The 57,671-nt window shown below is 48.4% G+C and carries 50 protein-coding genes (1 of these 50 running past the window's edge); 34 read left to right on the forward strand and 16 right to left on the reverse strand.

Annotation, left to right across the window (positions count from 1 at the left end; genetic code table 11):
* From MJO46_RS13695 to MJO46_RS13705, 3 genes are all read right to left on the reverse strand, one after another.
* Window positions 1-84: valyl-tRNA synthetase (locus MJO46_RS13695; protein WP_242325992.1), on the reverse strand; the 84-nt coding region annotated here is incomplete at its 3' end.
* A gap of 272 nt (window positions 85-356) precedes the next feature.
* Window positions 357-815 (reverse strand): GNAT family N-acetyltransferase, encoded by a 459-nt coding sequence (locus MJO46_RS13700; RefSeq protein ID WP_253989776.1) that lies wholly within the window; start codon window positions 813-815, stop codon window positions 357-359.
* 99 nt (window positions 816-914) lie between these two features.
* Complete coding sequence (locus tag MJO46_RS13705) at window positions 915-1,574, reverse strand: 7-cyano-7-deazaguanine/7-aminomethyl-7-deazaguanine transporter (protein ID WP_253989777.1); 660 nt, start codon at window positions 1,572-1,574, stop codon at window positions 915-917.
* A gap of 261 nt (window positions 1,575-1,835) precedes the next feature.
* On the opposite strand from MJO46_RS13705, the gene MJO46_RS13710 reads away from it, so the two are divergent.
* Window positions 1,836-2,561 (forward strand): ABC transporter substrate-binding protein, encoded by a 726-nt coding sequence (locus MJO46_RS13710; protein WP_253989778.1) that lies wholly within the window; start codon window positions 1,836-1,838, stop codon window positions 2,559-2,561.
* Window positions 2,562-2,635: 74 nt separating this feature from the next.
* On the opposite strand, the gene MJO46_RS13715 is transcribed toward MJO46_RS13710, so the two are convergent.
* Entirely contained in the window at window positions 2,636-3,994 is a 1,359-nt protein-coding gene (locus MJO46_RS13715; protein ID WP_253989779.1) for an isochorismate synthase MenF, read from the reverse strand.
* 420 nt (window positions 3,995-4,414) lie between these two features.
* Between MJO46_RS13715 and MJO46_RS13720 the strand changes: the two genes are divergently transcribed.
* The 8 genes from MJO46_RS13720 to MJO46_RS13755 all read left to right on the forward strand — a co-directional run bounded on the left by MJO46_RS13720 (window position 4,415) and on the right by MJO46_RS13755 (window position 11,873).
* Window positions 4,415-6,538 (forward strand): TonB-dependent siderophore receptor, encoded by a 2,124-nt coding sequence (locus MJO46_RS13720; protein WP_253989780.1) that lies wholly within the window; start codon window positions 4,415-4,417, stop codon window positions 6,536-6,538.
* A 1-nt stretch (window position 6,539) separates the two neighbouring features.
* Entirely contained in the window at window positions 6,540-7,904 is a 1,365-nt protein-coding gene (locus MJO46_RS13725; protein WP_253989781.1) for an ATP-binding cassette domain-containing protein, read from the forward strand.
* Complete coding sequence (locus tag MJO46_RS13730) at window positions 7,894-8,580, forward strand: energy-coupling factor transporter transmembrane component T (protein WP_253989782.1); 687 nt, start codon at window positions 7,894-7,896, stop codon at window positions 8,578-8,580. Before MJO46_RS13725 ends, MJO46_RS13730 begins: the two co-directional genes overlap by 11 nt.
* Window positions 8,573-9,115, forward strand: coding sequence for a core component of ECF transporter (locus MJO46_RS13735; RefSeq protein ID WP_253989783.1), 543 nt, complete (start codon window positions 8,573-8,575; stop codon window positions 9,113-9,115). The genes MJO46_RS13730 and MJO46_RS13735 overlap by 8 nt, the downstream gene beginning before the upstream one ends.
* A gap of 22 nt (window positions 9,116-9,137) precedes the next feature.
* Window positions 9,138-9,875 carry a DNA-binding protein gene (locus MJO46_RS13740; RefSeq protein WP_253989784.1) on the forward strand — a complete coding sequence of 246 codons (738 nt, stop codon included), beginning with the start codon at window positions 9,138-9,140 and terminating at the stop codon, window positions 9,873-9,875.
* Between the two features lie 12 nt (window positions 9,876-9,887).
* Complete coding sequence (locus MJO46_RS13745; protein WP_253989785.1) at window positions 9,888-10,124, forward strand: hypothetical protein; 237 nt, start codon at window positions 9,888-9,890, stop codon at window positions 10,122-10,124.
* Window positions 10,125-10,343: 219 nt separating this feature from the next.
* Window positions 10,344-11,531: an HD-GYP domain-containing protein gene (locus MJO46_RS13750; RefSeq protein ID WP_253989786.1), complete on the forward strand. Its 1,188-nt coding sequence runs from the start codon at window positions 10,344-10,346 to the stop codon at window positions 11,529-11,531.
* 195 nt (window positions 11,532-11,726) lie between these two features.
* A complete protein-coding gene (locus tag MJO46_RS13755; protein WP_198783661.1) occupies window positions 11,727-11,873 on the forward strand; it encodes a hypothetical protein in 147 nt (48 codons plus the stop codon).
* Window positions 11,874-11,886: 13 nt separating this feature from the next.
* On the opposite strand, the gene MJO46_RS13760 is transcribed toward MJO46_RS13755, so the two are convergent.
* Complete coding sequence (locus MJO46_RS13760; RefSeq protein WP_198781850.1) at window positions 11,887-12,837, reverse strand: YeiH family protein; 951 nt, start codon at window positions 12,835-12,837, stop codon at window positions 11,887-11,889.
* A 275-nt stretch (window positions 12,838-13,112) separates the two neighbouring features.
* The gene (locus tag MJO46_RS13765) at window positions 13,113-13,670 is read right to left on the reverse strand and encodes a malate synthase (protein ID WP_253989787.1); all 558 of its coding nucleotides are present in this window, start codon (window positions 13,668-13,670) and stop codon (window positions 13,113-13,115) included.
* 254 nt (window positions 13,671-13,924) lie between these two features.
* Between MJO46_RS13765 and MJO46_RS13770 the strand changes: the two genes are divergently transcribed.
* Together MJO46_RS13770 and MJO46_RS13775 are read left to right on the forward strand one after the other, a co-directional pair.
* Complete coding sequence (locus tag MJO46_RS13770) at window positions 13,925-15,457, forward strand: DUF3612 domain-containing protein (protein WP_253989788.1); 1,533 nt, start codon at window positions 13,925-13,927, stop codon at window positions 15,455-15,457.
* 533 nt (window positions 15,458-15,990) lie between these two features.
* Window positions 15,991-16,251 carry an SH3 domain-containing protein gene (locus MJO46_RS13775; protein WP_253989789.1) on the forward strand — a complete coding sequence of 87 codons (261 nt, stop codon included), beginning with the start codon at window positions 15,991-15,993 and terminating at the stop codon, window positions 16,249-16,251.
* Between the two features lie 105 nt (window positions 16,252-16,356).
* Here MJO46_RS13775 and MJO46_RS13780 read toward each other — a convergent pair whose 3' ends face one another.
* The 6 genes from MJO46_RS13780 to hslR all read right to left on the reverse strand — a co-directional run bounded on the left by MJO46_RS13780 (window position 16,357) and on the right by hslR (window position 23,681).
* On the reverse strand, window positions 16,357-17,604 hold the full coding sequence (locus MJO46_RS13780) for a glutamate-5-semialdehyde dehydrogenase (RefSeq protein WP_253989790.1): 1,248 nt from the start codon (window positions 17,602-17,604) through the stop codon (window positions 16,357-16,359).
* Complete coding sequence (proB, locus tag MJO46_RS13785; RefSeq protein WP_253989791.1) at window positions 17,601-18,722, reverse strand: glutamate 5-kinase; 1,122 nt, start codon at window positions 18,720-18,722, stop codon at window positions 17,601-17,603. The genes MJO46_RS13780 and proB overlap by 4 nt, the downstream gene beginning before the upstream one ends.
* 9 nt (window positions 18,723-18,731) lie before the next feature.
* Window positions 18,732-20,228 (reverse strand): sodium/proline symporter PutP, encoded by a 1,497-nt coding sequence (gene putP / locus MJO46_RS13790; protein WP_253989792.1) that lies wholly within the window; start codon window positions 20,226-20,228, stop codon window positions 18,732-18,734.
* Window positions 20,229-20,647: 419 nt separating this feature from the next.
* A complete protein-coding gene (locus MJO46_RS13795; protein WP_253989793.1) occupies window positions 20,648-22,189 on the reverse strand; it encodes a phosphoenolpyruvate carboxykinase in 1,542 nt (513 codons plus the stop codon).
* A 200-nt stretch (window positions 22,190-22,389) separates the two neighbouring features.
* Window positions 22,390-23,250, reverse strand: a complete 861-nt coding sequence (gene hslO, locus MJO46_RS13800) for an Hsp33 family molecular chaperone HslO (protein ID WP_253989794.1) — start codon at window positions 23,248-23,250, stop codon at window positions 22,390-22,392.
* A 32-nt stretch (window positions 23,251-23,282) separates the two neighbouring features.
* Window positions 23,283-23,681, reverse strand: a complete 399-nt coding sequence (gene hslR, locus MJO46_RS13805; RefSeq protein WP_253989795.1) for a ribosome-associated heat shock protein Hsp15 — start codon at window positions 23,679-23,681, stop codon at window positions 23,283-23,285.
* A 250-nt stretch (window positions 23,682-23,931) separates the two neighbouring features.
* Here hslR and gspC point away from each other — a divergent pair, with 250 nt between their 5' ends.
* The 12 genes from gspC (at window position 23,932) to MJO46_RS13865 (ending at window position 35,450) form a co-directional block, all read left to right on the forward strand.
* Window positions 23,932-24,855: a type II secretion system protein GspC gene (gene gspC, locus MJO46_RS13810; protein ID WP_253989796.1), complete on the forward strand. Its 924-nt coding sequence runs from the start codon at window positions 23,932-23,934 to the stop codon at window positions 24,853-24,855.
* 24 nt (window positions 24,856-24,879) lie between these two features.
* The gene (gspD, locus tag MJO46_RS13815) at window positions 24,880-26,997 is read left to right on the forward strand and encodes a type II secretion system secretin GspD (protein ID WP_253989797.1); all 2,118 of its coding nucleotides are present in this window, start codon (window positions 24,880-24,882) and stop codon (window positions 26,995-26,997) included.
* On the forward strand, window positions 26,990-28,555 hold the full coding sequence (gene gspE, locus MJO46_RS13820) for a type II secretion system ATPase GspE (protein WP_253989798.1): 1,566 nt from the start codon (window positions 26,990-26,992) through the stop codon (window positions 28,553-28,555). Before gspD ends, gspE begins: the two co-directional genes overlap by 8 nt.
* Before the next feature lie 3 nt (window positions 28,556-28,558).
* Window positions 28,559-29,782: a type II secretion system inner membrane protein GspF gene (gene gspF, locus MJO46_RS13825; RefSeq protein ID WP_253989799.1), complete on the forward strand. Its 1,224-nt coding sequence runs from the start codon at window positions 28,559-28,561 to the stop codon at window positions 29,780-29,782.
* Window positions 29,783-29,846: 64 nt separating this feature from the next.
* The gene (gene gspG, locus MJO46_RS13830) at window positions 29,847-30,281 is read left to right on the forward strand and encodes a type II secretion system major pseudopilin GspG (RefSeq protein ID WP_011715426.1); all 435 of its coding nucleotides are present in this window, start codon (window positions 29,847-29,849) and stop codon (window positions 30,279-30,281) included.
* Between the two features lies 1 nt (window position 30,282).
* Window positions 30,283-30,855 (forward strand): type II secretion system minor pseudopilin GspH, encoded by a 573-nt coding sequence (gene gspH, locus MJO46_RS13835; RefSeq protein ID WP_253989800.1) that lies wholly within the window; start codon window positions 30,283-30,285, stop codon window positions 30,853-30,855.
* On the forward strand, window positions 30,842-31,210 hold the full coding sequence (gene gspI / locus MJO46_RS13840; protein ID WP_253989801.1) for a type II secretion system minor pseudopilin GspI: 369 nt from the start codon (window positions 30,842-30,844) through the stop codon (window positions 31,208-31,210). The genes gspH and gspI overlap by 14 nt, the downstream gene beginning before the upstream one ends.
* Window positions 31,191-31,967 (forward strand): type II secretion system minor pseudopilin GspJ, encoded by a 777-nt coding sequence (gene gspJ, locus MJO46_RS13845; protein ID WP_253989802.1) that lies wholly within the window; start codon window positions 31,191-31,193, stop codon window positions 31,965-31,967. The genes gspI and gspJ overlap by 20 nt, the downstream gene beginning before the upstream one ends.
* A complete protein-coding gene (gene gspK, locus MJO46_RS13850; protein WP_253989803.1) occupies window positions 31,964-32,962 on the forward strand; it encodes a type II secretion system minor pseudopilin GspK in 999 nt (332 codons plus the stop codon). The genes gspJ and gspK overlap by 4 nt, the downstream gene beginning before the upstream one ends.
* 47 nt (window positions 32,963-33,009) lie before the next feature.
* On the forward strand, window positions 33,010-34,197 hold the full coding sequence (gene gspL / locus MJO46_RS13855) for a type II secretion system protein GspL (RefSeq protein ID WP_253989804.1): 1,188 nt from the start codon (window positions 33,010-33,012) through the stop codon (window positions 34,195-34,197).
* A 1-nt stretch (window position 34,198) separates the two neighbouring features.
* A complete protein-coding gene (locus tag MJO46_RS13860) occupies window positions 34,199-34,675 on the forward strand; it encodes a type II secretion system protein M (protein WP_253989805.1) in 477 nt (158 codons plus the stop codon).
* Window positions 34,676-34,688: 13 nt separating this feature from the next.
* Entirely contained in the window at window positions 34,689-35,450 is a 762-nt protein-coding gene (locus MJO46_RS13865) for a type II secretion system protein N (RefSeq protein ID WP_253989806.1), read from the forward strand.
* Window positions 35,451-35,517: 67 nt separating this feature from the next.
* Here the strand turns inward: MJO46_RS13865 and yrfG are convergent, their stop codons facing one another.
* Complete coding sequence (gene yrfG / locus MJO46_RS13870; protein WP_253989807.1) at window positions 35,518-36,180, reverse strand: GMP/IMP nucleotidase; 663 nt, start codon at window positions 36,178-36,180, stop codon at window positions 35,518-35,520.
* A 121-nt stretch (window positions 36,181-36,301) separates the two neighbouring features.
* Between yrfG and MJO46_RS13875 the strand changes: the two genes are divergently transcribed.
* From MJO46_RS13875 to MJO46_RS13925, 11 genes are all read left to right on the forward strand, one after another.
* The gene (locus MJO46_RS13875) at window positions 36,302-36,901 is read left to right on the forward strand and encodes an aspartyl/asparaginyl beta-hydroxylase domain-containing protein (RefSeq protein WP_253989808.1); all 600 of its coding nucleotides are present in this window, start codon (window positions 36,302-36,304) and stop codon (window positions 36,899-36,901) included.
* Window positions 36,879-38,876, forward strand: a complete 1,998-nt coding sequence (locus MJO46_RS13880; RefSeq protein WP_253989809.1) for a phytanoyl-CoA dioxygenase family protein — start codon at window positions 36,879-36,881, stop codon at window positions 38,874-38,876. Before MJO46_RS13875 ends, MJO46_RS13880 begins: the two co-directional genes overlap by 23 nt.
* An 11-nt stretch (window positions 38,877-38,887) precedes the next feature.
* Window positions 38,888-40,051 carry a sulfotransferase domain-containing protein gene (locus tag MJO46_RS13885; RefSeq protein WP_253989810.1) on the forward strand — a complete coding sequence of 388 codons (1,164 nt, stop codon included), beginning with the start codon at window positions 38,888-38,890 and terminating at the stop codon, window positions 40,049-40,051.
* Complete coding sequence (locus tag MJO46_RS13890) at window positions 40,038-40,526, forward strand: N-acetyltransferase (RefSeq protein ID WP_253989811.1); 489 nt, start codon at window positions 40,038-40,040, stop codon at window positions 40,524-40,526. The genes MJO46_RS13885 and MJO46_RS13890 overlap by 14 nt, the downstream gene beginning before the upstream one ends.
* A gap of 241 nt (window positions 40,527-40,767) precedes the next feature.
* Complete coding sequence (locus MJO46_RS13895; protein WP_253989812.1) at window positions 40,768-41,367, forward strand: phage tail protein; 600 nt, start codon at window positions 40,768-40,770, stop codon at window positions 41,365-41,367.
* Between the two features lie 95 nt (window positions 41,368-41,462).
* On the forward strand, window positions 41,463-49,541 hold the full coding sequence (locus MJO46_RS13900) for an Ig-like domain-containing protein (protein ID WP_253989813.1): 8,079 nt from the start codon (window positions 41,463-41,465) through the stop codon (window positions 49,539-49,541).
* Window positions 49,542-49,820: 279 nt separating this feature from the next.
* A complete protein-coding gene (gene nudE, locus MJO46_RS13905; RefSeq protein WP_253989814.1) occupies window positions 49,821-50,372 on the forward strand; it encodes an ADP compounds hydrolase NudE in 552 nt (183 codons plus the stop codon).
* 71 nt (window positions 50,373-50,443) lie between these two features.
* A complete protein-coding gene (cysQ, locus tag MJO46_RS13910) occupies window positions 50,444-51,256 on the forward strand; it encodes a 3'(2'),5'-bisphosphate nucleotidase CysQ (protein WP_253989815.1) in 813 nt (270 codons plus the stop codon).
* Window positions 51,257-51,263: 7 nt separating this feature from the next.
* Entirely contained in the window at window positions 51,264-51,707 is a 444-nt protein-coding gene (locus tag MJO46_RS13915) for a GNAT family N-acetyltransferase (RefSeq protein ID WP_253989816.1), read from the forward strand.
* A 298-nt stretch (window positions 51,708-52,005) separates the two neighbouring features.
* Window positions 52,006-52,617, forward strand: coding sequence for a TetR/AcrR family transcriptional regulator (locus MJO46_RS13920; protein ID WP_253989817.1), 612 nt, complete (start codon window positions 52,006-52,008; stop codon window positions 52,615-52,617).
* Complete coding sequence (locus MJO46_RS13925) at window positions 52,608-54,470, forward strand: MFS transporter (protein ID WP_253989818.1); 1,863 nt, start codon at window positions 52,608-52,610, stop codon at window positions 54,468-54,470. Before MJO46_RS13920 ends, MJO46_RS13925 begins: the two co-directional genes overlap by 10 nt.
* A gap of 64 nt (window positions 54,471-54,534) precedes the next feature.
* Here MJO46_RS13925 and mnmH read toward each other — a convergent pair whose 3' ends face one another.
* The 3 genes from mnmH to MJO46_RS13940 all read right to left on the reverse strand — a co-directional run.
* On the reverse strand, window positions 54,535-55,644 hold the full coding sequence (gene mnmH, locus MJO46_RS13930; protein WP_253989819.1) for a tRNA 2-selenouridine(34) synthase MnmH: 1,110 nt from the start codon (window positions 55,642-55,644) through the stop codon (window positions 54,535-54,537).
* The gene (selD, locus tag MJO46_RS13935; RefSeq protein ID WP_253989820.1) at window positions 55,644-56,702 is read right to left on the reverse strand and encodes a selenide, water dikinase SelD; all 1,059 of its coding nucleotides are present in this window, start codon (window positions 56,700-56,702) and stop codon (window positions 55,644-55,646) included. Before selD ends, mnmH begins: the two co-directional genes overlap by 1 nt.
* A 96-nt stretch (window positions 56,703-56,798) precedes the next feature.
* Window positions 56,799-57,671 carry the 3' portion of a fatty acid desaturase gene (locus MJO46_RS13940; protein WP_253989821.1) on the reverse strand. It continues 234 nt past the right edge of the window, so 873 of the gene's 1,107 nt are visible here — the last part of the coding sequence; its start codon lies beyond the right edge, outside the window; the stop codon is at window positions 56,799-56,801.

Here is a 57,671-nt window from a genome sequence, read left to right on the forward strand (position 1 = left end):
AACACGCTCTACAACGCCTAATTTAAAGGCTAAGGTGTAATCTCGTTGTGTGCGCTTACGGCTTGAGTTAATTGATGTTGTCATAAAGAAGTCCTCTTTATGTCAACGTATTTCAGGACGGGACATTAAGGCAAAAAAAAGCCGGATGATGAATCCGGCCACAAAAGAGTGTGTGTGAGCAATGTCGTGCTTGCAAACTCAGGAGCACTTTAAACACTTCAGATTACCAGTCATCGGTGTTAAAGATGAGTTTTGGAACGCAAGTTAACGATAATCATTCTCAATTGTGTTTGCAAGTTATTTAATGAAAAAAGTGCAAATCTTTACAAAGAGTGGCACTGATTTCCCTTAATCCCTTAGATAGACTTGCTCAAATGCAGCTTATGGTCGATAAGGTTTTTGGGGTCGGTGTTGAGTTCAGTAATCAAATACTGATTCCGGATCAATAAATTAAGCATCGCAGGAAAACGGTTCATCGTCTTAACTTGAATATGGCTATAACCTTGGCGATGGGCCCAAGTCTCTTGGTATTCCAGTAGACTCTGCGCCAGCCCTAAACGCCTAAAGTCGCTGGCAACACCCCCTAACCAACTGTAAAAACGGGTTGCATCTTGTCCGTATCCCAGCTTAAACCCCGCGAGTTCACCCTCAACATAGGCTAATAGAATCAAGCATGTTTTGCCTGTCAGCCGCTCCGTTAGGATTTGACTGGTGAGTGGACGATCGAGTTCTGGGATCTGCTGGCTAAGTTCAACGAGTTGCTCGGTTAGCTCGGGCGTCAGTACTGTCAGCGCTTTGATTTCAATAGAATACATAATTTTCTCTCATGAAAATCGGCCCCATTCAACAGCGAGAAGCAATTGGGGCCGAGGATAAACTGGCTAAATTATAACAGGTCTGGCCAGTTGAGTTAATCAGGAAACTACTTTTTGCGGACTGGTTTGCAAAATCTTGTCTTGTAAGATTTTTAGTAAAACACCGTAGGCAGGCAGGAATAGCCCTAAGCTCACGAGTAACTTAAAACCGTAATCGACGCTGGCAATCTCGGGCCAATTGGCGGCCATAAAGCTGTCCGATGAGGCATAAAAAGCAACGCTAAAGAAAACTAAGGTATCGACTAAGTTACCCACTATGGTGGATGCCGCAGGTGCAACCCACCAAGAGCGGCTGGCCCGTAGGCGAGCAAAGACGGTGATATCCATCAGTTGGCCAATCAAATAGGCGGCAAAACTGGCAAAGGCGATACGAAAGACGAAGGTATTCCACTGTCCAAGTGAATCAGCCCCTTGGAAGCTGCCCTGATGAAATAGCACGCCCATTACGTAGGAAATCATCAGTGCTGGCACCATAGCCTTAAGGATAATGCTGCGCGCAGCCGTTTGGCCGAAAATACGTACAGTGAGATCTGTGGCTAAATAGACGAATGGAAAGCTGAATGCGCCCCAAGTCGTGTGGTAACCAAATAGCTGAAATGGCAGTTGTACTAAGTAGTTGCTGACGCAAATAATCAGTATGTGGAATCCTACTAATAGGAGTAAGGCGCGGCGGAGCTGCGCTGTGGTTAACATTAACATTCTGTGGCCTTTTTAGTTGTGTAGGGCGGGGTGAGGGAACCCGCTAATGATCATTTTATTATATTGAATCGCTTATCAACCGATCCCAGTACACTGTAATCGGAGGGCGGCCATTATAATGGCCGTCCCTTAAGATGCAAGCTAACAGTGCATATTCCAACCACTTTTTAGTGATGGGGCGAGCTATCCTAAGCCTTGGGTATTTACACAACAAAGAGATAGAAACTATTCTACACTTCTTAATACATGAAGGAGGGAACGATGAGATCATTCTTTAGTGTATTTTGCCTGTGTTTGTTGAGCTTTTTTGCTTCGGCGACTCCCACCAATCCTGTCGTTATTAACCTAGTGACAGCAACCTGGGAGGGTTTCGCTAATCCCGATGAAACTGGCTACTACTTTGATATCCTTAACCGCGTTTTTCCGGCGCCAGAATGGCAGCTCAATGTGCAATTTGTTCCCTTTGCTCGTTCGATTTATCTTATTGAAAGTAATAGAGTCGATATGGTTCTCAGCGTGTACAAAGGAGATATTAAAAAGAGCCTATTGAGTGAGAATGCTGTCGAGATCGATTCTATTGATGCTGCTGTCACCCCAGACATTGCCGCTAGTTGGGTCGGGATCGAGAGTCTATCCCATAAGAAAGTGCGGGCCATGTTAGCCTATCGCTACAATATGCTGACACCCGTGCCCATGTACTACGAAGAAAGCAGCGATATGCTCACTATGCTCAATAGTTTAAATGCGGGTCGTATCGATGCCGTGCTGGATTATCGGAAAGGGATCATCTCCCTAGTGCCTAAACTAAGGGATAAGAAGAATTTTGTTATTATTCAAGGGGTACTAAAGGGTGAAACCTTTTTTGCCTTCGCGAATACCGAAAAAGGCCGTATGTTGAAACAGCATTTTGATATAGCCCATAAACGCTTAATCGACTCGGGTGAGCAAGCTAGACTCTTTACTGAGACGAAAGCGAATGGCTATTAAAACCCGATTAACGGTGGCTCGATAAGCTATTGTTCTAGAAGTTGTAATTGCTCGATAAGCTGCAGCCAGAGAAGCTATAGCTCGATCAGAATCGACATAATAGTCGCAAGTTTATTTTCCAGCTCTTGCCACTCGGCTAGTGGATCCGACCCCGCAATAATTCCCGCACCGGCAAATAGATTGATTCGACCGGGTTCGATAAGGGCACAGCGGATCGCCACCGAAAATTCACTCTCGTACTTATTGAAATAACCGCAGGCCCCTGCATACCAACCGCGCATATAACCTTCGCGCTGACGAATAAAGCTCATCGCCGAATGCCGAGGTAAGCCTCCAACCGCAGGTGTGGGGTGCAGTGCCTGTAGGAGTTGAAAATCATTCACCCCCGCCTTGAGTTCGGCCCGAATAGCCCGGTGTAAATGTTGAATATGGTTCAGTTTAAAGATAGTGGCCGATTCCTCCGCGCCCACATAATGGCTCAGTGGCGTGAGCATATTCACTATATGGCTACGGACTAATTGGTTTTCGACGCTATTTTTATTGTCTTCGAGTAGGGCATTTGCTAGGGCAATATCTTCCTCCTGATTTAACCCTCGCACTGTCGTACCCGCTAATGCCTCGGTAAATAGTTCCTGTTGGCGGCGGCGGAATAAGCGCTCGGGCGAGCAAGAGATAAAAGTGCGATCTGGGCTAAATTGAAAACCAAATTGGAAGCTATTGGGATTACGCCCCTGCCAGCAGGCGAGCACCATCCAAGGGTCAACCCGTTCATTGACTTCAAGTTGGGTTAATCGGGATAGCACGACTTTTGGGGTGTCTTGGTTAAATTTGGGATCGACTACTTGCTCGACTAATGCCTTCCAGCGCTGAAAGTCGGGTCTATCGCTACGCCCCAATAATGCGAGTTTGTTTGGTGGTGCTAAGGGTTTCGCGGGCATAACGGCTTCGATGGCCGCGATGGCCTTATCTATTTCCGTGTGGGGATCGTTATCGGCAAAATTGAGGTTAACTCTCAAACTGAATTGAGCCCCGCTGCGCCTAAACTCGATGCGAGGCAGTACAAAACGGCTATTACCGAACTCGGGCCAAGATTCTATGCTGCGATCGAAGGCCACGCCGCCATAGTAGCGAATGTCCTGGTTGGTCGAGAGGGCACGTTGTGCTTGGTAAGCTTGCGCCAGTTGCTGATCATCGACGCCGGTTTCAAATTTAAAGTCTTTACAGGCGCCTATGGCAGTCACTTCTTCAATACGATCGCGCCCATGCCAGTAGATTCTGGGGTATTGGGTCTGGGATGCCAGCCATGAAATCAAAGGCATAGATACAGTTGCTTGGGATAACTGCACTATAGGTTCGGTAGGGGGAACCTGCTTTAATTGAATAAGTTTGTCGATGAGACGCTTAAGGTCTTCAGACAGGGCATGGACGGGCAAAGAAAACTCCAAAGATAATAAATAAAGGCTTAGGGCCTATGGGTGCTCTGGGCACCAGTGATTTTTTGATTAAGTGAATACATTCTTATTCAGGTACTTTGGATTTTTCGGTATCAGTACGTAAATAAGAATCTTTCGCTCAAATTAAAGGCCGTGGCCTTAGGTGTCAAGATGTTAGCCGCTTGGCTGTGACTTTTGCCATAGTCTCATTTTGTGGCGATAAAAAATGTGACTTGAGTGGGTCTTTTTGTCGACAAGTTAGCTGTCGATGGACATTTTGTCCTTTAACTATCTGTTGTCTTTCCCTTTTGTTTTATTTAATCGATCTGAGTCGGTTTTTAGCAGTTTTTGGGTTGAGACTGAATAATCACGGCCCACAATAAGCGGCACATCTTACATTTTCTATGTGACAACAATAACATGATTACCACTAATACCCTCTTTAGCGTGTCGTCTTTGGCTTTGGCCATTGGTCTTAGTTTTGCGGCTCAAGCCGATGATATCTCTCGAGATCCACTACTCAATATCAATGAAGTGATCGTCGTTCACGGTGACGGTGGGGAGGCCAGTGAAATGGCGACAACCCACTGGAGCATTAGTGAGGAGGAGATCCGCGCCTTGGGCGCACAAACGCTAGATCAAGTCTTAAAGAATGTGCCTGGTGTGTATATTCGCGTGGGCGGTGACGGTACTCCTAGAGTCGATATTCGTGGTTTTAAAACGCGCCATGTCACCCTTTTAGTCAATGGCGTGCCTATGGTTAGTGCCGACGACGGGCAATTCGACCCGAGTGTGATCCCTACCAGTCAAATCGCCTCGGTCGAAGTATCCGTGGGGCCGACGTCGGTACTTTATGGTCCGAGTGGTGCGGGTGGGGTGATTAATATTATTACCAAGCAAGGGGATACGGCTCCTGCACTTTCTGGGCGTTTAGAGGCGGGTAAGGATAATACCTTCAACGGTGATATTAGCGCCGCAGGTTCGGGGGATGATTGGCAGGGGCTCGTCAGTGTTAGCCGTCAACAGACGGACGGCTTCCCAATGTCGAATGATTTTGAACCGACACCATCTCAAGATGGGGAACTGCGAGTGAACTCGGATAAAGAAGTTAATAACTTCTATGCCCAAGGCAGCTACTGGTTATCCGATAAGACACAGTTGATTGCAAATATGGCCCTGCGCAGTGGCGAATGGGGTAAACCCGCCCGTGATGGTACCGGTAGTGGCAAGATGAAGTATGAGCGTACCGATGATTATGACTCACATACTGCCCAGTTAGGTTTGGCGCATAGGTTTGACGATACTTTTACGCTGCGTGGATTTGGCTATCACAATCAAAGCGATACCTTAGAGGCCTCCTATGCCGATGAAACCTACCAAGCTGTCACTCAATCCCAAGATGGCCGCTCGGTCGTCCAAGGTATCAATCTACAACTGATCACGGATTTACATACCGCAGGCTTGTTAACGACTTCGGTTATTGCTGAGGAGCAAAGTTGGAAGTCGGTAGTCAATACTTATCCAGCGACTGGCAGTAATAGTGGTTCAGGTGGCAACGGCGGCGGTACAGGCTCTGGTGGTGGTTCAGGCGGTGGCAACGGCGGCGGTACCGGCTCTGGTGGTGGTTCGGGCGGCGGCAACGGTGGCGGTACAGGCTCTGGCGGTGGTTCGGGCTCAGGTGGCGGTAACGGCGGTGTCGAAAACTTAAATGATTCCGCATGGTTATATACTGCGGCGGCTGAATATCAGTATCAATCTGAGCATCAATACGGCTTTACCTTAGGTGGTGCTTATCATTCACTCGATACCAGTGATGGCACGGATAACAACTATTCGGCCATGGCCTCTAGCTATTGGCAGCTAGTGCCGGATTCGCGCCTGAGTTTGAGTGTTGCGCGCAAGGTGCGCTTCCCTTCAATGGTGAACTTGTATTCGCAATTCTCTGGTAATAGCGATTTAGAGGCCGAAGAATCTAAACATCTGGAGTTGGGCTTAGAGCAAAATCTACCCGCAAGCACGGATTTTTCTGTTTATGGTTATTACACAGATGCGGAAAACTATATCGCTAAGGATATCGATGGTTTCTACCAAAATATGGGGCGCTATAAGTTCAAAGGGATTGATTTTCAAATTAATAATAAGGCTATTGAGCATTTAGATCTGAGCTTCTCCTACAGCTTCTTAGACTCTGAAGAGATGGACGGTGACGATACCTTAGATGCGCTGCAATACCGCCCTCGCCATCAATTACGCTGGCAGATGAGTTACGAGTTTCCCTTCGAAACTCAAATACATCTGAATGTGGAGCGTATTTTGGATCAAGTCTATGCGACTCAAGTGAAGGTTAACGGTCAGACGCAATATCAACAACAGTCTCTGGATAACTACACCTTAGTCGATGTGAATCTGGTGCAACCATTAATCCAAAATAAATTAGATGTTTATCTACGAGCAACCAACCTGCTGGATGAAAATTACTACCAGAGTGAAGCATTGCCACAGGCGGGACGGCAGATCTTTCTCGGTGTGAATTGGCAGATTTAAGATGACACTCCTAGAGCTTAAAGGCGTTAGCTTCAACTATGGTAGCCAGTTACCGACTGTATTGCAGGAGGTCAACTTAAGTATTGGTTCCGGCCAATGCCACTGTGTGAGCGGGCCTACGGGTTCTGGGAAGTCGAGTCTGTTAAACCTACTTGCGGGGGTGTTAAATCGCCCCCACGAGGGTGAAATCTGGCGTAACCCTAAGCTAGTGACGGGGTTGGTGATGCAGGACCCGCAAATTCAACTCATTAGGCAGACGGTGGGGGCTGAGGTCGCCTTTGCGCTGGAAAATCTCGGTATTCCCGCAGAGCAAATGCTGCCTAAAGTACAGCTTGCATTGCGGCGTGTGGGGCTGTATTTACGCCTGGATACCCCAGTGAGCACGCTATCACTCGGCCAGAAATACCGGCTAATGATAGCCGCTCAACTGGTATGCGAGCCCCATTTACTGTTGCTCGATGAGCCTTGGGCGCAGCTCGATGATCACGGTGTAAGCGAGCTATTAATCGTACTGCGTAATCTTATCCAAGAGGGGATGGCGCTGGTATTGGTTGAGCATAATGCCTCCGCCTTCAGCGACATTATCCAGTATTACTGGCAGTTAGAGACGGGCAAATTGTCTGCAGGCATTTATACCGTGAAGGATGCGCCGCCAGACGAGGCTCCCGTATGGCGCAGTCAGTTTAACCACTTAGGCAAAGTGCTCGTCAGTGCCGAGGCCTTCGATTTCGGCTTCGATGGCAGCTCAGTGCTATTTGCTTGTCCACAGGGATTTCAACTGCGGGCGGGTGAAATCGTAGCTTTAGTGGGGGATAACGGCTCAGGCAAAACCAGCCTATTAAAAACCATCGCTGGCGTGCTGAGTTTAAGGCAGCGCTTACCTCTTAAAGTGCTAGGACGAAGACCAAAGCTTGGGATCTACGGCGCCGAACTGGGGCTGTTGATGCAAAGGCCGAGTCGACAATTGTTTGAAACTAGCGTGCTGGCCGAAATGCAGTTCAGTCTCAAGCGTTTTGAACTCCCTAAAGCGCGCGCATCGCAGATGTTGGATGAGTTACAGCTATCGGATTTAGCTGAACTGTCACCCCATAAATTATCCTACGGTCAACAGCACTTAATTGCCTTAGCCTCATTAGCCTGCTTATGCCCTAAGGTATTGTTACTTGATGATCCTCTAGCCGGAATGGATAAAGATTACCACGGCAAAGTGTGGCATTTGCTACAGAGTTTAAGCTCGCAGGGCACTGCCATCTTGCTCACTAGCCATAGGCATATTGAGCATAGGGCGGTGTCACGGCAACTTAGCCTACGTAATGGTCAGTTGACGGAAGATCCTATGGAGATGGAGGCGCGTTATGTGGGGTAGCTGTCGACGTTCGCGCCAGCGAATACGGGGACATTGGAGTCGCGAGCGGCGTGAAACGGCTATCTGCAGCCTAGCACTGCTATTCGTCTGTGTGCTCTCGGCCTGTGCTTTTGTGTTACCCGCTTATTTACTCCTGCCACTCGCAGGGCTGAATGGGCTGTTAGTGATCCACGGTTTACTGCGTCGCGGCAGTATTTTGGGGGTACTAAAGCTAGGTTTAGTGCAACTGAGCATCACTTTGAGTCTGTATTTAATCCTCTATGGCACAGCGCATTTAGCCCAGGGGGCCATAGTGGTTGCACGTATCATTTTGGCCACCATTCCCGGCTGGTGGCTGTGTATTACAATTCCCCCCGAGCGCATCGGCGAAGTGTTGAGTGCTTTTCTGCCGACTAAGTGGGCCTTTGTGGTCGCGGCCTCCTTAAGTTTATTGCCTTATATGGCCGATGAAATCCGCGAGATCTACCATATTCAATGTTTGCGCGGGGCACGCATTACCCCAAGGGCGCTGCGTGATCCGAGAAATTGGGCCGAGTTGGTATATTGCGTGTTATTTCCCGTCTTGATCCAATTGCTTAAATTATCTCGTCAAATGGCTATTGCGGCGCAGAGCCGTCATTTTGGCTTAAACCAGCGGCCAACCCATTGGCATTCCCCGAGGGACAACAATGACTAAAAAACTTCCCCTTAGCCTGCAAGACTCGCTCTTTGTTGGCTTTTGCGCCACCTTACTGGTGGCATTAACGAGCATGTTAAGGCTGAAACTCGGCATATCTGGACACAGTATGTTTTTAATGAGTTTTTTCTATCTGATTTGCTACGGGGTGTTGGGCCGCTTCGGTAGCATGACGGCCTGTGGCGCTATTGCTGGTCTTGTGGCTATGGCTCTGGGCGTCGGGAAAGGTGGGCCTATGATACTGTTAAAGTTTGTCTTACCCGCCATAGCCATGGATCTTATCGCCTTGCTTTTACCTCTGAGTATGGCATTGCATTGGCGCTGCGTGATTTTAGGCATAGCGGGTTGCATTGCCTGGGCCGGTAAAGTGGCGCTGACCAATATCCTAGCGGGCATGGAGTTGGATGTTGTATTGATTCAATGGGGGATGAGCGTATTAAAAGGCGGATTCTTTGCCACACTTGGCGCTTTGCTTGTGCCGCCTGTGCTTACGCGCTTAAAGGCCCACGATCTGTTGCACAGAGACAAATTTTAAAACTCTAACCCTAGGAATGTAGATGAAAAACTGGCTAATTTGTATCGATGACACCGATGATATCGGTACTAAGGGCACCGGGGAAATTGCCGAGGAAATCGCACACCTCCTCGAGAGTATTTCCGGCGGCAAGGCTTCCTTCGTGACGCGGCACCAATTATTTGTACACCCCGATATTCCCTACACCTCCCATAACAGTGCCATGTGTTTTGCGCTGCGCTCACCACTGACTCAGGCTGAGATCCACCAATATGCCGTTGCCCATTTAATCGCTGAGTCGGCGCCTAAGGCAGATCCGGGTATCGCCATACTCAATGTCGACTCTCAATACGATGCAGTGGCCCTAATGGAGTTTGGTCGTAGAGCAAAAACCGAAGTGCTCACTAAGCTTGCGGCCTATGATCTAGCCGAACAACTCAATATCCAGTTAACTGAGCATGGCGGCACTGGCCAAGGTGTTATTGGCGCGTTAGCGGGGTTAGGGCTGCGTTTGATGGGCAGCGATGGACGAGTAAAAGGGCAAATTAAACTTGGCCAGTTTGAGGATGTTGCACTCGAACTCACTGTTGCTGAGATCCTTGAGCAAACCGGGCTAGATGCTGTGATGAGCACTGAGCGGTATCCCCTCGCGGCGAATGATCGAGTACAGCTCAAGGGTAAAGTGAAAGCCGTTTACCTTGGGCATCAGTTTGTGTTGTTAGTCGATAGAGAGGCTGAAATATGGCGTAATGCGGGTAAGCAAGCATTACAGGCCTATTAGAGGGAGGTTGAAATGACACCCATATTGGCCGAGCAGGCATTTGAATTAAAGGATAACCGCTGGATTTTCCGCGCGGGGTTGAACCAGTATTCGGCGGCCAGGCGAGTAGCACAGGAATGCACAGGTTTTATCCCCGATGATGAGGATGAGCAAGTCGATGACGAGCCTCGCTGCTGTTACAACTGCCAGTATCGGCGTTGGCTGGTTGAGAGTTTTGAATGCCTGCTATTAAAAAATCAGCATTATTAGTCGATTAGCTAAATTTTGCGCAATAGCCTCCTCATTTTGCTTGGCTTTTATGATGTTCTTCTCGGCGGGTAACAAAGTGTATGGTGATTTTGTTATCCCCGACATAGAATGCCAGTAAGCTGTTCTATACTACCAAAAGTAAGACACACTTAACTGCTTTGATGTTGTTTGGTTCTTTTATGGTTTTCTATAAAGTTAGTTATCCTTGGGGTTGCAGAAATGAGTGAGCCGGCAGAATCAGTTGATCTTATCAAATTGCCTGTGTCGCAACTGACATTGGGTATGTTTGTCAGTGCTATAGATAAAAGTGATAAGGGCCAACTTGCGATTACCAATGCGGGGCAAATCAAGCATAAGGATGCCATTGTAAGGCTCGCTAAAAACGGCATCAAATTCGTTTGGGTCGATACCGAGCGCTCGGCAGAACACTGTGGTTTTAAGAAGAAAATCAGCAACAATATCCCGACCAGCAAAAAATCCCAATTAACCCGAGAAAAGCAACAGGAGCAAGCTCAAGTCATTCTCACCGAAGCTAAGGATCTTATTCGTAAGGTGTTAGCCGAAACTTTCGAAGGCAAAGCCATAGAGGTGAAGCCCTTCGAGACATTAGCCGATAGCATGATCGAATCTGTCTTCCTCGATGAAGACGCGCTTAAGTGCATGTCTGCGCTCCGTTCAAAAGATGCCTACCTACTCGAACATTCAGTGAATGTCGCCTTTTTACTCGTTACCTTCGGCAAATACCTCAAACTCGACCGTGAGATGCTGCGGGAAATGGCCGTCGGTGGGATTTTGCATGATATTGGCAAGATTAAAGTCGACAATAAAGTGCTGCACAAGCCGGGCAAACTGACCCCGGAAGAATTTGAGCATATGAAGCTGCACCAAGTGTATGCGCTTGACATTATGAACGAAACTACTGGTCTTTCGCAGATCAGTAAAGATATCTGCTTGATGCACCATGAAAAGTTAGATGGTCGAGGTTATCCAAGGGGGCTGAAGGGCGATGAAATCCCCCGGCATGGGCGCATGAGCTGTATCGTCGATATTTTCGATGCCTTGACGGCGACGCGCTGTTACAAAGAGGCCATGAGTCCTGCTGCGGCCTTTAAAATTTTACTGAGCCTGACGCCATTCCACCTAGATAGAGAACTGGTCTATGAGTTTATTCGCTGCATAGGCGTTTATCCCGTGGGATCCCTAGTTGAATTATCGGATGGCCGTATCGGTATTGTCTGGGCCTCGAAGGACAGAGATGCACTTCACCCGATCGTAAAATGTTTTTATTCTTTAAAGGCAAAGCGTTACACCGAAGTCACTATGGTTGATCTCCTCAAGTCTGAGCTGCACATCGAGCGGGGAGTCTCGCCAAGTTCACTGGATATTGATCCAACGCCTTTCTATTGATCTTCCAATTTGGTGGTTATTTTAAAGGCATAATCAGGATCTTGCGGCTAACGAAGCGGGATCAAGCCATTTGGCGGCCTAATGACCACAGCATGGGCTTAGCTGTTATAGCTATTTGTTATTGAAAATCGATATTTGCCGGGTTTTTAGTTCTAAACAATAATGAGCATCCCCTAAGTTTGCAGGAAGATGCAATTGAAAAACTGGCTGATTATCGTGTTTTCCCTGATTGCCTTGATCGCTTCGACGCAAACCACAGGGCTAGTGCGTTCACTGATCGAATTTTCTGCCTTTGTTGGCGTCCTCAGTTGGGCTTGGCGGATCAAGCCAAGTGCCGAGTAACCTTAAGCTTTAGTTATTGAAAATACAGAATATACACTAGAGACATTATTCCTATTGCTGCCCACAGCATTACCCCAAGCAACAGCGGTTTGGGGCCACTCGCCCGCATTTTCTGCACCGTAATTCCCGCACCAATCAAAAACAAACACAGCACTAAGGCACGTTTTGACACAGTAAATAGGATGTCATACACGGCATTAAATTGTGGCAACCAATGGGCCACGGCAATGGCTAAACAATAAAAACCGATAAAATACGGTAGGTTAAGTTTGCGCTTATCACCACCAAACAGCATAGCGCTGACCAATGCTATCGGGATAATCCACAGGGCGCGGGCGAGTTTAATGGTGGTTGCGGTTTTTAAGGCTTCATCGCCGTAGGCCGAAGCCGCACCAACAACCGATGAGGTATCGTGGATGGCGATGGCGCTCCACACGCCAAAATCGTATTGGCTCATATTGAGCAAGTGGCCCAGTGCGGGGAATAAAAACAGCGCGACCGAATTGAGCACAAATACGCAGGCCAAAGCCGTAGCGGTTTGATCGTTGCGGGCATTGATGGCTGGCGCCACCGCGGCAATGGCGCTGCCACCACAAATCGCGGTGCCGGAGGCGATTAAGTGGCCCGTGACGGGATCAAATTTCAGTGCGCGGGTGAGCACAAAGCCTAGGGCTAAGGTAAAAAAGATGGAACCGACAATAAGGCCAAAGTTGTTACTGCTCGCTTCAATCGCCGCATTTAAATTAATGCCAAACCCTAAGCCAATGATCGAGTAAGACAGGAGTTTTTTGGTGAGTGCGGCAATATTCCATTGGGTTGGCACCCAGCCAAGACTGGCTAAGGTGAAGCCCAGCACTAACGCCATGGGGGACGAGATAAAAGGAGCGAGGCATAACAGGCCCGCACAAATGAAGATAATACGTTGACGTTTATTCTGTTGGGTTAATGTCGACGAAGAATTCATAACACCTTAGGCTCGAGCGATTAGGGTTTATCGTTCCAACACAGATCTTCATATTAAGCGACTGTCACAACATGACTATTAATAAGGATGGATCTTGGAGGCTGAGTGGAGGGCATTATAGCTGTGACTGCTTGCTTCAATAAAATCAATTTAACTTATTTAGTTAGTCAGTTTTATTTACTGTTTTGCGGATGACGGATGACGGATGACGGATGACGGATGACGGACAGAAAAGGGAAGGAGATTAACTTAATTCCGTTAATCCCCTCGATAGATTATAAATTCACTATAGTTTTCAAACTGTAATCACCACCATCCTTGGCGGTAAATTGTTTATCTTGGGTATCGTTAGCACTGGACATACCCGCATGCAGCAAACTGAGCCAATGGCGAGAAGCGCTAGAACGGGCTTCTGTTGTTTCCATCGATAATGGCGCTTCGATTTGGACATCTTCCAGATTGGCCAGATCCCTTGCACCTATCATACCGCTGCGGTCGAAACTGAGTTCTACATGACAACCTTGATCCTGCAACACTATGGCGCTGGGGGAGTCTTTGGTGCCGTTAAAGGCCACAAACTGTTTTGGTTGGCGTAAACCACTGTGGCTGCCATCGGCAAAAAAGGCCAACAGGTGTTGATAGTAAACCACATAGCTGCTGACATCCTGGTGTGAACCCGAGTTAAGTGGAAAGGCTCTGTCGAGGAACTGTTTCGCCTTGGCGATTTTCTCTTGCTCGGCGACATTCACTTGGGCCACGGCGAGCACTTCTTCTGCGATGAGGCTATTTAGATTCGGTTGGATCTGGTTGCTCTGGATCATTGACATATTCATCGCTCGTTCCTCTTACTCTTCCAATTTAAAAAATTCAGGGTTTTGATTTAACTTGTGGCCTATCAAAGTTTGTCTTCAATTTGGTTTGTCCGCTTTAAGTGCTTATCCACTTTTAGGGTGAATCCTTAAGCATTTCTGATACTGGAATGGCTTAGCTTGTGGGCATTCGTCTTTCCTTGATTGCTTGATTTGTAGTCTAGTCTTTTTTTGACTACAATTTCACAATAAAAATTTTACAATGTGAATTTTACAAAATGCGCAATGACCAGAGCTTGATGAGAAAATCACACTTCCTCGGGACAAAAATACGTAACCTACGGAAACGTAACAATTTAACCATGGAAGATTTATCGGCACGCTGCATCCGAGTCGATGCGGGCAGTGCGCCCTCTGTGTCATATTTGTCGATGATCGAGCGCGGCAAACGCGTGCCCAGTGCCGAAATGTTGGCGGTGATCGCCGCCGTGTTTCAAAAAGAAGTCGATTGGTTTTTAGATGATGTTCCCGAAGAAAGCGCCATTACGCCGGACAAGGGCCGCCGTGGTGGGATTAGCGGCATGGCACTCGAGCCCAGCTTTTTGTTTTCCAATGATATTTTGCAAATCGCCATCCCTGAAATGCTATCGCAGACCGGGATCTCGGGTCGGCAGTTTGCCCATTTGTTGATCCGGGCCCATCAGGAACACCATCAAAACCATTTCCCCGATCTTGAACGTGCCGCCGAAGAGGTCGGGCTTAAACGTATGCCTTTGTCCCTCGAGGATATGCTGGATATTGCCAAGGGCATAGGCTTAAAAATCAAATGGATTGATAGCACGCCACAGGAAGTTATCGACGAGCGTGGTATCAGTTCGCACCAGTTAGTCACATCATTTTTCGAGCCGCCGAGCACGATTTACATCAATAAAATGCTTAAAAACCGCCCCAGTCGGCTTAAGTACGATCTCGCCGCCCATATCGGTCATTGCGTATTACACAATAAAGATGGGCTTAAGAGTGTGATGATCTCCGGCCGTAAACTGGAGATGGATGAAGAAGTGACCATGCAATCCAATACCTTGAACGCACAGGATATTTTACATGCGTGGCGCGATTTTGAATCCAGCTTTTTTGCCGGAGCCTTGTTATGCCCTAAAGTGCCCTATCGACAATTGCTCGATCGTCACGGTTATGAGATTGAAGTACACAAACAGCTGCAAGTCTCGGCCTCAGTCGCCATGCGGCGCATGACGGTCGTATCGCCTTATCCCCATTGGCATTATTTTGATGCCTATGCGCCGGGCAAACTTAAGGCCGTTTACCGTGGCAATGGTATTCCTCTGCCCTGGGGCAATATGCGGCTGGTGGAAGACCCCTGCCAGCATTGGGCTGTCTTTAGGATGATCAGCGAACCAACGGTCGGCACCTCGGCGCAAATTTCGATTTTAAATGTGGGCAATGAACCACGGATTTACTGCTGCGAGTCGATTAAGGTCGAAGACTCGGCGGGCAACCCCCATGTGCTCTGCGCCGGTATCGACTTAAACCCGGCCATTGAGGCCCAAGGTAAGGATGCGCTCTCTATCGCCCATGATTTAAAATCTGCCTGTGTCTCCGGTGGCGGCTCGGTCGCGATTCCTAAACATATAAAGAGTGACTTAGTGAGCGTGGCTAAGATTTTGAATATCAACTGGATTGAACGTGGGATTAAAAATGATGCCCGCTTAATTTGCTCCCGCGGCGCCGTCTGCCCGCGCCAACCCAGCTGTTATCAAGCGGGTAAATCCCAGTGTGATGGGGCTGCGTAAATCACTATTTGATTTACGTTGAGTTTTGCGGCCTTACGGCCTTACGGCCGAGGTGAATCAAGGTCGTGGGTCTTCAACCCACACCCGACCAAGAGGGGATCAACAGCAATTCCCTCTTGGATCTCCCTTGCCGCCCCCAACGGAGTTGAAAGCCCCTTGTGCTCATTGGCAAATTTGCTATCGCTTCCGAAGGATGCGTCCCTGCACCTGCGAAAGCTAGTCGGTCATCCATGACCGAACTCACGCAATTTGCCTATTCGCCCTGCGGCAACTCCGAGGGGAGTCGTATCCTGCGGCATTAGAAGTGAGTCTAGGCTTAAAGAAATCTAGCGGTAATTCTTTCTTTTGAGGCAAGAATATTAAAGGAGTTAAATGTGAATAGGTTATGGATATTACTGTTAGTTTTTGTTCTGGGGCATCCAATATCCATTGCCAACGCCAAAAACTGTAAAAAGGGTCAACCGTGTGGCAACTCTTGCATTTCTTGGAACAAAACTTGTCGTATCGGATCGGTAAATACAAGTGCTAGCGTCTTGGCATCACAAGAGACAAGCCATTTCAAATCGCCAAACGCGGATATGGTGAGTAATCCCGTTCTGGAGAATGGACAACTATATGAAGTGACTATCGATAAGCTCAATATCCGCAATAAACCCAAGAAAAATGGGGATTTACTGGGCTCACTCTCAAAAGGTGAGCGTATTAGTGTGCTTGCTGCAAGCGGTGATTGGAAGGCTTTTCTATATCAAGACAAACTCGCTTGGGTATTTTCGAAACATTTAAAAGCCGTATGAGAAATATGAAGCTCTATTTCTATGACGAGTACTTAAATAAAGCCCCAAAGCAGAAACGTTGGGGCTTTATTATTTAGATAATTAGCAGCGTTTGGCGTAATAGCACTAAGCTCTAATCTGTCCTGTGCCTGAAACCAGATATTTTTCAGTGGTTAGGGCTTCGAGTCCCATGGGGCCGTAGGCATGTAGCTTAGTGGTGGCGATGCCGATTTCGGCGCCGAGACCGAGTTCGCTGCCATCGGAAAAACGTGATGAGGCATTCACCATCACCACAGCGGCATCCACTGCGCGTTGAAAGCGGGCGGCGGTGAGTTCATTGTCGGTGCAAATCACCTCGGTATGATGGCTGCCAAACTTGGCGATATGTTGGGTGGCGACTTCAAAGCTGTCGACTTGGCGAATGGCGATTTCTAAGTCTAAGTATTCTTGGCCAAAATCTTCTTCCGCCATATAAGTGCAGGCATCGAAATACGCGGCGGCCTGGGGGCAAGCATTGATCTTAACTTGATGCTCGGCCAGTGCTTTAGCGATGCGGGGCAGGAATCGCGGCGCGATATCCTTATGCACTAACAAGCCCTCGAGGGCGTTGCATACGCCAGTGCGTTGGGTTTTGCCATTAAGCAGCAACTCCATGGCGATATCTTGATTGGCGTCCTTATCTACATATAAATGACACACACCTTTAAAGTGCTGAATAACCGGAATGCTGCTGTTTTCAGTGACAAAATTAATTAGTCCTTCGCCACCACGGGGGATGATCACATCGATAAACTCCCGCTGCTGCATCAGTTCGAGCATCAGGGCGCGGTCAGGATTTGGGATTACGCTGATAAGTGCTTTAGGCAAGCCATAAGAGGTCAGTACCGCCTGTAAAATGTTGGCGATCACTTTACTGGTGTGCAGCGCTTCTTTGCCGCCGCGCAGAATGATGGCATTGCCGGATTTAAAACACAGGGCGCCAGCATCGGCGGTGACATTGGGGCGCGCCTCGTAAATCATACACACTACGCCGAGTGGCACGCGCATCTTACTGATGGATAAGCCATTAGGTCGTTTACCAATAAAACGCTCGCGCCCAACGGGATCGGGCAGGGCGGCGATGGTTTCTATCCCTTGCGCCATCGCCTCGATGCGATCTTGGTTAAGGGTGAGGCGATCGACCATAGCGGGGCTTAAGTTGTCCTGTGTTGCACGGTGCACATCAATCAGGTTGGCACTTTGGATCTCATAGGTTTTTTCCCTTAATGAGCGCGCCATATCCAGTAAAACGGTATTTTTTAGCGACTCATCGAGTTGGGCGAGTGTGCGGGCCGCATGGGCGGCATCGGCAGATATTTGTTTGATTAGGCTCATAGTTTCTCCACTCCAATAGGTTTAAGAATGGCGATATTCTTATCGGAAATAATGGGTCCGGTTTTTTGCTGGAATTCACTGGCAAACGCCTGATCATCCTGCTCGGTAATAAAACTCAGTAGACAACTGCTGTAGTTGGATTTGGCTTTTGCCAACTTAGTGCCATCGCCTTTACGCACTAGAATGGTATCACCCACTGAGAAATCCCCTTTCACTTCAACCACATCATCGCTGGTTAATTGCTCGCTATGCTGATCGAGTGCGAGGTCAAAATCATCCTCGACGATCACTTCGCCCTGCGCTTGCGAGGTGTGGGTCATCCAATGCAAATGCTCCTGCATTGGTTTTTCATAGGGAGTGAAAAGGGTGCCCGGATTTTGCCCCTTTAGCAGTTGGCTAAAGGAGTCGACATTAAAGCCATTGATAATAAAGGTTTCAATGCCATGGGAGATGGCTTTTTCGGCGGCTTGGATCTTAGTGCGCATGCCTCCGGTGCCAACATCGCTGCTGGCGCCTCCCGCCATGGCATAGATCTCGGCATTGATTTCAGTCACTTGCTTGATCAATTTGGCATTGGGATGCTCATGGGGATTTTGATCATAGAGTCCATCTACATCCGAGCAAATGATCAAGGTGTCGGCATCGGCCGCAGCCGCCACCATGGCCGAGAGATTATCATTGTCACCAACCTTAAGTTTGTCGGCGGTGACGGCGTCATTTTCATTGATGATCGGCATTAAACCGTGTTCGAGCAGGCTAAAAATGGTGTCTCGAATACTGATATAACGCTCGCGATTACGTAAATCGCCATGGGTTAGCAGCAGTTGGGCGGTGGGAAAATCAAATAGCTTATTCCACGTCGCCATCATATCCGCCTGACCCGCAGCCGCCATGGCCTTTTTAAGCGTGACACTGGGTTTTTCGTCAGCACCAAAATGATGCCATCCGGCGGCAACCGAGCCGGATGAAACCAACACCACTTGTATCCCTTGGACGCGGCAGTAGGTAATAAACTGCGCGATACCCAAGAGATAATGGCTACTGCAACCTTGCTTGTGGGGCGCGATTAAGGCGCTCCCCACTTTCACAACGATACGTTTACGGGGAGAGTCTGTCATAACGCCTCCTTAGCTTTCCTCGGCCAATACACGACCGGCCTGATGGAATTGCTTAGTGGTTTTAGGACAAGGATCGGTATCGAATCGGCTGACGAGATAGATAACAGTACTGCTCACCACAAAGCCTGGGATCATCTCATACACTAAGCTACTCAAGGTCTTACCATCGGCAAGCACTGGCGCGTAAATCCAAAAAAGTACCGTGAGTGCTCCTGAGATAATGCCTGCAATCGCCGCTTTATGGGTGAGGTTCGCTTTATACAAACTAAACAACACCAGCGGACCAAAGGCGGCACCAAAGCCTGCCCAAGCGTTACTCACAAGGGAGAGGATGCTGTTAGAGCGGTCGAGCGCCAGCAAGGTTGCCACTATCGCCACACCAGCAACCCCGTAACGGCCCATTTTTACCATCTCTTTTTCGCTCGCGTCTTTCTTCGAGAGGGTGCGGTAAATATCTTCGGTCAGTGAACTCGACGAGACTAATAACTGCGATGAAATCGTGCTCATAATGGCTGCTAAAATCGCTGCCAGCAGGAAGCCGCTGACCAAGGGGTGGAATAGTAACTCTGAAAATACGATAAAGATGGTTTCAGGGTCTGACAGTTTCATCCCAAATTTATTGGCGTAGGCAACGCCCACTAATCCCGTCGCTAAGGCGCCGATAATAGTCACTGTCATCCAACTCATGCCGATGCGTCTCGCGGTTTTAATGTCGGCGACCGAGCGGATCGCCATAAAACGCACAATAATATGCGGCTGGCCGAAATACCCAAGCCCCCACGAGAGGCTAGAGATTAGCCCAAGCAGGGTCACATTTTGCATGGCATCGGTAAAATGTGGGATCGACTGATAGGCAAAGTTCATCATGCGGTCGGCGCTGGTAAATTCTTGATAGGCCACGAAAGGCACTAAGACCAAGGCGACAAACATGATGCAGCCCTGCACAAAGTCGGTGAGGCTGACGGCTAAAAATCCCCCCAGCAGAGTGTACGACACCACTACGGCTAAGGTAACGACAAGGCCAATATCGTAGTTCAGACCAAAGGCCGATTCGAATAACTTGCCGCCCGCGACTAAACCCGCCGAGGTATAGAGGGTGAAAAAGATCACTATGATGGCGGCGGCAATAATACGAATGCTGTTATCGGCCTGACCAAAGCGTTTAGCGAAGAACTCAGGGATCGTCAGCGCGTTATCGGCGACCTCGGTATAGACCCGCAATTTGGGGGCGACCACAAGGTAATTGATTAGAGCACCGATTAATAATCCGAGGGCGATATAGAGGGTTTCAAACCCAACGAGAAACATAGCACCGGGCAGTCCCATTAGCATCCAGCCACTCATATCCGAGGCGCCAGCCGAGAGTGCAGTGACTTGGGGGCTGACTTGGCGGCCACCTAAAATATAGCCGGATACATCATCGGTCGACTTGCGATAGGCGAACAAACCAATAGCGAGCATGGCAATAAAGTAAATAGCCAATGAAACGTAAGAGAGGGAGTTCATCGATCATCTCCTCCTAGTGCTTTGTTATTGCTAATGAAACACTGTTTCAAAATGACTAAGAGGTAGGTACTTAACAGGGCATATAAACAGAAATATTGAATGGATTCCGTGAGGTGTTCCCAGAGGGAACCTATAGCCTGTGAGATGGGATTTTCATCTGCAGCATGTACCGCTGACATAATGTCTCCTTAGTTTTAAATGTGAATGAGGGAAGGAAATAGCGCTAACATAATATGCGCACCAGCTATCTATTAAGACGTTTTAGAGACAAAAATTCAACCTAAAATTAAATTTCTTTCGTTTTTTTAAGAGATAAATACGGGTAAATCACCTAAAAAAGTACGATATTCACGCCCAATAAAAAGCGCCGATTCATTACTGGATCGGCTTTTTTGCATATATTTCTTTGACTTAAGTACTTATGCCTTTGGACCTGCGTTGCGGATAGCGTCGGATACTTGATACTTCGCGAAGTTTTTTGTGAAAGCTTCGGCTAGTTTTTGAGCATATTCGGCGTATAGCGCTTTATCGCTCCAGGTATTCATTGGATTGAGTAAATTGCTATCCACACCCGCCACAGCGACAGGAACGGCAAGGTTTAAGGTGTCTAAGTGGACGGTTTCAACATCTTTCAACTCACCGCTGACAATCGCATCGACGATAGCGCGGGTCGTTGGAATATCGAAACGCTTACCAACGCCATGGGGGCCGCCTGTCCAGCCAGTGTTGACTAAGTACACTTGGCTGCCGAAGGACTCAATGCGCTTCATCAGCAGTTCAGCATACACGCCTGCAGGGCGAGGGAAGAAAGGCGCGCCGAAGCAAGTTGAGAAGGTGGATTGAATCGCCGAGGTTGAGCCGATTTCAGTCGAACCCACTTTGGCGGTATAACCCGACAAGAAGTGGTACGCCGCCTGTTCTTTGCTCAGGATAGAAACCGGTGGCAATACGCCAGACACGTCGCAGGTTAAGAACACTACCGCATGGGGCTCGGCGCCGCGGTTGTCTTCTTTACGCTGGGCGATATGCTCTAGCGGGTAGGCTGCGCGGGTGTTTTCCGTCAGGCTGCCGTCTTTGTAGTTTGGTACGCGATGTTCGTCCATCACGACGTTTTCAAGTACAGTGCCGAAACGAATTGCATCCCAAATCACGGGCTCATTTTTTTGGCTTAAATCGATACATTTGGCGTAGCAACCGCCCTCGATATTAAATACGCCGCTCGGTGCCCAGCCGTGTTCATCGTCACCAATCAGGAAGCGCTTTGGATCGGCCGATAGCGTGGTTTTACCCGTGCCAGATAGGCCGAAAAATAGCGTAGTGTCGCCATCTTTACCTACGTTGGCCGAGCAGTGCATAGGTAGCACACCTTGGGCTGGTAGCAGGAAGTTCTGCACCGAGAACATAGATTTTTTCATTTCGCCGGCGTATTTCAGGCCCGCGAGCAGTACTTTGCGTTCGGCGAAGTTTAAGATCACCGCCGCCTCTGAGTTGGTGCCATCGCGGGTTGGATCGCAGACAAAGTCAGGGGCATTAATGATTTGCCATACGGGCTTATCTTGGCGGTTAAATTCTTCTGGAATGATAAAAAGATTGCGGGCAAACAACTGGTGCCAAGCGTATTGAGTGGTGACTCTTACTGGTTGATAATGTTCTGCATCTGCGCCCACTTCGAGGTCGGAGACAAACAGCTCTTTATCGGCGAGGAAAGCTTCTACCCGCGCCCATAAACCTTCGAAGGCACCCGCATCAAATGCTTGGTTAACTGGGCCCCATTCGATATCGGCTGCCGAACCGGGTTCTTTTACAATAAAACGATCGCCGGGTGAGCGGCCTGTGCGTGTCCCTGTTTTTGCGACTAATGCGCCATTGGCAGTCAATTCACCTTCGCCGCGTAGCAGGGCAAATTCGACCAGTTGTGCTGTTGAGGGGTTGTAGTGAACGCGGTGTAATCCATCCGCCATAGTGAGGTCTCCATGTATTTGTATTTATGAGGTTATTTTTATTATCGATCGTCTGCCGATTTGTTTTATTTATCACCCGAGTCATGCTCGGGGACAAAGTGTGGCGATTGTAGCCTAAGCGGGGAGTAAAGTGTGAGCTAGATCGCTGCGGAATAAAAAAATGGGCACAAAAATGTGCCCATTTTTAATTAATCTATTGATTACTGTTGGGTATTTGCCGATTGACCGTTGGCGAATATCGCCGCGATATCTATGCCATCGAACACATAGTTTGCGTTGCAGTATTCACAACCCATAGCGACATTGCCATCTTCGGCCAGAATGGCTTCAACTTCGGCGCGGTCGAGGGTCTTAATTGCTGCTGCGCTGCGCTCCCGTGAACAAGTGCACTTAAAGCTCACCTCGATAGGGTCGAATAGGCGCACTTCTTCCTGATGATATAAACGGTGTAATACGTCCTGCGCCTCTAAAGTGAATAACTCTTCGGCCTTAATGGTCGAGGTTAACTGGCTCAAATGTTCGAAGTCATGGTTGTGATCTTCTTGGCTTGGCAGAATTTGTAGGAACATCCCCGCCGCTTGTTTACCGTCAGCAAATAACCAGAGTGAGGTAGGCAACTGCTCAGATTGATTGAAGTATTCCTCAACACAGGCGGCCAATGTGGGCTTATCTAATGCCACAACCCCTTGATAGCGTTCACCTTCGTCTGGAGTGAGGGTGATCACCATATAGCCTTCACCAAAGAGTTCGGCAAGGTTAGCGTCATCGGCTAACGCGCCATCCCAGCGTGCCACACCGCGGAGTTGTTGCAGGTTATTGCCGTTGATCACCGCCAGTGATACTGGACCATTTCCCTGTAACTGAACACTGATATCCCCACTGAACTTTAAGGTGGCGGTTAACAATGAGGTTGCGGCCATCAGCTCGCCGAGCAAAACCTGTAGCACTGGGGGATAGGCATGTGAACCTATCACATGTTGATAGCTGTCTTGCAGTTGTACCAGTTCACCACGCACATCGGCATTATCGAACAGGTAGCGGTGTAAAATATCTTGGTTCATCTTGTGTCTCACTATTGAGTAACTTTTAAAGCCTAGAAGTCTTTAAACCGAATGAGCTGACGTCGTTGCTTCTTATCCGGTTTATGGTCTGGCGCAGGATTATTGAGTATGTTCAATCGCCTGGCTTCGGCGTTTACCGCGCGTTTTGCCACACTGCTTGCCGTTTCTTCGTACAATTCTTGCGCAATTGACGCACTTTGGCGCAATTCTGATAATTTTTTTATGACGATCTCTTTGTCGTCATATCCCTGGCGTATCTTAAGGACGGCACCTATCTCGGCATTCTTACTAGATTTGGCGCGCGCGCCGTTGTAATGTACTTTGCCGCCATTGATTATTTCCTTGGCAATGGCGCGGGTTTTGTAAAAACGCGCGGCCCACAGCCATTTGTCGAGTCGAACACTGGTGTTGTCGCTAGAACTTTGCGTCATAGTGTCTCCAAGATAAAAGATCGATGAGTTCACATGCTGAGTAATAAAATGCGTGAGTCGCATTTCTATTATGTTAAAGGGAGGCATGCTTCACACCCTTTTAAGGCGGGCAAAGTTAGCATAATTGGGCAATTTTCGCCAATTGCAATACTGTTATGGGGTTGTTGCCAAATGCAGCCTAGGTTAGCATGTGGCGGGCATTATTATTACCTAATCAGAACAGAGACCTGTATTGAGGGTCCACATAAATATGGATTTATTAGATAAAGTTATCGCGAAAGCCGCCGGTATCCCACATAAGCCATTGAGCCAGTTTGTTTTTTGGCTAGGTTTAGTGGTGAGTTTACTGTTAGCCGCGCAAATTACATGGAAACTCGTACCGACAACCTCATCCCCAAGCGCTTGGTCCCCGACGGCCGTGACGACTGGAAAAGGGGCTGGACAAGTCGATCTCGCCGCTCTGCAACAACTGGGACTCTTCGGCACTGCCGCGCCTAAATCCGAGCAACCTAAGGCTGAAGTCGTTGAAACTGTTACCGATGCACCTAAGACGACCCTGTCTATCCAGTTAACGGGTGTGGTGGCTTCGACGGCCGATCAAAAGGGTCTCGCCATTATCGAATCCAGTGGCAGCCAAGAAACCTATAGCCTTGGCGATAAGATTAAAGGCACCTCAGCCTCACTTAAAGAAGTCTACGCCGACCGTATTATTATCACCAACGCAGGCCGCTATGAGACCTTGATGCTCGACGGTCTAGTGTATACCAGTCAAAGCCCCGCCAATCAGCAGTTACAAAAAGCCAAGGGCGATAAGGTTGAAGTCGCTAGCCGTGTCGATCAGCGTAAAAATGCCGAAATCTCCCAAGAGTTGGCCGAATCCCGCAGTGAGCTATTGGCCGACCCCAGTAAAATTACCGATTACATCGCCATTTCTCCGGTAAAACAGGGCGAAAATGTGGTCGGCTATCGTCTGAATCCCGGCAAAGATGTCAATTTATTTAAACAAGCAGGCTTTAAAGCCAATGACTTAGCCAAATCGATTAATGGATATGACCTGACAGTAATGAGTCAGGCATTAGAAATGATGAGCCAATTACCAGAGCTAACTGAAGTTTCCATTATGGTTGAGCGGGAAGGACAATTGGTTGAAATCATGTTTAGTTTGCCGCAATAACACGCGTTAGAGGAAAGTAAAATAATGAATAACAAAAGGATTCGACGCAAACTGATTGCCGGAGTTGTGGCGGGCGCCGCCATGTTTACCTCCCAATTTGTTTGGTCCGAACAATATGCGGCCAACTTTAAAGGCACCGATATCCAAGAATTTATCAACATCGTTGGTAAAAATCTGAATAAGACCATTATTGTTGACCCAACGATACGCGGCAAAATCAACGTGCGCAGTTACGACTTGCTGAACGATGAACAGTATTATCAATTTTTCCTCAACGTCCTGCAGGTCTACGGCTATGCGATAGTCGAGATGGAAAATAACGTTATTAAGGTCATCAAGGATAAAGACGCCAAAACCGCTGCTATCCGTGTTGCCAACGATAACGACCCAGGCCTTGGGGATGAAATGGTGACCCGTATTGTGGCGCTGTATAACACAGAGGCGAAGCAACTCGCGCCGCTGCTGCGTCAGTTAAACGATAACGCCGGTGGCGGCAACGTGGTTAACTATGATCCGTCAAACGTGTTGATGCTCTCTGGCCGTGCTGCCGTGGTGAATAAGTTAGTGGAAATTGTTCGCCGCGTGGACAAACAGGGCGATACCTCGGTACAAGTGGTGCCGTTAGAGTTCGCCTCCGCCGGTGAAATGGTGCGGATTATCGATACCCTCTACCGTGCAACGGCGAACCAATCGCAATTACCCGGGCAAGCACCCAAAGTGGTCGCGGATGAGCGTATTAACGCCGTTGTAGTGAGTGGCGATGAAAAGAGCCGCCAGCGTGTGGTTGAGCTTATCCACCGCCTCGATGCCGAGCAGGCGAGCACAGGCAATACTAAGGTGCGTTATTTACGCTATGCCAAGGCGGAAGATTTAGTCGAAGTGCTGACCGGTTTTGCGCAAAAACTAGAAGGTGAAAAAGATCCAAGCGCCCAGGCTGGTGCTAAACGTCGCAATGAAATCAACATTATGGCGCATACCGATACCAATGCTCTGGTGATCAGTGCCGAGCCAGATCAGATGCGCACCATAGAGAGCGTGATCAACCAGCTCGATATCCGCCGTGCACAGGTACTGGTTGAAGCCATTATCGTGGAAGTTGCCGAGGGGGATAACGTTGGCTTTGGTGTGCAATGGGCCTCAAAATCGGGCGGTGGTACTCAGTTTAATAACCTAGGCCCAACCATAGGCGAAATCGGTGCGGGTATCTGGCAGGCGCAGGGAGAAGATGGGGACACAGTCACTACTATCGATGGTAATGGCAATCCCGTCACGACAACAAATCCAGATACTAGAGGTGATGTGACTCTGCTAGCCCAAGCCTTAGGTAAAGTTAACGGTATGGCTTGGGGTGTGGCCATGGGTGACTTTGGCGCGCTGATTCAGGCCGTCTCGAGTGACACTAACTCTAACGTACTCGCAACGCCTTCTATCACCACCTTAGATAACCAAGAAGCCTCGTTTATCGTCGGTGATGAAGTCCCTATCCTGACGGGTTCAACTGCCAGCTCGAACAACAGCAATCCATTCCAAACCGTTGAGCGTAAAGAGGTTGGGGTGAAGCTTAAAGTGGTGCCGCAAATTAACGAAGGCAACGCCGTTAAACTGGCTATCGAGCAGGAAGTCTCTGGCGTTAATGGTAACACGGGTGTGGATATCTCCTTTGCCACTCGTCGTTTAACTACCACAGTGATGGCCGATTCGGGTCAAATTGTAGTGCTCGGTGGTTTGATCAACGAAGAAGTGCAGGAAAGCGTGCAAAAGGTGCCTTTCCTTGGCGATATTCCTATCCTAGGCCATCTGTTCAAATCTTCTTCCAGTAAGAAGACCAAGAAGAATCTGATGATCTTTATTAAGCCAACCATTATCCGTGATGGTGTGACTATGGAAGGGATCGCGGGTCGCAAATATAACTATTTCAGAGCCTTGCAGCTTGAGCAGCAGAATCGTGGTGTCAATCTAATGCCTGATACTCAAGTACCAGTATTAGAGGAGTGGAACCAGTCTGAATACTTGCCGCCGGAAGTGAACGATATTTTAGAGCGTTATAAAGAAGGTAAAGGTCTAGATACTCAGATGCGTAAAACGGACTCTACCCTCAAGACGCTGGATGAAAACAAAAAGAAAGATGATACCAATGAGTGAGATACAAGTATCCCAAGTCGAGGATTTAAGCCTAGTGTCGAATGAACTAGGTCTTGAAGCCGAAGGTGATGAGGTATTTCGCTCCAGCAGTAAAGAGCGCTTACCCTTCGCCTTCGCCCATCGCCATGAGGTGATTTTGGCCTATGGTGAGAATGGCGAACTGAGCTTGTTTTATACGGCTAAAACTCCTTTGGCAGCCATGCTCGAAGCGCGCCGTTATTCGGGGGTGGATTTACCCTTAGTGCAGCTCGAGGCGGGTAAATTTGAGGCTAAATTAACCCAGGCCTATCAGGCTAATTCCTCAGAGGCCCAGCAACTGATGGAAGATATTGGCAACGAGATGGATTTATTCACCCTTGCCGAAGAGTTGCCGCAAACCGAAGATCTGCTCGAGGGCGATGATGACGCCCCCATTATCAAGCTGATCAACGCCCTGTTATCCGAAGCTATTAAAGAAGAGGCCTCGGATATCCATATCGAGACCTACGAGAAACAACTGGTAGTGCGTTTTCGTATCGATGGTGTACTCAAGGAAGTGCTTAAGCCAAACCGTAAGCTATCGTCACTGCTAGTGTCGCGGATTAAGGTCATGGCGCGCCTCGATATTGCCGAGAAACGTGTGCCCCAGGATGGCCGTATTTCCCTGCGAATTGCGGGCCGTGCTGTGGATGTGCGGGTATCGACTATGCCATCGAGCCATGGTGAGCGGGTCGTGCTGCGTTTACTCGATAAAAATGCCGGTAATCTTGATTTAAAACAATTAGGTATGACGGATAGTATCCGCGTTAAGTTCGATGAACTTATTCGTCGTCCCCACGGCATTATCTTAGTCACGGGCCCTACGGGTTCTGGTAAGAGTACGACCTTATATGCGGGGCTTACCGAAATCAACTCGAAGGATACCAATATTTTAACTGTTGAAGATCCCATAGAATATGAATTAGAAGGCATAGGTCAAACCCAAGTTAACACTAAGGCGGACATGACCTTCGCCCGTGGTCTGCGGGCGATCCTGCGTCAAGACCCCGATGTGGTGATGATAGGTGAGATCCGTGACCTTGAAACCGCGCAAATTGCGGTGCAGGCGTCACTGACGGGGCATATGGTGATCTCGACTCTGCACACTAACACCGCATCCGGTGCTATCACCCGTCTGCAGGATATGGGCGTTGAGCCATTCCTCGTATCCTCGAGCTTGCTTGGCGTATTGGCCCAGCGCTTGATCCGCACCCTCTGCCCAAAATGTAAAATCGAGCACGTTCCCGACGAACGTGAGCGTGAATTGCTCGGGATAAGTGCGGATGATCATCGGTATATTTTCCGCGCCAATGGCTGTAAGGCCTGTGGTAATAGTGGTTACCGTGGTCGTACAGGTATCCACGAGCTACTGCTGGTGGATGATAATGTGCGCGAGCTTATCCACGGCGGTCGTGGTGAGTTAGCGATCGAGAAATATATTCGTCAGTTTGTACCGAGTATTCGCCACGATGGCATGAGTAAAGTGCTCTCAGGCATCACCACACTCGAAGAAGTGCTCAGGGTGACCCGCGAGGAGTAAGCTATGCCAGCATTTGAATATAAGGCGCTGGACGCCAAGGGAAAGCAACTCAAGGGCGTGATAGAGGCGGATACCGCCAGACACGCCCGCAGCCAATTGCGCGATCAGCGCATGATGCCGTTGGAGATCCTCCCCGTCACCGAGAAAGAAGCTAAAGCCAAGAGCAGTGGTTTTGCTTTTTTTAAGCGGGGGATCTCGGTCGCTGAACTCGCGCTGATCACCCGCCAAATTGCCACCTTAGTTGCTGCCGGTTTACCCATTGAGGAATCCCTCAAAGCTGTCGGACAACAGTGTGAGAAGGACCGTCTGGCGAGCATGATTATGGCGGTGCGCTCTAGGGTCGTCGAAGGTTATAGCCTGGCGGACTCCCTCGCAGAATTTCCACATATTTTTGATGATTTATACCGCGCCATGGTGGCCTCGGGTGAAAAGTCCGGTCACTTAGAAGTCGTGCTCAATCGGCTGGCCGATTACACTGAACGCCGCCAACAACTCAAATCTAAGCTGCAGCAGGCGATGATCTATCCCATAGTGTTAACGCTTGTGGCTATTGGGGTGATTTCGGTATTACTTGCGGCTGTGGTGCCCAAGGTGGTGGGACAATTCGAGCATATGGGCGCCGAACTGCCAGCGACGACTCGTTTCTTGATTGCCGCCTCGGACTTTGTACAAAATTATGGCCTGTTTTTGGTGCTAGCCATTGTGATGCTGTTCGTTGTGTTTCAGCGAATGTTGAAATCGGTGGCATTTAGGATGAAATACCACAGTTTTTTGCTGAAAATGCCCGTCATTGGTCGAGTCAGTAAGGGCTTAAATACCGCGCGTTTTGCCCGTACCTTAAGTATCTTATCGGCCAGTTCGGTGCCTCTGCTCGATGGCATGCGTATCGCCAGCGAAGTCTTACAGAATGTCAGAGTTCGGGCGGCCGTGGATGATGCTACCGCTCGGGTTCGGGAAGGAACTAGCCTAGGCGCCGCGTTGACTAACACTAAGCTGTTTCCAGCAATGATGTTATATATGATTGCCTCGGGAGAGAAGAGTGGCCAGTTAGAACAGATGTTAGAGCGGGCCGCGGACAACCAAGATAGGGAATTTGAGGGGAATGTGACTATTGCCCTTGGGGTATTCGAACCTATGTTGGTGGTGAGCATGGCTGGGGTTGTGCTCTTTATCGTGATGGCAATTTTGCAACCTATATTGGCGCTAAACAATTTGATTAGCGGTTAATTTTTTAGATTTATGGGCCATGGACATTCTGTAATGGCGTCGGTTTTTTTAGGAGAAGTAATAGATGCAAATGAATAAAAAACACAAGGGTTTTACCTTACTCGAAGTGATGGTGGTGATCGTTATCCTAGGTATTTTAGCCTCTATGGTGGTACCAAACTTAATGGGTAACAAAGATAAAGCCGACCAACAAAAAGCCGTATCTGACATAGTCGCCCTCGAAAATGCCTTAGATATGTACAAGTTAGATAACGGTGTCTACCCAACGACCGAGCAGGGTTTAGAAGCCTTAGTGCAAAAGCCAACCATTTCGCCAGAACCGCGTAACTACCGTGAAGAAGGCTATGTGAAACGTCTGCCACAGGACCCATGGCGCAATAACTATCTGTTGTTGAGCCCAGGCGAAAACAGCAAGCTCGATATTTTCAGTGCAGGCCCTGATGGCCAACCAGGTACCGAGGATGATATCGGTAACTGGAACCTACAGAACTTCCAATAGGATGTTAAAGCTGCGTCACGCCGGCTTCACCTTAATGGAGGTGATGCTGGTGATCCTGCTGATGGGACTCGCCGCTGCCGCGGTGACTATGTCTATTGGCAATTCTGGGCCACAACAGGCGCTAGAGAGAACGGCGCAGCAGTTTATTGCCGCCACCGAATTAGTGCTCGATGAAACCGTATTGAGCGGCTATTTCGTCGGTATCGTGGTTGAAAAAACCAGCTATCAGTTTGTGTATTATAAAGACAGTAAATGGCACCCTCTGGAGAAAGACAGAATACTGTCTGAAAAACAGATGGATCCGGGTGTAACCCTCAATCTGGTGCTCGATGGTTTGCCCTTAGTGCAAGAGGATGAAACCGAGGAGTCTTGGTTCGAAGAGCCACTGATAGAGCCTTCGGCCGAGGATAAGAAGAAACACCCAGAGCCACAGATCCTGTTGCTGCCAAGTGGTGAAATGAGTGCCTTTGAACTCAGCTTTATAGCAAAGACAGACCAAGGTGAGATCGATGTGTTGGTTGTTGGTGATTCACTTGGCCGCTTAACCCTAGGACGCCCCGATGAAGTACGCTAAGGGCATGACCTTACTCGAGGTGATCGTCGCGCTGGCGGTGTTTTCTATCGCGGCCGTGTCTATCACTAAGAGCTTGGGTGAGCAGATGGCAAATATGCCGATTCTGGAATCGCGTACCTTGGCCCAATGGGTAGCCGATAACCAAATGGTGGATGCCAGACTCGACCCTCAATTTCCAGAACTTGGCAAAAAAGAAGGACAGGTAGAACTTGCGGGTAAGGATTGGTATTGGCGTAAAGAAGTGGTGAAAACTACGGATGATAACTTTCGGATGATCCGCATTAGCGTCAGCGAAGATGAGCGTTATCAGCGTATTGCAGCACAAGTGAGCAGTTATGTTCTTAAAACAAACTAGGGCTCACAGGGGGTTTACCCTGCTTGAAATGCTGATCGCGATTGCGATTTTTGCCATGATAGGTTTAGCCGCCAATGCGGTATTAAGCACAGTATTGACTAACGATGAAGTGACAAAAAACTTCTCGGTTCGTTTAAAGGCATTGCAGCAAGGTTTTGGCGCGATAGAGCGAGACCTGAGCCAAATGGTGGCGCGTACCCCCAGATTACTTGAAGGTGGCCGCGGTAATACCGTCTTTCAGACTGGCAATGATATTTTAGAGTCGGAGTCTGAGGCCTTAGTATTCTATCGATTAGGCTGGCTCAATCCCGACGGTTTGCTGCCCCGCGGCAGTTTGCAGTCTGTGGCCTATGTCGTGCGGGAAGGGCGATTGGAGCGTTGGTATTTTCCCTATCCAGAACCCGAATTCGGTGCCGAGCCGCTTAAAACGGTGATTATCGACAAAGTGTTATCGGTGGAATACTCCTTCTTTATGGAAGATAAATGGGAGCGTAAAGTCGAGGCGACTAAGCTACCTAAAGCCATTGCCATGGAAGTCGAAATTGAAGGTTTAGGCAAAATCCAGCGTAAGTTTATGCTGCCGCTGGGTGCTAGCGCCCCAGAGAAGTCTAAGGATGACGATAATAAAGACGACAATCCGGACGATGCGAACAAAGATAAAGATGATGATGGCAGTGGTGATGGTTCGGGGAACGACCCGGGTGATGATTCTGGCGATCCAGGAAATGGCGATCCTGAAGATGAGGGCCGCGAATGATAACCCCATTGCGGTCTAAACAGCGCGGCGTTGCCTTAATCGTGGTACTGCTGATCGTGGCCTTGGTGGTGATTATTGCCACCAACATTACCAGTCGCAATCAGTTGTCGATGCGCCGAACCTTAAATTTAGCCCAGTACGATCAAGCCTATTGGTACGCGATGTCGGCCGAAGAGTTAGCGAAGAAGATCCTCAAGCAGGACTTAGAGGACTCAGAAGGCCGAGTGCACAGGCAGCAATATTGGGCGATGAGTGATGTGGTTTTTCCGGCTGAACATGGTGAAATTGGCGGCAAGATCACCGATATGCGGGCCTGCTTTAATTTAAATGCCCTGTCGGTCACCACAAAAGAACTGGAAAACGGCCAACCTAAACTGCCCTTAGCGGCGAGACAATATAAGGCATTATTAACCAGTTTAGGGATGGATGACTTTACCGCGGACCATCTTACGCAAACTCTGAAAGATTATATTGATGAAGATACAGTGGCGAGTCCCTATGGCGCCGAAGATGCGGAATACGAAGCTCGACATGTTCCCTATCGTGCGGCGAATACCCTGATGAACCACCGCAGTGAGTTAAGGGCCGTGATAGGTTACACCCAAGATATTTATCTGAAATTATTGCCCTATATTTGTGTTATTCCGGGGAATGATAGACAACTGCTCAATGTAAACACCCTAGAGGGCGAGCAAGCCGCACTGCTCGCCGCCATGGTCGATAATCAGATATCCGTCGGCGAGGCAGAAAGCATTATTAATCAACGCCCCGGTGATGGTTTTGCTAAGATTGATGATTTTTATGGCTCCTCCTCCATGGGGTCGATCAAGTGGGAAGATGCGATGAAGTCCAGTTTTGTGGTGGACAGCCAGTATTTCCTCCTTGCCTCTGGCGCTAAGGTCGACAACGCCATCTTTAGGATGGAGAGCGTGCTCAAAACGAGCAGCGGTAACAAAATCGATGTGCTCACCCGTCAGTTTGGTGGACAAAAATAATAGCAAACACGCTCAACCTTTAAGGTTGAAGCTGGTGGAGAAAAACTGTGTGTGAACGGCTATTTATTCGCTTAGGCAGAACCGCAGAGCAGGCTTGCTCTTGGTTGGTATGGTCCGAGCAAGAACAAGAGATTATCGCCTCCGGCGAACTTGCCAACGCCCAAGGTTTATCAAGCTTAACCGAGCGGGCGGGGAATCGTCCCATCGATGTGCTTGTGCCTGCCTCGGCAATGACATTAACCAGTGTGAATCTGCCCGAAAAAGGCCAACGCCAAGCCCTAAAGGCACTGCCTTTTATGCTGGAAGAATCCATCGCCGATGATGTGGACGCTATGCATTTTACCGTTGGGCCGCGAAGTGGCGACGCGTTAAGTGTGATTGCGGTTGCCCACGAGCAAATGCAAACTTGGCTCAGTTGCTTGGCCGAAGCTGGGTTAAAGGTCAAACGTATCGTCCCCGATTGTTTAGCCTTGCCATTGCAGGAGTGCCAATGGGCAGCAATGAATTTTGGTAATGAACTGCTTTTAAGAACGGGCCTTGGCACGGGACAAAGCCTGCCTCTGCCTTGGCTGCCAGTGGCGATGAAACAACTCGTCGAAAAAGGGCAGGAAGTCTCAGTGGCGAGTTATACCGAGATGAGCCTCGAAGGTGTGGAGCTTAAACCTCAACCCTTAGATTTGCCGATGTTAGTGCTCGCCCGTGGCATTTTACATGCGCCGGTTAATTTACTCACGGGTGTGTATACGCCTAAGCGCGAGTACAGTAAGCAGCTACTCCAGTGGAAAAATGCCGCGATCGTGCTTGCCGTCGCTTGTCTGCTGGCATTAGTGAACAAAGGGCTGACCATCTACCAAGTGAACGGCCAGATTGCCGATCTAAAAGCCCAGAGTGAGGCTATTTATCAACAGGTGGTGCCGGGGAATTCTCGGATAGTGAACCTACGTTCGCAGATGGAAAGCCAATTGCGCTCCTTACAGGGACAAGGCAGTGGCGCCGAGTTTTTTGCGATGCTCGATGGTCTGCAGGATGCCTTTAAACAAGTGCCGGAACTCAAACCAAACACCCTAAGATTTGAGAGCGCCCGCAACGAGATCCGTATGCAAGTCACCGCCAAGGACTACGCGCAAATTGAGAAGTTTAAAGAGATTGTTGGTCGTCGTTTCCAAATGGATGGCGGCACTATGAATAGCGGTGAAGATCAAGTCACCAGCACCTTAACTTTGAGGAGCAAATAAGATGGATAATTTGCGGACTTGGTGGCAAGGGCTTGCATCCCGAGAGCAACAGTTAGTCGGGTTTGGTGGCGTATTTTTAGTGGTTGGCGTGCTCTACTGGGGCGTTTGGGCGCCCATAGCCCAGGCTGAGGCGGATGCGCTGCGTAATCTTAGTGCACAGCAACAGACCTTAAACTATGTAAAACAGACGGCTAATAAAATTGCAGGCCTTAAGCAAGCAGGGGCTAAACCTAGTGCTTCTGGGAGCTTAAGTTCGGTCGTTAACCAAACTGCGGGCAACTATGGGTTAGTGATTACTCGCATGCAGCCCCAGGGCGATAAGATCCAAGTGTGGATGGACGATGTGCCATTCGATGCCTTGCTCGGTTATCTTGGCGAGCTAGTGCAAACAAAGGGTTTGTCCCTTGAGAGTGTGGATTTGGCGGAGGCCGACGCGCCAGGTTATGTCAAAGTGAGACGCATCCAATTAGCGCAATAGGTAAGGTGTAGTTGTGAGCTTGATAAAAAAAATCATCATAGGCGTACTGATTTATTTAGTCTTTTTAGTGGCATTATTCCCGGCCAACATAGCGCTGAGCCTAGCACCATTACCTGCAAATATGAGTGTATCAGGGGTAAGTGGCAGTATTTGGTCCGGCAGTATTGAGAGCTTGAACCTACAGCAAAGACAGCTTGAGCAAGTGCGTTGGGAACTCAGCCCTTGGGCATTGTTGTTAGGTAAAGTGCGCGTCGATATTCAAGTCGGTAGCCGCGCTACACCCGTAAGTGCTAAAGGGATTGTGACTTGGTCTATGGGCGGCGTTAGCGCCCAGGGTTTACGCTTCGAAGCGCCCGATAGTTTCTTGATTGGCAACGCTAAGCTACCCTTTAGGACCGAGATCCAAGGTGAGGTGAGTCTGCTGATTGAAACCTTAGAACAGGGCAAGCCTTGGTGTGAGCAGTTAACGGGAAAACTGTTTTTAAATCAAACCAATGTGAAAAACCAATTTGGCGATTACCCTCTTGGCAATATCGAACTCGGCCTAAGTTGTGTTGACGGTAAAGTGCAGATCTCCACCGATGAAGCCAAGAACCAGCTAGGGATTGTCGGTACTTTGCTGTTGGATGAAGGCAATATGCTTAAGGTTGCAGCTAAGATTAAAGAAACCAACGAACAGCCAGAAGATATGCGTAACTCCTTAAGTATGTTAGGTAAACGCGGTAGTGATGGCTATTTCCCTGTAGTGTATCAAGGGCGAATTCCTGGGCTCTAAGACTCTGTTGATAAGAACGGCAAACAAGGCACCCTGCGGTGCCTTTTTTATGGGAGTCAATTCGGTACTAGCGGCGAAGATCATCTAAGAGCAAGTGGTAATCGTCAATCGCGGGGAAATCATTAAAGGCTTTGAGTGGCTTTTGGCTGTCGGGATTGCTGATCCCCAGTTGATGGGCCACCCCTGCGATGCGCGCAGCATTGAGTATAGGTTCACTGTCATCGATAAAGAGACAACGACTTGGATCTAAAGAAAATTTTTCAAACAATGTCTGCCAAAATTGTGGATGCTCCTTGGGATAACCCGTTTCATGGCTTGAGAGCATGGCATCTAAGCCTGTCGCAAGCTCAGTATGTTCAAGCTTTAGGGCCAGACTTTTAGGGTGGGCGTTCGTCACTAAAATCCGTTTTTTACCCGCTACTGCAAGGGCATCGAGAAAGGGCATACTATCTTGGCGCAACTGAATACGGTCAACCAAAGTGCGGTGTAGGCCCATAATGTCGAGCTGAAGCTGCGTCTGCCAATAGTCGAGACAATACCAATCCAGCGTACCCGCCACTTTACCATAGGCATCGGCCACTAATTGCTGTGCTTGGTCGTGACTTATGCCCCTCTGTCTGCCCAATTCCTGCGGCACTAGGCTCAACCAAAAATGGTTGTCGAAGTGTAAATCGAGCAGGGTGCCATCCATATCGAGCAGTACAGTATCAATCGTCTTCCAGTCAAACATGGGATGTCCTGTGTAGTTAACTCAGCTCAGAGTGAAGGTTTAAATCAGCCTATCTTGTCAGCATGACACTTTGTGCTAGGCTTGGTTAATTCGTTTTTGCCTAAAAATAAGACACTTGGATATGGATATCTGCTCTTTTGCCCTATTAGATCAAGTTGCAAACCCCCTTAGTTTACAGCAAGAGCTAACCGCCTTGCAGCGGCAAAATTGGTTGCCCCATGTGAATCATAGTGATTACAGCGAAGGACTCCAAGGAGGTTGGGATGTGCTACCTTTGCGCTGCGCCGCCGAGTATCAAGCTGCACATCCTATCTTGCAAGCCTTTGCCATTACTGCTGGCCAACATTGGCAGAATTTACCTTATCTAGACTCGAGCCCCACCTTGCTCAGTTTACTTCAGTCATTAACTTGTCCGATTAAATCGGTACGTTTGATGCGATTGTATCCGGGTGCAGAAATCAAGCCCCATAGAGATATAGGGCTCTGTTTAGCGCAGGGCGAAGCAAGATTGCACTTACCACTGCAAACCAATGATGCCTTAAATTTTTATGTGGATGGCAAGCGTGTGCCTATGCGGACCGGAGAGCTTTGGTATATCAATGCCGACCAAGTCCATTGGGTTGAGAATAAAGGACAGGAAGCGCGCATCAATTTAGTGATTGATTGTGAAGTGAATACTTGGCTAAGGGAGTTAGTCTATGCCGCAAAGATCAGAGCTTGAATCAGGACAGAGTGCAGATATTAAAGCGTTAATTCACTTCGCCAACGCGCTATTACAGGCCTCTTCGGCAGGGAAGGCTAAACGACTTATCGACCCTATGCTGGCGCAATTATGTGCCATGACCGAGATTGAATTACACCCCGAGTATTTTTTAGACACAGAGGCGAGTATTACGCCATTTGGTAAGGCGGTATCACTCACCACTGCGGCCCAGTGTGCCGAAGATCCCGAACGCGGGCGGGTGTTTATACAGGGTATTTATCAGGCCATACAGGATAAGTTGGCGCTAAATCCGCAACGACCAATACAGATTTTATATGCGGGTACAGGACCATTTGCTTGGTTGTTATTACCTTTACTGCCGTTATTTTCTGCGAGCCAAATTGAAGTGACTTTGCTCGACATTCATCAAGCCTCGTTAGATAAAGTCGCTAGGCTGATTAAACATTTTCAGTTAGCCGATCGTGTGGGGGCGTTTGTCTGCGCCGATGCTACCCAGTGGCAACCCGAACCGCAGCAAACCTTTGATCTCATTATCTCGGAAACCATGAAGCACCTGTTACAGCAGGAGCCTCAGGTGCAAATCTTTAGTCATCTACAGGCTTATCTCAGGGAAGGCGGCGGTTTAATTCCAGAGTCGATTGAACTGGATGCATGGCTCGATATTAAGGGCAAGGATCTTACTTATTTAGGGCCGTTATTTCGCCTCGATTTGCCCAATGCCCGCCGACTCAAGCGGGGAGAACCGAGCATATTGACAGGCAGTTTGCCGTTGCCCGACTTTCCTCCCCAAGCGGTTACCCTGAAGCTCACTACCCAAGTGCGAGTATATGCAGAGCATAGCTTAGCGGAAAATCAGTCCCAATTGACCTTGTCTCAATATAAAAAATCACTTTGGCTTAAGCCGTTGAGTCGAGTGAACTTTAGCTATCAGCAAGGGGAGTATCCTGATTTTAAATTCGAGTATCAGGAGCACAAAATGGCACTGGCAGGGAGTGACGATTTAAGCTGCTTAGGCATTTATCATCTACAGCGACTCTGGCAAAAAATACAACTGCGTAAACGGGGTGAGCCTTTCATTGAACTATCTAATGAATGGCATATAGATAAGGCCTTACTGGATCTTTGTGGTATAGGAGTAGAGCCCGGGATGAAAGTGCTCTACCAATATGATAACCAACAAGAATTTATCAATGTTATTCAACAGATCACTAAAATCACTGCCGCAGATATTGACGGTATTAATCAACACTTGCGTGACTTATCCCAAGGGGCTGCGCCAACCCAAGTGAGCTTATCGCATCCGAGCAAAGTGCTCAGCGATGCTCAACTTGCGTTTTGGCAACGTGAAGGTTACTTAGTGATCCCTCAAGTGTTATCGGCAGAACAATGCGCCGCGACGCGGGCCTTGATTTGGCAACAGTTAGATGCGAATGAACAAGATCCTGCGACTTGGTATCAATCCCATGAATTTATGCAGAAAATTATGTTGCAGCTGTTTCGCTATCCACAACTCGATGCGAACCGACAAGAGCCCAAAATCCGCCAAGTGTTTGAACAGCTGTGGCAGCGAACCGATCTGGTGATGACAACCGATAGAGTCAGCTTTAATCCACCTGAAACAACCACTTGGCATTTTCCAGGGCCAGATATGCACTGGGATATGCCACTGCAACTCCCCGTCGAGTTTGGCACTCAAGGATTAATTTACCTGACCGATACTAGCCCAGAGCAAGGCGCATTCTGTTGTGTCCCCGGATTTCATCTCAAGATAGAGGAGTGGCTGCGTAGTCAGAACAAATCTGATATCGAACTACAGCAACAGCATTGGGACGAGTGGCCCATTAAACCCATCGCCGCAAATGCCGGTGATTTAATCATTTGGCACCATGCTTTGCCCCACGGAGCGAGCCCCAATCTGGCCAAACTGCCGCGAATGGTGCAGTACATTAACTTTTACCCTGTGGCTTGCTGATGGTTAATGATATGCAAGAGAGACAAAACCGTTATTGGCAGTTATTACATCAGCCTGACCGACTTTTGTTACTGCATCAAGCAAGCAGTGTTGAGCAATTTGTCACCTTAATGGGAGATTGGTTGGCTTGGCCTGAGCTTACTTTAGACCAAATGCTGACTTTTATTCATATGCAGCGGTGGGAGGACTTTACGCCAAAATTAGCGCTATTTAGCCAAGCGTGGCTTCCCTATCGCTATTGCTCCCAAAGCAAAGAGATGTACTGGATCCCCGCATTTAATCAATTATCTAAGCCCTTTCTTGAGGATGATATTAGCGATATCCGTCTTGGTTTATTGGCGATTTTTATCCAACCCAAAACATTACTCAAACCTCTTTTAACACAGTTTGAGTCAGTGCCCGAGATCCATCCTTGCCTCATGATCTTCCATTGGTCACGTTGTGGTTCAACTTTAGTTTCAAGTAGTTTTTCTAAACTAAATGATTGCCTTGTGATCTCTGAATCTATGCTATGCAGCGATATTATGCGCGATGACTTTTGGTCACAGGAATTAAAGGTAAAGCTGGTTGATTTATGTTTAAGACTGCAAGGGCGATTTAGGTATAGTGAGCGGCATTTAGTGGTGAAATGGAATGCTTGGGATCTGGCTTACTGGCCGATGCTTTTAGCACTTTACCCCCAGAGCCGCGTGCTATGCCTGATACGTAATCCTAAGGATATTTTGGCTTCTCACCAACGTCTTGCGGGTCGTCATATGGTTGAAGGGCAAGGTTTACTTTCAACTGAGTGGCATATGCAGCAAATAGAAACTATGAGTACAGCCTTTAGCTTAAATAAATTTCGTATCAGTGTATTACAGCATCTAGCGCAATTAACCCATGCTTTACTGAACTCAAATCGAGCGATTTTGTTGGATTATCAACAAATAAAGGATTTCCAGCCCACAACACTTTCTACCATCTTAGGCAGGTCATTATCTAAAGATGAAATGGAGTGCTGGCAAGATCATTGGCGTTTTGATGCAAAACAGCAGGGGCAAGTATTTACGCCTGTTGTATCAAATGAACCGGTCCCTCTAAGTGAATTGCAAAGCCCATCGTGGCTGCAATTATTTATGACCTATAACCAACTGTTGCAACGTTTATATTGGGATAAAAAGCATGATGCTAGATGAGTTCAATTCACTAATTGGCTTAAGTGCTAAAGCCACTAATGCAAACGACACCCCATTTATGGCACAGCTTTTTTATTCTACAAAAACGCTTTTTTATGAACTGGGTTTGCCCAGTGAGGTCGTTGAAACCATGCTGGAGCAACAATATCGACTACAGCAAGCCTCTTATCGGGAACAATATCCCAATGCCAACACTTATATCTTGTTTTATCACCAGCAAGCCGTCGGAAAAGTCATGCTCGATATCAGTGAGTATAGAATCCATCTTGTTGATTTTATTATTATACCAAGCATGCGGGGACGAGGTTTGGGTTCGGCAGTTTTAACGTTCATTAAGCAAGAGGCGGCAATACGTAATTTATCCGTTGGTTTATCCGTGGAGAGGGAAAATACGCGAGCTAAAAAGCTTTATTTACAGCAAGGTTTTAAGCCCGAAAGTTACTCTGGCGCCTATGAGTCGATGCTATGGCGTTAAGTGGGGAGTGATAATTTACACTTTTTATTTTTCTACAATTGTGTTTATTTAATTTTAATATATGTTTAATTGTAATCATTTTGTTTTATTTTTGTTTTTTACAGTCTAGGTAGTCCTCTCATCACGTAATGTGGATGATGTTGCAATCAGCTAAAGGAACTCGCTGTCGATTAATTGTCGTGAGTAATTAAACCATTGAAAGACGTCACATAGACAAAATCGTTATTTAAGGAGAAATACAATGTCAGATCCATTTATTGGCCAAATCTCTATGTTTGCGGGTAATTTTGCTCCCCGTGGCTGGGCACTTTGTAATGGGCAGTTACTGTCTATCTCGCAAAACTCTGCGCTTTTTGCAATTCTAGGTACTACTTATGGTGGTGATGGCCAAACAACATTTGGCTTACCTAACTTACAAGGCCGTGTGCCTGTGCACCAAGGCCAAAGCCCCGGTACTAGCCTGTATACCTTGGGTCAGGCAAGCGGGACTGAGAATGTAACACTGACTATCAATGAGTTGCCCGCGCACAACCATACCGTTGCATTGAGTGGAACCGGAAATGTCAGCGTTGCACAAGGGGTTAGCTCTGCTAATGGCAATACACCAACGCCCGGCCCAACCACAGTACCTGCCAAGGTGGCCAGCGGATTAAATGCACTCAACGCATATAGCACTACTGCACCGGATACCACGCTTTTGCCAGTGAATACCACTACGACCGTGAATGTGAGTGGAAATACGGGAGTTGTGGGGAACAACCTACCAGTTCCTATTGTGCAACCTTATGTAGTGGTTAATTTTATTATCGCTCTTGAAGGCGTTTTTCCATCGCGTAATTAAATTTACACGAATAGACGGGGGAGTCTGTAAGAGAAATAGTGCGTAAGGAGTACGCACTATTTGCATTTAGGACACGTTACTTATGGAGAATTGTCATGCTACAATCTGCTTATAAAGTGATATGTGCTGTTAAGAATCTTATTGTTAGATTCCGGCATTCTTATTGGACAATAATCATTGTAGGCAGTTTGTTGGCGATGACGTCCCTTAGTGCTAATGCACAAAACCGCTCCTTTGACTTTACCTCCGGCGACACCGTTACACTGACGAATGCAGGCTCAGCACTATCTAACCGGACAACCTTTACACTGGAGTTCTGGGCAAAATTTACCAGTGTTAGTGGAGTCATTAATTTGGTGGATTTCACCGGTGGAGTTGATGCGGGTGGCCTCATACTGAACTCCGGAAGGTTAAATGTCGATCTTGCTTGTGATTTTGGTTGCCTGACAGAAAGTAATGCGTTGTCGTTAAGCACAGGAACTTGGTATCACATTGCAGTTGTATTCGATAATGGAGCTTGGGATTTTTATGTTGATGGCGTCGCACAGGGAACAAACGTTGCGGATCAAAGCGCCAGTACTAGTGTCCCTGATTATTTGGGAGTGGGTGTGAGCAACCTGTTGTTTGGTTTGCAAAACCACGCAGTTGTCGATGATTTTGTTGGCAGTATTGATGATGTCCGTTTGTGGAGTAGTGCGCGCACGCAAGCGCAGATTCAAAACAACCGCAGTATGGAGTTGGTGGGGAATGAAGTTGGCCTGCTGGGGTATTGGAAGTTAAATGAAACCAGCGGTACTACCGTTAACGATAGTCAGACTAATTCCACTTTATTAACAGGTACCAGCAGTGGTATAGCGTATAACCCAACGGGTGCATTTGTTATAGATGCTGTTGCCCCAACGGTTACATCTATTAATTCCAGCACAAGCAACGGCACCTATAAAGTTGGCGATGTCATTAGTATTCAAGTGAATTTCGATGAGGTTGTGATTGTGGCAAGCGGCACGCCGCAGTTGACCTTGGAGACGGGTACTACTGACCGGGTGGTGAACTACTCCAGCGGTACAGGCACCAGCACCCTGACGTTTAGCTATACAGTACAGGCCGGCGATATCGCTGCCGACTTGGATTACACATCCACCACCTCGCTGGCACTCAATGGCAGCACGATTCGCGACGCGGCCAGCAATGACGCTACTCTGACTTTGCCTTCTCCTGGCGCAGCAAACTCATTAGGTGCAAACAAAGCGATTGTGATTGACGGAGTGGCACCAACCGTTTCTGCTGTGACTGCCAGCACCGCCAATGGTACTTACAAACTGGGCGATAGCATCAGCATTCAAGTCAACTTCAGTGAGGTTGTGACCGTCAATACAGGAGGTGGTACGCCACAGTTGACTCTTGAGACAGGAGCGACTGATCGCTCGATCGACTATACCGGTGGTAGTGGTAGCAATACCTTGACCTTCACTTACACCATCCAGTCTGGCGATACTGCCGGCGATTTGGATTATGTATCTACTAATGCACTTGCGTTAAATGGCGGCACTATCCGCGATGCAGCGAATAACAATGCGACCTTGACCCTTGCTTCACCTGGAGCGGCTAACTCACTGGGCAATAACAAAGCCTTGGTGGTAGATGGAGTCGTCCCTTCGGTGACCAGTACCGCGCCTGCGGGCGGTGCGCTATCAACTGATACCAGTGTCGATTTCACCGTAAATTTCAGCGAATCAGTCAGTAATATCTCAACCGATGACTTTGCATTGGGAACTACAGGTGGTGCGACTGGTACTATCGCCAGTGTTTCAGCTACATCAGGCACTATGGTAGATGTAACTGTCAGTAGCATTGCTGGCAATGGCACCATCAAGCTTAACCTGAATGGTGCGACCAATATCAGTGATGCCGCCGGTAACTCGGGCCCTGCGGCCTACACCAGTGGCACAACCCATACAGTGGCGATTCCAACAGTACCTGATGCACCAACCATTGGCACCGCAACCGCCGGTGATGGTGAGGTAGATGTCACTTTCGCCGCCCCCGGCAGTAACGGTGGTTCGGCGATTACCCAGTACACAGCCACTGCCAGCCCTGGTGGCGCTACCGGCAATTGTGCTGGCCCTGCGGCCTGTACTATCACCGTGACCGGTTTAACCAACGGCACTGCTTACATCTTCACTGTTACCGCGACTAATGCTATTGGAACCAGTGTTGCTTCAGGTGCATCCAACTCGGCAACCCCTAAAGCAGATCAGACAATTACCTTTACCAATCCGGGTGCCCAGAACTTTGGCACAACACCTAATCTGTCTGCGACCTCAGACTCCGGGCTCACAGTCACCTTCTCGTCGTCTACCACCGGTGTATGTACGGTCAGTGGCGTGGCTCTGACCTTTGTCAGTGCAGGCACCTGTACTATTGATGCGGATCAGGCCGGTAATAGCGCAACCAATGCGGCGACGACGGTAACCCGCAGCTTTACAGTAAACGCGATAGTTCCCGATGCTCCTACTATAGGTACAGCAACGACTGGAGACACCCAAGCCTCGGTCACCTTCACCGCGCCAGCTAGCACAGGCGGTGCGGCTATCATTGCGGGCGGCTACACTGTCACCTCTAACCCCGGTGGGTTGACTGGCACCGGATCAAGCTCGCCTATTACGGTGACAGGCTTGACCAATGGTGTTACTTACACCTTTACCGTGACAGCCACCAACTCTGCGGGCACGGGGGCTGCTTCGGCGGCATCGAATTCCATTACCCCAGCATCACCACAAACGATTACCTTTAATAACCCTGGCGCGCAAACCTTTGGGACTACACCAACATTAACGGCAAGTTCGTCGGCCGGCGGTGGTTATGTTGTTACTTTCACCTCCTCAACGCCTGGCGTGTGTACCGTCAGTGGCACTACGCTAACCTTTGTGACCGCAGGCACCTGTACTATTAATGCGGATCAGGCGGGCGATTCGTCTTTCCTGCCTGCGTCGCAGGTGAGCCGTTCTTTCTCCGTAAACCCTGCAGTTCCGGGCGCGCCAACCATCGGGACTGCCGTTGCTGGTGATACCCAGGCAAGTGTGGCATTTACTGCACCAGTCAACACAGGTGGCGCAGCCATTACGGGTTATACAGTTACTGTCAGTCCAGCGGATGTTGCGCCGGTAAACGGTGCCGCTTCGCCGATTGTGATTAACGGTTTAACCAACGGGCAGCCCTATACCTTTACTGTGACAGCCGATAACTCTGCTGGTACAGGCCCATCGTCAGGTTCATCCAATTCAATTACACCAGCGGCCGCCCAGACCATTACCTTTGCGAATCCGGGTGCCCAAACCTTTGGTACCAGTCCAACTCTGACGGCAACTTCGGATTCTGGCTTAACGCCCACCTTTACCTCATCAACCACCGGTGTTTGTACTATCACTACCGGCGGGGCCTTGACTTTTGTGACCGCAGGCACCTGTACGATTAATGCGGATCAGGCGGGTGATGCCAGTTATCTTGCGGCAACTCAAGTGACCCGCAGTTTTACCGTGAATGCCGTTGCTCCTGGTGCGCCAACTATAGGTACTGCGACCGCCGGTAGTGCTCAGGCTAGCATTGCTTTCACCGCACCTACCTTCACTGGTGGCTCATCAATTACCGGCTATACCGTCACTGCCAACCCTGGCGGTGCAACGGCAACGGGTGCCAGCTCGCCCATTACCCTTTCCGGCTTGAACAATGGCACCAGTTATACCTTTACTGTAAGGGCATCCAATGCTGTGGATACTGGTTTACCCTCAGCGGCATCCAATGCGGTTACGCCTAATGGCGCTCCCGCCATTGGTGGTACACCCCTACTTAGCGTGAATCAGGATGCAGCCTATAGCTTTATCCCAACAGCAACTGATACAGCTGGCGATGTCTTAACCTTCAGTATTACTAACAAACCGACATGGGCTACGTTTGATTCAGCAACTGGTGTGTTAACGGGCACACCAACCAATGCAGATATTGGCAGTACTACCGGAATCGTAATCAGCGTCAGTGATGGCACTTTGAGTGCGAGTCTACCCGCGTTTAGCTTAACGGTTGTTAACATTAACGATGCCCCGACGATTAGTTCAACGGCGATTACTGCTGCCACCCAGGATGCAGCTTACAGCTACAGTTTTGTGGCGAGCGATACCGATGTGGGCGATGTACTGACGTTGAGCGCGGTGACTAAACCGAGCTGGCTAAGCTTTAATGCCGCTACTGGCGCGTTAAGCGGCACGCCAAGTAATGCGGATGTGGGTAGCCATGCGGTCACTCTGCGCGTTAGCGACACGGATGGCTTAACCGCAGAGCAAAGCTTTAGCATTCAAGTGACTAACGTTAACGATGCACCGACGATTAGTTCAACGGCGATTACTGCCGCCACTCAAGATGCGGCGTATAGCTACAGCTTTGCGGCGAGTGATACCGATGTGGGTGATGTACTGACATTCAGTGCGCTGACTAAACCGAGCTGGTTAAGCTTCAATGCTGCCACTGGAGTGTTAAGCGGCACGCCAAGCAATAGCGATGTAGGCGCGCACCCCGTATTACTGCGTGTGACGGATACGGACGGTTTAACCGCTGAGCAAAGCTTCAGCATTCAAGTGACTAACGTTAACGATGCGCCAATGATTAGTTCGACGGCGATTACTACCGCGACTCAAGATGCGGCTTACAGCTACAGCTTTGCTGCGAGTGATACCGATGTGGGCGATGTGTTGACATTGAGCGCGCTGACTAAGCCCAGCTGGCTAAGCTTCAATGCGGCTACTGGTGTATTAAGCGGCACGCCAAGTAATGCTGATGTAGGCAGCCATGCTGTGGCACTGAAAGTGACGGACACGGACGGCTTAACGGCCGAACAAAGCTTTAGTATCACAGTAACCAACGTAAACGATGCGCCTATTGCGACAGGTTCGACAGTGACGCTAGAGGAAGACAGCTCAATCATGATCACTTTGGCCGCAGAGGATGCAGATAGTGATCCGCTAACCTATGAAGTGGTCGCTCAGCCCGGATCTGGCACTCTAGAGCAGCATGGTTCCGTTTGGTTATATACCCCTGAGAAGGATTTTAATGGTACTGATTCTATTGGTTTTATCGCTAAAGATGCAGAGCTGAGCTCAGAGCCTGCCACAGTCACCATTACGGTTGCTCCTGTGAATGATGATCCTCAGGCTGTCGATGACAGCTATACCTTAACCAGTACCCCCAATGACACCTATTCGCTAGCTGTGTTAGCAAACGATGTGGATGTTGATGGGGACACCTTAAGCATTGATGGCGCTGCGGCGGATATCGGCAGCGTTCAAATTGGCGATGAGGGATTGATATTTACTGCACCTGAAGCTTACGTCGGACCCGTTGCACTGCGTTATACCATTAGCGATGGTAATAAAGGGCGGGCAAACGCCACTGTGAACCTGTTGATTGAAGGTGCTGAGTCTGAGCTCCAGCCTGTTATCACCTTGCCTGATGATGTCGAAGTGAATGCAACTGGGCTATTTACCCGAGTGAAGCTGGGCTTTGCTAAAGCGGTCGATCGAAATGGGCATCCATTACCAGTTTCTCTGGTGAATAAGAGCCTGTTCTTCGCGCCAGGCAACTATTTGGCGTACTGGCAAGCAGTGGACCGTGACGGAAATAAAGCAATCAAGGCACAGAAGGTGAAGGTCAACCCCTTAATTTCGCTGAGTAAGGATCAAGTTGTCGGTGAAGGTAACGAGGTAGTGGTCAGTGTGCATCTCAATGGTGATGCCCCCACCTATCCGCTATCCATCCCCTATACAGTATCGGGCTCGGCAGGTAATGCAGATCACGATCTGGTCGATGGTGTGGTGGAGGTTACCTCTGGCCAAATGGCACAGATCCGCTTTAGCACTACGGAGGATGCTGTGGTTGAAGGGGATGAAGATGTGTTGATCACCCTAGACACTGGTTTGAATCTGGGGAGTAAGCAGCAGACTCAGGTGTGGATCACTGAGGCGAATATTGCCCCTAAAGTAAGTTTAGAGGTCACTCAGGCCGGAGCGAACCAGCTTATCGTGGCGCAAGATGGCGGTGAGGTACATATTCATACACAAGTGACCGATGCGAACATGCAAGATAGCTTAACCTTATCTTGGGATAGTGGTTCGTTGAGCTTGCAATCCGACGATGCGGGCATGTTCTTCTCACCTGTTGCTGTGCAACCTGGCATTTATCCCGTGAGCCTGACAGCTACCGATAATGGCCTGCCAGCACTGTCTACGACTGAAAAAGTGTATATCGTTGTGCGTCCAAGTTTACCTGTGTTGACTGGCGCCGATACCGACGATGACTTAATCCCAGATGATCAGGAAGGTTTCACCGATACGGATAGTGACGGTGTTCCAGATTATTTGGATGCGAATAGCGATTGTAGTGTTATGCCAGAGGGAGAGCTTGAACCTGTGTACTTCTTGGCAGAGGGGCAAGCGGGCGTTTGCTTACGTCTGGGCAATATTGCCCTAAGACAAGGGCAGAGTGGCGTGCAGCTACAGCCCAATGCCGTAGCCGAAGATGCTGTGGCTGCCAATGTGGGGGGAATTTTCGACTTTATCGCGACTGGATTGCCGCAACAAGGTCAAAGTTACAGCTTAGTGTTGCCACAACGCGCGCCCATTCCAGCGAATGCAGTCTACCGCAAGTTTAATGCACAAGCGGGCTGGCAGGACTTTGTGATCGATGAACGTAACAATGTTGCTAGTACTGAGGGCGAACGTGGTTTCTGTCCTCCACCGGGGGATAGCAGTTGGACGCCGGGATTAACCGAGGGTCACTGGTGCGTACAGTTAACCATCGAAGATGGCGGCCCTAACGATGATGATGGGGTGGCTAACCGCACTATTGTCGACCCAAGTGGGGTGTCGGTGATGCTCAATGGTAACCATTTACCGGTGGCGAATCCGGATGCGGCTTCCATCCCATGGAATCAGAGTCTAGATGTTAACGTGCTTGCTAATGATACGGATAGTGATGGTGATAGCTTAACTGTCACTCAAGTCATCAGTGAGTTCGGCACTGTCACTGTACTTGCTAATCAGCAAATTAGTTATATGCCCGCAACCGATTTTATCGGTACCGATGTGCTGATATATAGCATCACCGATGGCAAAGGCGGCACTGCGAGTAGTGAGTTGACTGTAACTGTGAACGGCAATACGACACCAATTGCCGTAAATGACAGTGCTGCAACCGATGACAGAACTAGCCTGTTGCTCGATGTATTGAGTAATGACACCGATGCTGACGGCAATATGTTATCTCTTGTGGGAGCTAGCGCACAGCAAGGGACTGTGTCTGTCGAGTCAAACAAACTGCGCTACATCCCTAAAACCGGATTTGATGGAGTAGATACAGTAACTTATCAAGTGAGTGATGGTTTGGGCGGAGAAGCGAGTGGGCAAGTTCTTATCACTGTGAAGGCGTATCAAGAAGTGGTTATAGATAATAAATCGGGGGGAGGTAGCATGTCTCTATGGGCAATAGCTTTGATCCTTGCGGGTGGTTTAATCCGTCGTAGAGAGTGGCAAAAAGTCGTATTAGGGGTGTTGCTACTGAGCTCAATTCAGCAGGCCAATGCCTCCGATTGGTATGTGGAGGGATTTATCGGACAGGCCCAGACCGATAACGACATACAAGATCTACAGCCACAGGTGGGCGAGGGAGTCGTTACCTCGATAGATAACAGCGATACGGCCTTTGGTGTGAGTGTTGGGTACCAATGGACGCCAACAGTGGCGGTGGAATTAGGTTATGCCGACTTTGGTGAAGGAAGCGCAAGGATTGAAGGCGCGAGCTTAACACCGGAGCAGTACCACGAGTTGGTGAAGAGCGTGACTCCGGTACTTGCAGACGGTGTGATGTTAGGGCTGCGTTTTACCCTGCTACAGCATGAAGGTTGGCGATTTGAAGTACCAGTCGGTTTGTTCTATTGGCAAGCGGATATCAGTAGCACTATGGGAAACACCAGCTTAAAGACGGATTTGGATGGTACGGATTGGTATGCCGGCGTGCGCTTTAGCTATCAACTCACAGATGCTTGGTCGGTGGGACTTGGCTATCAGTATGTGGATATAGAGCCGAATGATTTCCTAAGTTCCCAGTTTAATTTACGTTATCAGTTTTAAACGACATCGCAACATAAAAGGGTTTTGCCAGTTTTTTGAGCTTGGCGCGTGATCAATAAACTGGCTTTTACCCGTTTTAGCTATCAAAAACCCCCGATTTTTTTAGAAAAAGGATAAGCTCATTCACTTAGGCCTAGCTTGGTTTGTGAGTTCTATCGCAAAAAAAATGCCGCTTATCTTTTGCAACACATCATAAATTCAGGTTGTAGATTAAAGACAGGATAGTAAGATTGTCACTTATCCTATTTAGTTTATCGCTATTTTTATCCAGAGGCAGTTATGTCGCAGCGGCAGAAAAAGCCGGAAATCTTGCATACCGAAGTTGTCGCTAGGAGTCGATTATTCCAAATCGAGCAGGTACATCTTAAGTTTTCTAACGGTGTTGAACGTCAGTACGAACGTATGAAAGGTGGCAGTCGTGGAGCTGTGATGATAGTGCCTATTCATCAAGGTCAAATACTGCTGGCGAGAGAATATGCTGCAGGAACAGATTGTTATGAGCTTGGCTTTCCTAAAGGACTTATCGATCCTGGGGAGCTTACCATTGATGCCGCTAACCGTGAGTTGCAGGAAGAAATTGGCTTTGGTGCCAATAAGCTTACCCTGCTTAAAGAACTTAGCCTCGCCCCGGGTTATTTTTCCAGTAAGATGCAGATTTTCCTTGCCGAAGATCTGTATGAAAGCCGCCTCGAAGGGGATGAACCAGAACCTATCGAAGTGGTGCCTTGGGAATTAGCCGACTGGGAAGCTTTGCTTGATAATGCTGATTTTTCCGAATCCCGTAGTGTCAGCGCGTTGTTTTTAGCGCAAAAGTATTTACAACTTAAATAATCTTTTTCCTTTTAAGTGTTCAAAGTCAGAACGCTTGCAAAACATTCGCGAAGTTTGCGATTGGAGTTGTTATGAAGCCAGAAGAGTTGATCGATGAGGTGATTGCGATTGCAACGGATGCAGGCCGTACCATCCGAGATATTTACCTAAAGGGCAACTTTGAGCGGGAAACTAAGGCTGATAATACCCCTGTGACCTCGGCGGATCTGGCAGCCAATAAAATCATTTGTGATCGATTGACCGCCCTTACGCCTGATATTCCAGTGTTATCCGAGGAAGCCGCCGATATTCCCTTGGTGGTGCGAGGGGAATGGAAGCGTTACTGGCTTGTCGATCCACTCGATGGCACGGGTGAGTTTATTGCTGGCAGTGGTGATTTCTCGGTGATTATTGCGCTGGTGGAGCATAACCGCCCAGTGATGGGCGTGGTCTATGTGCCAATGACGCAGGTGTGTTATTACGCAATTGCGGGATTAGGTGCCTATAAACGCACGGATAAACAGGAAGTGCGTATTTGTAGCCGTCAAATTGAGCACCGTGAAAAGGTCTCCCTAAGATTGGCTGTGAGTCGCCGTCAGGATCCACAATCGGTATTAACGCTCTTTAATCACCCTAAACATTGTGAGCTGGTGGTGATGGGCGGTGCGGCGTTGAAGAGTTGCCTCGTCGCCGAAGGGCGAGCCGATTGCTACGTGCGCGTCGGGCCAACGGGGGAATGGGATACGGGAGCGGCGCAAATTATTATCGAGGAAGCGGGGGGCCAGTTAATGGATACTGAGTTGCAGCCCTTGACCTACAACGAGCGAGACACCCTAGAAAATCCTAATTTTATCGTGGTGGGTGCCCCGAATTTAGAGTGGGATAAGATCTTAATTGGTGAATAAATTTCGAATGCAGTCTATACGTCCGGTATTAAAGTCAGAGTTATTGGCGGTTTATCAGCTTGAGCAGGCCATTTTTGGCGAACATAGCTATCCCGATTTTTTCTTCCGCCAGGGATTTGATTGTTGGCCAGAGCAATTTTTAGTTGCTGTGGATAAAGATAACTGTGTGCAAGGTTATTTGCTCTGTGCCCAGAGTGGTGATCCTGAATGTATGTGGATTTTATCCGTCGCAGTGAGTGAACAGACTCGCGGCCAGGGAGTGGGTAAGCGTTTGATACAGCAATGTTTGGCCCAACTGCCAGAGCATGTGCAGCGGGTGCTGCTAACGGTTGACCCAACTAATCCTGCCCACGGCCTATATCGACACTTGGGTTTTGTCGATTCCGCATTTGAAGCGGATTATTTTGGTGCGGGAGCCGATAGAGTGGTAATGGTCTATCGCAAGCCTTAAACCTCACTCTCATTTTTAAAGCAAAAGTTATCCTCAAATAAAAAGTCACCTTTGAATTAAAATCGTCGTCGGCGTGCTTACTAAACACGCCGTTTTTTATGCCGTTTCGATCGTTTTATTCCGCAGACCCGTTCTGTTTCCTGAGTGAATCGGGATTTGGGTGCCTGTCTTTATCTATCCTCTTCAATAACATCCCACATTATTTATCCATTACTGTATGCAAAATAATCTTATTTTGAACATTGTTTTTTATTTGTGCCGCTGCTAGTCTCTTGCTATCTAACAGGGAGTGAAATTGATGGCGAGACGTAAAGAACATAGCCATGATGAAATTCGCGCTATGGCAATACAGGCTGCAACCGACTTGCTGACCGAGCAGGGTGTTGTCGGGCTAAGTTTGCGTAAAGTGGCCAGCCAAATTGGCTATGTGCCCAGCACCTTAATTAACATCTTTGGTAGTTATAACTACTTGCTTTTGGCGGTTTCAGAGGCGACGCTGCGTGCCTTACACGGGCGGCTAGCTGCGGTTAATGCTGCCAGTGGCGTTGGTAAAATCATTGCAATGGCGTCGGAGTATAGTCTGTTTGCCCACGAGCAGCGCCAATGTTTCAAGCTAGTGTTTGAGTTGCAATTGCTCGATTCTGAGCCGTTGCCAGAATCCCAAGGACAATGGATTGCGAGATTGTTTTCGCTAATTGAACATGAAGTGGCGCAGTTATTCCCCGAGATGACACCGGAGCGCCATTTGAGCATGAGCCGCGTGCTGTGGGGCGGGATCCATGGGCTGACAATGTTATCGCTGGATAATAAACTCTTCGCCCAAACGCTATCTCTGCGGGATTTGCTCGAAAGCCACGTGCAGGCTTATTTACAGGGAATGGGTTACCAGAGGGAGCTATCATGCTATTAACAAAACGCTTTTTGCCTTATTTTGCGACTCAGTGTCTAGGCGCGCTGAATGACAATATCTATAAGAATGTGTTGTTGCTGCTAGTGACCTTTAGCCAAGTCAAAGACTTACCTATCAGTGTCGATATGTTTGTCAATCTAGCCGCTGGGGTTTTTATTCTGCCGTTTTTCCTGTTTTCGGCCCATGCGGGTGTGGTCGCCGACAATATGGACAAGGCCAAACTTATCCGCCGTTTAAAACTGCTTGAAGTCATTATCATGTTTAGTGCTGCCCTCGCTATTGTTAGCGAAAATTATATGATGATGTTATTACTGCTGTTTTTAACGGGGAGTCAGTCTGCCTACTTTGGCCCTGTCAAATATTCCCTATTACCTCAAGCCTTAAAAGAAGATGAGTTAGTGACAGGCAATGCTTGGGTTGAAATGGGCACTTTTCTCTCAATTTTAGTGGGTACACTGAGTGCAGGCATTCTTGTTTCTGGGACCAATGCAACCCTATGGTCGGCCATTACCGTTGCCGTACTGGCATTAGCTGGCTATTTATCTAGCCGAGCCATACCCGCATTACCGCCGCAGGGAGCTATAGAGAAAATACACTTTAGGCCCTTATCGGGCACTTGGCGCAGCATCAAAAAAGCCCGTCAGACCCCTTCAATTTGGATGGCGATTCTGGCGATCAGTTGGTTTTGGTTTTTAGGTGCAACCTATCTGACTCAGTTCCCCAACTTTGCCAAGCTGCACTTGCACTCAGGTGCGACAGTGGTGTCCTTACTGCTGGGGTTGTTCTCTATCGGCATTGCCGTGGGCTCCTTCGTTTGTGAGCGCTTCTCCTTTGGCCATGTGGAATTAGGCCTACTGCCCTTTGGGGTACTGGGATTAACGCTCTTTGGGGTGGACTTACTTTGGGCTATTCCACCGGCGCCCGCTGATACTAGTTTGGTTTACGGGGTAACAAGTTTTATTGCCGAGTCGCAGCATTATCGGGTCATGCTGGACTTTTTTATGATAGGTGTCAGTGGTGGTCTATTTATCGTGCCCTTGTATGCCTTCATTCAATCCCGTGCCACCAAGGGCGAATGTGCCCAGGCCATTGCCGCCAATAATATTATGAATTCTCTATTTATGGTGGCTTCGGCACTATTGTCTATGTTGCTGCTTGGGATGATGGGATGGAGCATTCCACAGCTATTCTTACTGCTCGCGCTGATGAATTTTGTCGTCGCCCTGTATGTTTATTCGCAAGTGCCAGAATTTACTCAGCGATTTATCAGTTACTTACTGAGCCATGTTATGTATCGAGTGACCGTCACTGGACGGGAGAAGATCCCTAAAGAAGGTGCTGGCATCATTGTTTGTAACCATGTGAGCTATGTGGATGCCTTGATTATTATGGGAGCATCGACTCGGCCTATTCGTTTTGTCATGGATAAATCTATTAGCGAGATCCCTCTGCTGAAATATTTATTCCGCCACGCTGGGGTGATCCCTATCTGCTCCCCTAAACAAAGCGAAACCACCTATAACCAAGCGTTTGAGACCATCCACGAAGCGCTGATGAATGGCGAATTAGTGTGTATTTTTCCTGAAGGGCGCTTAACCCCCGACGGTAAATTAGGTGAATTCCGCCCCGGTATCGATAAAATCTTGGCCCGCGATCCTGTCCCTGTGGTGCCTATGGCACTGCACGGGTTGTGGGGATCTTACTTTAGTCACAAGGACGGACATGCACTAACGACCATGCCCAAGCGTTTTTGGTCAAAGGTGAGTGTGTGTTTAACAGATGCTATTGATGGCAAAGACGTGAATAAAGACAGCTTAAGAGCCCAAGTGGCGGGCTTACTCGATAGGGTGTAAGTGATTAATGCTGTAGAGAATGATAACCGCAATAAAGTTTGCGGTTATTTTTTACGCTGACTTTTTATTGGGACAACCGATAGTTATCCAACCATTCATGCATGGCCTGATGTGAGCCCTTAAAGAGGATCCGTTCGGATTTCTTTTGTAACTGGTATTCGTACATTGGGTCGTAATATTTGTGCAGCAACACAGTTATCCATGCTAAATGCAGTGAAGTGTCATTTTGGTGGAGTTGCTGGGTTAATGCCTGTTGCATCATCTCCTGTAGTTCCTGATGCTGTTTGCCACCTAAACGTTTACGAATGCTCACTAAACTCTGTAGCAAATACTGGCTAAAGGCGGCGAATCCCGCTTCTGTGCCTAAGCGCTCACAGAATCCCCTATGCATTTTGTGCACATACTCATTGAGTAACCGTTGCAGCCTGATGTCATCCGCCTCCTCTAATACCAGCACATCAGCGGTTTGCATGGCGGTATAAAAGGTCTGTGGCAGTGCCGAACGGCCGATCAGGAAGCTTTCATCTTCGAGCAGTAAACACGCCGCGCCACTTGTTTGGTGCTGTAGTAAGGCAATGGCGAGTTGATTTTCAAAGTTGATCTGCGTTGGCTGTGGGTCGATATTTTTCCCAAAGCTAGAGCCTCTGTGATTGGCTATCCCTTCAAGATCAACCGCTTCTTTACGTTTTAATAGAAAATCAGTTTTACCGCAGCCCGTCATCCCGCTCAAACTTAATAACGGTTGCTGGGCTGGTGCCGCTTCAATCACGCCAATAAGATATTGGCGCATGGCCTTATAGCCACCTTGAATATAGGGGACTTCTATACCCGCTTCTTTGAGCCATTGTTGAGTGAGTTGCGAGCGTAAGCCGCCACGAAAACAATAAAGGTAAGCATGAGGATTGGCTTTAACATAGCTTGCCCAAGCCTCGATTCTTTGTTGTTTGATGGGACCATTCACTAGGGAATGACCTAATTCAATCGCGGCTTGCTGGCCAAATTGTTTATAGCAAGTGCCGACTTTTTCCCTTTCACTGTCGAGCATTAAGGGTCGGTTAGTCGAGTTTGGAAAGGCGCCCCGACTGAATTCGATTGGCGCCCTTACATCCATAAGCGGATGTTGGTTTAGGAATATTTCACGGTACTGTGACGTGGGCACTATCAAAGATTGCATTAACACAAAACCACGCCAGCATTGGATGTGGGTTCCTCAAGGCTACCGATACAGATAGGCGGAATATGATTCGCTTCTAGTAGGGCCACAAGTTCGGCCTCGGCTTCCCTAGACACGGCGACCAATAGCCCGCCACTGGTTTGTGGGTCACACAAAATGGCTTTTTGATGATCGGTAAGTGCGGGTAAGTGCTCGCCATAGCTGTCGTAATTACGATGGGTGCCACCTGGAATACAACCTAAGGCTAAATAATCTAAAGCTCGCGGTAATAGTGGTACCGCATCGAATGCGAGTTTCGCCGTAAGCTTAGCGCCTTGACACATTTCGAGTAAGTGCCCCGCCAAGCCAAACCCTGTGACATCGGTGAGGGCGTTAACCCCCTGAATTTTTGAGATAGCGGCACCGATAGTATTAAGCTGGCACATGGCATTGACTGCAATTTGGCTATCTTCATCTTTGAGTTTTTTCTGTTTTTGCGCCGTGGTGAGAATGCCAATACCGATAGGTTTCGTGAGATACAAGCGATCGCCCGCTTTTGCGGTATCGTTCTGTTTTAAATCACTTAAGGCTATTTGCCCTGTCACAGCCAAACCAAAAATAGGTTCGGGTGCATCTATGCTGTGACCACCGGCTAGCATAATACCGGCTTCCATACAGGCTTGACGGCCACCATCGACGACTCGTTGGGCAATTTCTGCCGGGAGCTTATTAACTGGCCAGCCTAAAATCGCAATGGCCATCATAGGCGTGCCGCCCATGGCATAGATATCGCTAATGGCATTGGTTGCGGCTATTCGGCCAAAGGTAAAAGGGTCATCTACGATAGGCATAAAGAAATCTGTGGTGCTAATGATGCCAGTGTCGTCATTGAGTTTGTAAACGGCAGCATCGTCACGGCTTTGATTGCCAACCAATAAGTTAGGATCGGTAAAAACGGGAAGCTGTGAGGCAAGAATGGTCGTCAACACTTTTGGAGAGATTTTGCAGCCGCAACCAGCGCCATGGCTGTATTCTGTGAGTTTAATGTTTTCTAAGAGTGTTAGCGAAGGAGCAGACATGAGCTCAACATCCTGTAAAAATTGATTGAGGCATCATCATAATAGGATACGGCCACCATGCAAGGCGGCCGTATGATTTTTACCGAGAATTGTGGTCTAGCTATAACTTGCCGTTAAGCTTTTCCAGTTCTTCTGTTGGATTAAAAAGCGGGATTTGAGTTCTTCAACCTGCAGAAGCAATTGTTGGTCGACTAGCTGCTTGCGCTTTGCTTCTAATAGGGTCTTCTTCGCTTGATAATAGTCAAGCAAATGCTCCTTCAGTAGCTCGTACTCAATTTGTATTTTTTCAATAATTTCATCGGCATTAGGTAAGTGAACGACTTTGTTTTTGGTACGAAGTAATTGCATTTGTAGGCGTGCACTTTCAATGCGTTCCTGTGGGCTAGTGCGCAAATCTTTGGCCAGTCCCATCCACGATAGCGCCTTGATCAACCATTTGGTTGGATCGTAGTGCCACCATTTAATACCGTTACGGTAATCGTTTTCAAAGATGTGATGGAAATTATGATAACCCTCACCGTAGGTCAACATGGCGAGGAAACCATTATCCCGTGCAGTATTTTTATCCGTGTAGGGTTGGCTACCCCAAACATGGGCGAGTGAATTAATAAAGAAGGTGCAGTGATGCACCACCACTAAGCGCAATAGGCCTGCCATCAACAGCATTGAAACTATGTCGCCATTGAGCCAGCCTAAAAATGCGGGTAAACCAATGTTCATCAATAGTACAAGTGCCAAATAATGTTTGTGCTGCCACATGACGATACGGTCATTCTGTAAATCGCGCACGTTTTGATAATCGTGGTAACGCTGCGCCTGGTATTCACGCAACATCCAACCAATATGGCTGTACCAAAAACCCATCTTCGCCGAGTAGGGATCTTTGTCGTTATCGTCGACATGCTTATGGTGCACGCGATGATCAGATGCCCAATGTAATGCACTATTTTGTAATGCTAAAGCACCACC

The sequence above is a fragment of the Shewanella sp. KJ2020 genome, from assembly GCF_024197625.1.
GTDB lineage: Bacteria > Pseudomonadota > Gammaproteobacteria > Enterobacterales > Shewanellaceae > Shewanella.

What these genes read in the sequence shown, in the direction of transcription:
- selD (WP_253989820.1), bottom strand. Translation starts at nt 56,702, where the DNA reads ATGTCTGCTCCTTCGCTAACACTCTTAGAAAACATTAAACTCACAGAA.
- MJO46_RS13750 (WP_253989786.1), top strand. Translation starts at nt 10,344, where the DNA reads ATGAGTGAGCCGGCAGAATCAGTTGATCTTATCAAATTGCCTGTGTCG.
- gspE (WP_253989798.1), top strand. Translation starts at nt 26,990, where the DNA reads ATGAGTGAGATACAAGTATCCCAAGTCGAGGATTTAAGCCTAGTGTCG.
- MJO46_RS13795 (WP_253989793.1), bottom strand. Translation starts at nt 22,189, where the DNA reads ATGGCGGATGGATTACACCGCGTTCACTACAACCCCTCAACAGCACAA.
- MJO46_RS13875 (WP_253989808.1), top strand. Translation starts at nt 36,302, where the DNA reads ATGGATATCTGCTCTTTTGCCCTATTAGATCAAGTTGCAAACCCCCTT.
- gspK (WP_253989803.1), top strand. Translation starts at nt 31,964, where the DNA reads ATGATAACCCCATTGCGGTCTAAACAGCGCGGCGTTGCCTTAATCGTG.
- MJO46_RS13720 (WP_253989780.1), top strand. Translation starts at nt 4,415, where the DNA reads ATGATTACCACTAATACCCTCTTTAGCGTGTCGTCTTTGGCTTTGGCC.
- MJO46_RS13705 (WP_253989777.1), bottom strand. Translation starts at nt 1,574, where the DNA reads ATGTTAATGTTAACCACAGCGCAGCTCCGCCGCGCCTTACTCCTATTA.
- gspG (WP_011715426.1), top strand. Translation starts at nt 29,847, where the DNA reads ATGCAAATGAATAAAAAACACAAGGGTTTTACCTTACTCGAAGTGATG.
- MJO46_RS13760 (WP_198781850.1), bottom strand. Translation starts at nt 12,837, where the DNA reads ATGAATTCTTCGTCGACATTAACCCAACAGAATAAACGTCAACGTATT.
- MJO46_RS13890 (WP_253989811.1), top strand. Translation starts at nt 40,038, where the DNA reads ATGATGCTAGATGAGTTCAATTCACTAATTGGCTTAAGTGCTAAAGCC.
- MJO46_RS13880 (WP_253989809.1), top strand. Translation starts at nt 36,879, where the DNA reads ATGCCGCAAAGATCAGAGCTTGAATCAGGACAGAGTGCAGATATTAAA.
- nudE (WP_253989814.1), top strand. Translation starts at nt 49,821, where the DNA reads ATGTCGCAGCGGCAGAAAAAGCCGGAAATCTTGCATACCGAAGTTGTC.
- MJO46_RS13915 (WP_253989816.1), top strand. Translation starts at nt 51,264, where the DNA reads ATGCAGTCTATACGTCCGGTATTAAAGTCAGAGTTATTGGCGGTTTAT.
- MJO46_RS13735 (WP_253989783.1), top strand. Translation starts at nt 8,573, where the DNA reads ATGACTAAAAAACTTCCCCTTAGCCTGCAAGACTCGCTCTTTGTTGGC.
- mnmH (WP_253989819.1), bottom strand. Translation starts at nt 55,644, where the DNA reads ATGCAATCTTTGATAGTGCCCACGTCACAGTACCGTGAAATATTCCTA.
- MJO46_RS13725 (WP_253989781.1), top strand. Translation starts at nt 6,540, where the DNA reads ATGACACTCCTAGAGCTTAAAGGCGTTAGCTTCAACTATGGTAGCCAG.
- MJO46_RS13780 (WP_253989790.1), bottom strand. Translation starts at nt 17,604, where the DNA reads ATGAGCCTAATCAAACAAATATCTGCCGATGCCGCCCATGCGGCCCGC.
- proB (WP_253989791.1), bottom strand. Translation starts at nt 18,722, where the DNA reads ATGACAGACTCTCCCCGTAAACGTATCGTTGTGAAAGTGGGGAGCGCC.
- putP (WP_253989792.1), bottom strand. Translation starts at nt 20,228, where the DNA reads ATGAACTCCCTCTCTTACGTTTCATTGGCTATTTACTTTATTGCCATG.
- MJO46_RS13920 (WP_253989817.1), top strand. Translation starts at nt 52,006, where the DNA reads ATGGCGAGACGTAAAGAACATAGCCATGATGAAATTCGCGCTATGGCA.
- hslR (WP_253989795.1), bottom strand. Translation starts at nt 23,681, where the DNA reads ATGACGCAAAGTTCTAGCGACAACACCAGTGTTCGACTCGACAAATGG.
- MJO46_RS13765 (WP_253989787.1), bottom strand. Translation starts at nt 13,670, where the DNA reads ATGAATATGTCAATGATCCAGAGCAACCAGATCCAACCGAATCTAAAT.
- hslO (WP_253989794.1), bottom strand. Translation starts at nt 23,250, where the DNA reads ATGAACCAAGATATTTTACACCGCTACCTGTTCGATAATGCCGATGTG.
- gspF (WP_253989799.1), top strand. Translation starts at nt 28,559, where the DNA reads ATGCCAGCATTTGAATATAAGGCGCTGGACGCCAAGGGAAAGCAACTC.
- MJO46_RS13700 (WP_253989776.1), bottom strand. Translation starts at nt 815, where the DNA reads ATGTATTCTATTGAAATCAAAGCGCTGACAGTACTGACGCCCGAGCTA.
- cysQ (WP_253989815.1), top strand. Translation starts at nt 50,444, where the DNA reads ATGAAGCCAGAAGAGTTGATCGATGAGGTGATTGCGATTGCAACGGAT.
- gspH (WP_253989800.1), top strand. Translation starts at nt 30,283, where the DNA reads ATGTTAAAGCTGCGTCACGCCGGCTTCACCTTAATGGAGGTGATGCTG.
- yrfG (WP_253989807.1), bottom strand. Translation starts at nt 36,180, where the DNA reads ATGTTTGACTGGAAGACGATTGATACTGTACTGCTCGATATGGATGGC.
- gspJ (WP_253989802.1), top strand. Translation starts at nt 31,191, where the DNA reads ATGTTCTTAAAACAAACTAGGGCTCACAGGGGGTTTACCCTGCTTGAA.
- gspD (WP_253989797.1), top strand. Translation starts at nt 24,880, where the DNA reads ATGAATAACAAAAGGATTCGACGCAAACTGATTGCCGGAGTTGTGGCG.
- MJO46_RS13900 (WP_253989813.1), top strand. Translation starts at nt 41,463, where the DNA reads ATGCTACAATCTGCTTATAAAGTGATATGTGCTGTTAAGAATCTTATT.
- gspC (WP_253989796.1), top strand. Translation starts at nt 23,932, where the DNA reads ATGGATTTATTAGATAAAGTTATCGCGAAAGCCGCCGGTATCCCACAT.
- MJO46_RS13895 (WP_253989812.1), top strand. Translation starts at nt 40,768, where the DNA reads ATGTCAGATCCATTTATTGGCCAAATCTCTATGTTTGCGGGTAATTTT.
- MJO46_RS13740 (WP_253989784.1), top strand. Translation starts at nt 9,138, where the DNA reads ATGAAAAACTGGCTAATTTGTATCGATGACACCGATGATATCGGTACT.
- MJO46_RS13860 (WP_253989805.1), top strand. Translation starts at nt 34,199, where the DNA reads ATGGATAATTTGCGGACTTGGTGGCAAGGGCTTGCATCCCGAGAGCAA.
- MJO46_RS13885 (WP_253989810.1), top strand. Translation starts at nt 38,888, where the DNA reads ATGCAAGAGAGACAAAACCGTTATTGGCAGTTATTACATCAGCCTGAC.
- MJO46_RS13730 (WP_253989782.1), top strand. Translation starts at nt 7,894, where the DNA reads ATGTGGGGTAGCTGTCGACGTTCGCGCCAGCGAATACGGGGACATTGG.
- gspI (WP_253989801.1), top strand. Translation starts at nt 30,842, where the DNA reads ATGAAGTACGCTAAGGGCATGACCTTACTCGAGGTGATCGTCGCGCTG.
- MJO46_RS13710 (WP_253989778.1), top strand. Translation starts at nt 1,836, where the DNA reads ATGAGATCATTCTTTAGTGTATTTTGCCTGTGTTTGTTGAGCTTTTTT.
- MJO46_RS13925 (WP_253989818.1), top strand. Translation starts at nt 52,608, where the DNA reads ATGCTATTAACAAAACGCTTTTTGCCTTATTTTGCGACTCAGTGTCTA.
- MJO46_RS13745 (WP_253989785.1), top strand. Translation starts at nt 9,888, where the DNA reads ATGACACCCATATTGGCCGAGCAGGCATTTGAATTAAAGGATAACCGC.
- MJO46_RS13770 (WP_253989788.1), top strand. Translation starts at nt 13,925, where the DNA reads ATGCGCAATGACCAGAGCTTGATGAGAAAATCACACTTCCTCGGGACA.